This window comes from Citrifermentans bemidjiense Bem, from assembly GCF_000020725.1.
Lineage (GTDB): Bacteria > Desulfobacterota > Desulfuromonadia > Geobacterales > Geobacteraceae > Geomonas > Geomonas bemidjiensis.
In genome coordinates this window covers 3,592,790-3,647,498 of the sequence record NC_011146.1, presented here as the reverse complement: position 1 = coordinate 3,647,498, position 54,709 = coordinate 3,592,790, and the positions used below count along the sequence as shown (strand labels likewise).

General features: G+C 61.7%; 60 protein-coding genes (2 of these 60 cut by a window edge). 50 read left to right on the top strand and 10 right to left on the bottom strand.

Annotated elements, in window-relative coordinates:
- Positions 1 to 400, bottom strand: the 5' portion of a protein-coding gene (locus GBEM_RS15800) for a nucleoside 2-deoxyribosyltransferase (protein WP_041263347.1). Its footprint begins 59 nt before the window's first position; 400 of the gene's 459 nt are visible here — the first part of the coding sequence; it begins with the start codon at positions 398 to 400; its stop codon lies beyond the left edge, outside the window.
- 268 nt (positions 401 to 668) lie between these two features.
- Between GBEM_RS15800 and GBEM_RS15795 the strand changes: the two genes are divergently transcribed.
- Complete coding sequence (locus GBEM_RS15795; RefSeq protein WP_318842302.1) at positions 669 to 1,733, top strand: cysteine synthase family protein; 1,065 nt, start codon at positions 669 to 671, stop codon at positions 1,731 to 1,733.
- Here GBEM_RS15795 and mobA read toward each other — a convergent pair.
- Positions 1,669 to 2,277, bottom strand: coding sequence for a molybdenum cofactor guanylyltransferase (gene mobA, locus GBEM_RS15790; RefSeq protein WP_318842314.1), 609 nt, complete (start codon positions 2,275 to 2,277; stop codon positions 1,669 to 1,671). The genes GBEM_RS15795 and mobA overlap by 65 nt on opposite strands.
- A gap of 218 nt (positions 2,278 to 2,495) precedes the next feature.
- Here mobA and GBEM_RS15785 point away from each other — a divergent pair, with 218 nt between their 5' ends.
- From GBEM_RS15785 to GBEM_RS21850, 6 genes are all read left to right on the top strand, one after another.
- Complete coding sequence (locus GBEM_RS15785; protein WP_012531594.1) at positions 2,496 to 3,356, top strand: L,D-transpeptidase; 861 nt, start codon at positions 2,496 to 2,498, stop codon at positions 3,354 to 3,356.
- Between the two features lie 250 nt (positions 3,357 to 3,606).
- On the top strand, positions 3,607 to 3,861 hold the full coding sequence (locus GBEM_RS15780; protein WP_012531593.1) for a DUF3553 domain-containing protein: 255 nt from the start codon (positions 3,607 to 3,609) through the stop codon (positions 3,859 to 3,861).
- A gap of 162 nt (positions 3,862 to 4,023) precedes the next feature.
- On the top strand, positions 4,024 to 4,251 hold the full coding sequence (locus GBEM_RS15775; protein WP_012531592.1) for a hypothetical protein: 228 nt from the start codon (positions 4,024 to 4,026) through the stop codon (positions 4,249 to 4,251).
- Between the two features lie 149 nt (positions 4,252 to 4,400).
- Positions 4,401 to 5,279 (top strand): Rossmann-like and DUF2520 domain-containing protein, encoded by an 879-nt coding sequence (locus GBEM_RS15770; protein ID WP_012531591.1) that lies wholly within the window; start codon positions 4,401 to 4,403, stop codon positions 5,277 to 5,279.
- Between the two features lie 161 nt (positions 5,280 to 5,440).
- The gene (locus GBEM_RS21855; RefSeq protein WP_264175536.1) at positions 5,441 to 5,704 is read left to right on the top strand and encodes a response regulator; all 264 of its coding nucleotides are present in this window, start codon (positions 5,441 to 5,443) and stop codon (positions 5,702 to 5,704) included.
- On the top strand, positions 5,705 to 5,950 hold the full coding sequence (locus GBEM_RS21850; protein WP_226373876.1) for a response regulator transcription factor: 246 nt from the start codon (positions 5,705 to 5,707) through the stop codon (positions 5,948 to 5,950).
- Between the two features lie 96 nt (positions 5,951 to 6,046).
- Here GBEM_RS21850 and GBEM_RS15760 read toward each other — a convergent pair whose 3' ends face one another.
- On the bottom strand, positions 6,047 to 6,541 hold the full coding sequence (locus GBEM_RS15760) for a chemotaxis protein CheW (protein ID WP_012531590.1): 495 nt from the start codon (positions 6,539 to 6,541) through the stop codon (positions 6,047 to 6,049).
- 203 nt (positions 6,542 to 6,744) lie between these two features.
- Here GBEM_RS15760 and GBEM_RS15755 point away from each other — a divergent pair, with 203 nt between their 5' ends.
- Positions 6,745 to 7,209 (top strand): pyridoxamine 5'-phosphate oxidase family protein, encoded by a 465-nt coding sequence (locus tag GBEM_RS15755; protein WP_012531589.1) that lies wholly within the window; start codon positions 6,745 to 6,747, stop codon positions 7,207 to 7,209.
- A 151-nt stretch (positions 7,210 to 7,360) separates the two neighbouring features.
- On the opposite strand, the gene GBEM_RS20935 is transcribed toward GBEM_RS15755, so the two are convergent.
- Positions 7,361 to 7,615 carry an MCP four helix bundle domain-containing protein gene (locus tag GBEM_RS20935; RefSeq protein ID WP_226373978.1) on the bottom strand — a complete coding sequence of 85 codons (255 nt, stop codon included), beginning with the start codon at positions 7,613 to 7,615 and terminating at the stop codon, positions 7,361 to 7,363.
- 506 nt (positions 7,616 to 8,121) lie between these two features.
- On the opposite strand from GBEM_RS20935, the gene buk reads away from it, so the two are divergent.
- The 5 genes from buk (at position 8,122) to GBEM_RS15725 (ending at position 14,348) form a co-directional block, all read left to right on the top strand.
- Positions 8,122 to 9,195 carry a butyrate kinase gene (gene buk / locus GBEM_RS15745; protein WP_012531587.1) on the top strand — a complete coding sequence of 358 codons (1,074 nt, stop codon included), beginning with the start codon at positions 8,122 to 8,124 and terminating at the stop codon, positions 9,193 to 9,195.
- A complete protein-coding gene (locus GBEM_RS15740; protein WP_012531586.1) occupies positions 9,192 to 10,703 on the top strand; it encodes a phosphate acyltransferase in 1,512 nt (503 codons plus the stop codon). Before buk ends, GBEM_RS15740 begins: the two co-directional genes overlap by 4 nt.
- A 62-nt stretch (positions 10,704 to 10,765) precedes the next feature.
- Positions 10,766 to 11,518 (top strand): glycerophosphodiester phosphodiesterase, encoded by a 753-nt coding sequence (locus tag GBEM_RS15735; protein WP_226373875.1) that lies wholly within the window; start codon positions 10,766 to 10,768, stop codon positions 11,516 to 11,518.
- Complete coding sequence (locus tag GBEM_RS15730) at positions 11,515 to 13,725, top strand: alpha/beta fold hydrolase (protein WP_012531584.1); 2,211 nt, start codon at positions 11,515 to 11,517, stop codon at positions 13,723 to 13,725. Before GBEM_RS15735 ends, GBEM_RS15730 begins: the two co-directional genes overlap by 4 nt.
- An 8-nt stretch (positions 13,726 to 13,733) precedes the next feature.
- Positions 13,734 to 14,348, top strand: a complete 615-nt coding sequence (locus GBEM_RS15725; protein ID WP_012531583.1) for an HAD family hydrolase — start codon at positions 13,734 to 13,736, stop codon at positions 14,346 to 14,348.
- 8 nt (positions 14,349 to 14,356) lie between these two features.
- Here the strand turns inward: GBEM_RS15725 and GBEM_RS15720 are convergent, their stop codons facing one another.
- A complete protein-coding gene (locus tag GBEM_RS15720; RefSeq protein WP_012531582.1) occupies positions 14,357 to 14,794 on the bottom strand; it encodes a GSU0071 family protein in 438 nt (145 codons plus the stop codon).
- Between the two features lie 310 nt (positions 14,795 to 15,104).
- Between GBEM_RS15720 and rsgA the strand changes: the two genes are divergently transcribed.
- Positions 15,105 to 16,028 (top strand): ribosome small subunit-dependent GTPase A, encoded by a 924-nt coding sequence (rsgA, locus tag GBEM_RS15715; protein WP_012531581.1) that lies wholly within the window; start codon positions 15,105 to 15,107, stop codon positions 16,026 to 16,028.
- A gap of 15 nt (positions 16,029 to 16,043) precedes the next feature.
- A complete protein-coding gene (locus GBEM_RS15710; protein WP_012531580.1) occupies positions 16,044 to 16,748 on the top strand; it encodes a spermidine synthase in 705 nt (234 codons plus the stop codon).
- Between the two features lie 91 nt (positions 16,749 to 16,839).
- On the opposite strand, the gene GBEM_RS15705 is transcribed toward GBEM_RS15710, so the two are convergent.
- Positions 16,840 to 17,142 carry a hypothetical protein gene (locus tag GBEM_RS15705; protein ID WP_012531579.1) on the bottom strand — a complete coding sequence of 101 codons (303 nt, stop codon included), beginning with the start codon at positions 17,140 to 17,142 and terminating at the stop codon, positions 16,840 to 16,842.
- Between the two features lie 228 nt (positions 17,143 to 17,370).
- Here GBEM_RS15705 and GBEM_RS15700 point away from each other — a divergent pair, with 228 nt between their 5' ends.
- The 15 genes from GBEM_RS15700 (at position 17,371) to hypE (ending at position 34,108) form a co-directional block, all read left to right on the top strand.
- On the top strand, positions 17,371 to 19,215 hold the full coding sequence (locus tag GBEM_RS15700) for an MEDS domain-containing protein (protein WP_012531578.1): 1,845 nt from the start codon (positions 17,371 to 17,373) through the stop codon (positions 19,213 to 19,215).
- A gap of 18 nt (positions 19,216 to 19,233) precedes the next feature.
- On the top strand, positions 19,234 to 20,610 hold the full coding sequence (locus tag GBEM_RS15695) for a sigma-54-dependent transcriptional regulator (protein ID WP_012531577.1): 1,377 nt from the start codon (positions 19,234 to 19,236) through the stop codon (positions 20,608 to 20,610).
- Between the two features lie 410 nt (positions 20,611 to 21,020).
- Entirely contained in the window at positions 21,021 to 21,896 is an 876-nt protein-coding gene (locus tag GBEM_RS15690) for a sensor histidine kinase (RefSeq protein WP_226373874.1), read from the top strand.
- A gap of 65 nt (positions 21,897 to 21,961) precedes the next feature.
- Positions 21,962 to 22,294, top strand: a complete 333-nt coding sequence (hypA, locus tag GBEM_RS15685; protein ID WP_012531575.1) for a hydrogenase maturation nickel metallochaperone HypA — start codon at positions 21,962 to 21,964, stop codon at positions 22,292 to 22,294.
- A gap of 220 nt (positions 22,295 to 22,514) precedes the next feature.
- Complete coding sequence (locus GBEM_RS15680; protein WP_012531574.1) at positions 22,515 to 23,621, top strand: hydrogenase small subunit; 1,107 nt, start codon at positions 22,515 to 22,517, stop codon at positions 23,619 to 23,621.
- Entirely contained in the window at positions 23,605 to 24,534 is a 930-nt protein-coding gene (hybA, locus tag GBEM_RS15675) for a hydrogenase 2 operon protein HybA (RefSeq protein WP_012531573.1), read from the top strand. Before GBEM_RS15680 ends, hybA begins: the two co-directional genes overlap by 17 nt.
- Positions 24,534 to 25,874 (top strand): Ni/Fe-hydrogenase cytochrome b subunit, encoded by a 1,341-nt coding sequence (gene hybB, locus GBEM_RS15670; RefSeq protein WP_012531572.1) that lies wholly within the window; start codon positions 24,534 to 24,536, stop codon positions 25,872 to 25,874. The genes hybA and hybB overlap by 1 nt, the downstream gene beginning before the upstream one ends.
- A gap of 36 nt (positions 25,875 to 25,910) precedes the next feature.
- The gene (locus tag GBEM_RS15665) at positions 25,911 to 27,590 is read left to right on the top strand and encodes a nickel-dependent hydrogenase large subunit (protein ID WP_012531571.1); all 1,680 of its coding nucleotides are present in this window, start codon (positions 25,911 to 25,913) and stop codon (positions 27,588 to 27,590) included.
- A gap of 114 nt (positions 27,591 to 27,704) precedes the next feature.
- Positions 27,705 to 28,184 (top strand): HyaD/HybD family hydrogenase maturation endopeptidase, encoded by a 480-nt coding sequence (locus GBEM_RS15660; protein WP_012531570.1) that lies wholly within the window; start codon positions 27,705 to 27,707, stop codon positions 28,182 to 28,184.
- Positions 28,185 to 28,201: 17 nt separating this feature from the next.
- Complete coding sequence (locus GBEM_RS15655) at positions 28,202 to 28,369, top strand: twin-arginine translocase TatA/TatE family subunit (RefSeq protein WP_012531569.1); 168 nt, start codon at positions 28,202 to 28,204, stop codon at positions 28,367 to 28,369.
- A 103-nt stretch (positions 28,370 to 28,472) separates the two neighbouring features.
- On the top strand, positions 28,473 to 29,321 hold the full coding sequence (gene hypB / locus GBEM_RS15650) for a hydrogenase nickel incorporation protein HypB (protein WP_012531568.1): 849 nt from the start codon (positions 28,473 to 28,475) through the stop codon (positions 29,319 to 29,321).
- A 7-nt stretch (positions 29,322 to 29,328) separates the two neighbouring features.
- Entirely contained in the window at positions 29,329 to 31,605 is a 2,277-nt protein-coding gene (hypF, locus tag GBEM_RS15645; RefSeq protein ID WP_012531567.1) for a carbamoyltransferase HypF, read from the top strand.
- A gap of 103 nt (positions 31,606 to 31,708) precedes the next feature.
- Entirely contained in the window at positions 31,709 to 31,939 is a 231-nt protein-coding gene (locus tag GBEM_RS15640; RefSeq protein WP_012531566.1) for a HypC/HybG/HupF family hydrogenase formation chaperone, read from the top strand.
- On the top strand, positions 31,936 to 33,027 hold the full coding sequence (gene hypD / locus GBEM_RS15635) for a hydrogenase formation protein HypD (RefSeq protein ID WP_012531565.1): 1,092 nt from the start codon (positions 31,936 to 31,938) through the stop codon (positions 33,025 to 33,027). The genes GBEM_RS15640 and hypD overlap by 4 nt, the downstream gene beginning before the upstream one ends.
- A 70-nt stretch (positions 33,028 to 33,097) precedes the next feature.
- Positions 33,098 to 34,108: a hydrogenase expression/formation protein HypE gene (gene hypE, locus GBEM_RS15630; protein ID WP_012531564.1), complete on the top strand. Its 1,011-nt coding sequence runs from the start codon at positions 33,098 to 33,100 to the stop codon at positions 34,106 to 34,108.
- 57 nt (positions 34,109 to 34,165) lie between these two features.
- Here hypE and GBEM_RS15625 read toward each other — a convergent pair whose 3' ends face one another.
- From GBEM_RS15625 to GBEM_RS15615, 3 genes are all read right to left on the bottom strand, one after another.
- Positions 34,166 to 34,438, bottom strand: coding sequence for a PilZ domain-containing protein (locus GBEM_RS15625; RefSeq protein ID WP_012531563.1), 273 nt, complete (start codon positions 34,436 to 34,438; stop codon positions 34,166 to 34,168).
- Between the two features lie 393 nt (positions 34,439 to 34,831).
- Complete coding sequence (locus GBEM_RS15620; protein WP_012531562.1) at positions 34,832 to 35,683, bottom strand: response regulator; 852 nt, start codon at positions 35,681 to 35,683, stop codon at positions 34,832 to 34,834.
- Positions 35,684 to 35,816: 133 nt separating this feature from the next.
- A complete protein-coding gene (locus GBEM_RS15615) occupies positions 35,817 to 37,037 on the bottom strand; it encodes an ammonium transporter (protein WP_012531561.1) in 1,221 nt (406 codons plus the stop codon).
- Positions 37,038 to 37,276: 239 nt separating this feature from the next.
- Between GBEM_RS15615 and GBEM_RS15610 the strand changes: the two genes are divergently transcribed.
- From GBEM_RS15610 to GBEM_RS15560, 11 genes are all read left to right on the top strand, one after another.
- Entirely contained in the window at positions 37,277 to 38,434 is a 1,158-nt protein-coding gene (locus GBEM_RS15610) for an acetoin utilization protein AcuC (RefSeq protein ID WP_012531560.1), read from the top strand.
- Positions 38,412 to 39,227 carry a hypothetical protein gene (locus tag GBEM_RS15605; protein ID WP_012531559.1) on the top strand — a complete coding sequence of 272 codons (816 nt, stop codon included), beginning with the start codon at positions 38,412 to 38,414 and terminating at the stop codon, positions 39,225 to 39,227. The genes GBEM_RS15610 and GBEM_RS15605 overlap by 23 nt, the downstream gene beginning before the upstream one ends.
- 13 nt (positions 39,228 to 39,240) lie before the next feature.
- Positions 39,241 to 40,182: a tetratricopeptide repeat protein gene (locus tag GBEM_RS15600; RefSeq protein WP_012531558.1), complete on the top strand. Its 942-nt coding sequence runs from the start codon at positions 39,241 to 39,243 to the stop codon at positions 40,180 to 40,182.
- A gap of 132 nt (positions 40,183 to 40,314) precedes the next feature.
- Entirely contained in the window at positions 40,315 to 40,719 is a 405-nt protein-coding gene (locus GBEM_RS15595) for a CoA-binding protein (protein WP_012531556.1), read from the top strand.
- Between the two features lie 54 nt (positions 40,720 to 40,773).
- On the top strand, positions 40,774 to 41,202 hold the full coding sequence (locus tag GBEM_RS15590) for a hypothetical protein (protein ID WP_012531555.1): 429 nt from the start codon (positions 40,774 to 40,776) through the stop codon (positions 41,200 to 41,202).
- A gap of 183 nt (positions 41,203 to 41,385) precedes the next feature.
- Positions 41,386 to 42,216 (top strand): ABC transporter ATP-binding protein, encoded by an 831-nt coding sequence (locus GBEM_RS15585; RefSeq protein WP_012531554.1) that lies wholly within the window; start codon positions 41,386 to 41,388, stop codon positions 42,214 to 42,216.
- Positions 42,217 to 43,221 (top strand): DmsE family decaheme c-type cytochrome, encoded by a 1,005-nt coding sequence (locus GBEM_RS15580; RefSeq protein ID WP_012531553.1) that lies wholly within the window; start codon positions 42,217 to 42,219, stop codon positions 43,219 to 43,221.
- 15 nt (positions 43,222 to 43,236) lie between these two features.
- Complete coding sequence (locus GBEM_RS15575; protein ID WP_012531552.1) at positions 43,237 to 45,393, top strand: MtrB/PioB family outer membrane beta-barrel protein; 2,157 nt, start codon at positions 43,237 to 43,239, stop codon at positions 45,391 to 45,393.
- A 55-nt stretch (positions 45,394 to 45,448) separates the two neighbouring features.
- Entirely contained in the window at positions 45,449 to 46,378 is a 930-nt protein-coding gene (locus GBEM_RS15570) for an ABC transporter substrate-binding protein (protein WP_012531551.1), read from the top strand.
- Between the two features lie 16 nt (positions 46,379 to 46,394).
- Positions 46,395 to 46,784: a response regulator gene (locus tag GBEM_RS15565; protein ID WP_012531550.1), complete on the top strand. Its 390-nt coding sequence runs from the start codon at positions 46,395 to 46,397 to the stop codon at positions 46,782 to 46,784.
- Positions 46,785 to 46,908: 124 nt separating this feature from the next.
- Positions 46,909 to 47,298, top strand: a complete 390-nt coding sequence (locus GBEM_RS15560) for a hypothetical protein (RefSeq protein ID WP_012531549.1) — start codon at positions 46,909 to 46,911, stop codon at positions 47,296 to 47,298.
- On the opposite strand, the gene GBEM_RS15555 is transcribed toward GBEM_RS15560, so the two are convergent.
- Complete coding sequence (locus GBEM_RS15555) at positions 47,295 to 47,759, bottom strand: metallophosphoesterase family protein (protein WP_012531548.1); 465 nt, start codon at positions 47,757 to 47,759, stop codon at positions 47,295 to 47,297. The genes GBEM_RS15560 and GBEM_RS15555 overlap by 4 nt on opposite strands.
- 228 nt (positions 47,760 to 47,987) lie before the next feature.
- On the opposite strand from GBEM_RS15555, the gene sppA reads away from it, so the two are divergent.
- The 9 genes from sppA to fabF all read left to right on the top strand — a co-directional run.
- Positions 47,988 to 48,869 (top strand): signal peptide peptidase SppA, encoded by an 882-nt coding sequence (gene sppA / locus GBEM_RS15550; RefSeq protein ID WP_012531547.1) that lies wholly within the window; start codon positions 47,988 to 47,990, stop codon positions 48,867 to 48,869.
- Positions 48,870 to 48,974: 105 nt separating this feature from the next.
- Complete coding sequence (locus GBEM_RS15545) at positions 48,975 to 49,511, top strand: YceD family protein (RefSeq protein ID WP_012531546.1); 537 nt, start codon at positions 48,975 to 48,977, stop codon at positions 49,509 to 49,511.
- 15 nt (positions 49,512 to 49,526) lie between these two features.
- Positions 49,527 to 49,709, top strand: a complete 183-nt coding sequence (gene rpmF, locus GBEM_RS15540) for a 50S ribosomal protein L32 (RefSeq protein ID WP_012531545.1) — start codon at positions 49,527 to 49,529, stop codon at positions 49,707 to 49,709.
- 54 nt (positions 49,710 to 49,763) lie between these two features.
- Positions 49,764 to 50,822, top strand: coding sequence for a phosphate acyltransferase PlsX (plsX, locus tag GBEM_RS15535; protein WP_012531544.1), 1,059 nt, complete (start codon positions 49,764 to 49,766; stop codon positions 50,820 to 50,822).
- Positions 50,819 to 51,799, top strand: a complete 981-nt coding sequence (locus tag GBEM_RS15530; protein ID WP_012531543.1) for a beta-ketoacyl-ACP synthase III — start codon at positions 50,819 to 50,821, stop codon at positions 51,797 to 51,799. The genes plsX and GBEM_RS15530 overlap by 4 nt, the downstream gene beginning before the upstream one ends.
- Before the next feature lie 145 nt (positions 51,800 to 51,944).
- On the top strand, positions 51,945 to 52,880 hold the full coding sequence (fabD, locus tag GBEM_RS15525; protein WP_012531542.1) for an ACP S-malonyltransferase: 936 nt from the start codon (positions 51,945 to 51,947) through the stop codon (positions 52,878 to 52,880).
- Positions 52,877 to 53,617, top strand: coding sequence for a 3-oxoacyl-[acyl-carrier-protein] reductase (fabG, locus tag GBEM_RS15520; protein WP_012531541.1), 741 nt, complete (start codon positions 52,877 to 52,879; stop codon positions 53,615 to 53,617). Before fabD ends, fabG begins: the two co-directional genes overlap by 4 nt.
- Before the next feature lie 139 nt (positions 53,618 to 53,756).
- Positions 53,757 to 53,990, top strand: a complete 234-nt coding sequence (acpP, locus tag GBEM_RS15515) for an acyl carrier protein (protein ID WP_012531540.1) — start codon at positions 53,757 to 53,759, stop codon at positions 53,988 to 53,990.
- 87 nt (positions 53,991 to 54,077) lie between these two features.
- Positions 54,078 to 54,709, top strand: partial view of a beta-ketoacyl-ACP synthase II gene (gene fabF, locus GBEM_RS15510; RefSeq protein WP_012531539.1) — the 5' portion only. Its footprint extends 601 nt past the window's final position; only the first 632 of its 1,233 coding nucleotides appear in the window; its start codon is at positions 54,078 to 54,080; its stop codon lies beyond the right edge, outside the window.

Here is a 54,709-nt window from a genome sequence, read left to right as displayed (position 1 = left end):
GGAGCAACTGCAGGTTGAGGGGGAGGCCTGGCAGGTCGCCGCAATCGCGGATGTCGGTCCGCAGCCCGAAGCATCTTTTGCCTATCCCCGCTCCGAATCCCACTTCCGCCACGGTCCCGCTGTCGGGCTCGGTTCCGTCCAAGACGGCGAGGACCACGTCCGCCGCGCGTATCCCCTCTGCATTGACCCGGCCGGCGCATCGTGCTGCCTCCTCGATGGCGCCGGCGCGCTCCGGGCCGAAAGCTGTGCCAAGCGCGTCCTCTATGCGCCGCCCGACCTCCTCTTGGTCCCAGGGGTCGAAGACGGTGCAATGCAACTGGTTCAGGCGCTCTTTCACCTTGCCGCGGTAATGGTCGTTCTCCGGGCTGAAGCCTAGAGGCGAGGCCAGATATACTTTCATCTGTTTTCCGGCCCTGAAGCCGGGCGAATTTTCTGTCATAGGCGAAACCTCCCTCGATCCTGGCAAAACTAGCCCCCGCGCCGTGACCTGTCAATAATTTAAAGCCTGTTTCAGAGGGGCGGTACATCGATACAGGGAGAGGCCAATATTTGATTGTTGGCTGCAGCCCATGCGTGATATGCTGCGTCTGTTTGAAATAACTCATCGGGAATGGTTGTCATTGCCACTCCTGAGAGAAGCGAGGCTGACAGTGAGAGGTCAAAGTTTATTGGATTCCATCGGTGGTACACCGGTCGCTGAAATCTACTCCCTGTGCAAGAACCCTGCGGTCCGCATAGTGGCGAAACTGGAAGGGAACAACCCAGGGGGGTCGGTAAAGGATCGGCCTGCGCGGCAGATGATACTGGCCGCCGAGGCGAGCGGCGAACTGACGCCGGACAAGGTAATCCTGGAGCCGACCTCGGGCAACACCGGCATAGCCCTGGCGATGATCGCGGCGGCGAGGGGGTACCGGATCAAGCTGGTGATGCCCGCGTGCGTGAGCGTGGAGCGGCGCAGCGTGCTGGAGGCGTACGGCGCGGAGATCGTGCTCTCGCCGGGGTGCGAGGCGACCGACGGCGCCATCAGGCTGGCCCACAAGATCCTGGCCGAGGATCCGGCAAAATATTACATGCCCAACCAGTACGCCAATCCCAACAACGTGCTGGCCCACTACAAGACCACCGGCCCGGAGATATGGCATCAGACCGGCGGAGAGGTAACGCATGTGGTGGCGGGAATGGGCACGAGCGGCACGCTCATGGGGCTCGCCTCCTACTTCAAGGAGGTAAAGCCCTCGGTCCAGGTGGTAGGGGTCGAACCGACCCTGGGGCACAAGATCCAGGGGCTGAAAAACATGAAGGAGGCGATCGTTCCCCCCATCTACGACTGTGCTGCCTACCACCGCAACCTCGTGGTGGAAGACGACGACGCCTTCGAAACGGCCCGGCTTCTCGCGGCCCACGAGGGGATCTTCTGCGGCATGTCGGGCGGTGCCGCGGTCTTCGGCGCGCTGCAGCTGGCCTCGGAACTTTCCTCCGGGGTGATCGTGGTCATCGTCCCGGACCGCGGGGATCGTTACCTCAGCACCAACCTCTTCAAGTCCATGTGCGCGCAGTGCCCCCCTGACGCTGTCTGCCCAACTGAAGAAAAAAGAAAGCCCCGGCATCCCGCCGGGGCTTTTTGTTTGTCCTCTTCCCCCATCTCTGATCCTCCTGTTTCCGACTTCCTCAACCGGCGGGGCACCGGCCACCGGTCCCCGCTGCCAGTTGCGCGAACTGCTCGGGCGTGTTGATGTTGCAAAAGGCAGTGCCGTCCGGGTCCAGGGGCGCGAGTTCTCCGGGGGGGACCAGCCGCACTTTTACCTCCGGGTACCAGGCGTAGGCGCAGAAATCCCCCCTTTCCAACTGCAAGCGGATCGGCTCCAGGCACCCCTTCTTGTAGAGCGCGAAAAGCGGTTCATACCCCTGGGGCGTCTCCGGCACCACCGCAGCATAGCCGTCGCTTAGGGAGCAGAGATAGCGGAGCACTGCCGCGTTCGGGAAAGGGAGATCGCAGGAGGAGACGAAAACGGCCTCGGTATCGGCCAGGCTCAAGGCGGTATAGATGCCCCCCAGGGGGGATCCGGGATAGAGGTCGGGGAGGACCGGGAGATCGTAGCCGGCGAAACGCTCCGGCGCGCCCCCCGCCAGGACCACGCGCGAAAAGCTCTCCTGGAAGAGTTCCAGGACGCGCTGGAAAAGAGGCTTCCCGGCGACCTCAAGAAAGGCCTTGTCACGACCCATGCGGCGGCTCTTCCCCCCGACGAGAATGACACCTGTTACATCGCCTTTTTCCACCTCTGACACAATCGCTCCGGTTTTATCGATGCAGACGGCAGGTCCGCATGCTGTTGTTGTCAGCACTCTCCAAGAAAGCCAGCAAAGATATATGCGGATAGTTTCGGCGGGTCAAGTGAAAACAAGCTGAACTATCTTCCTCTTTATCTGGCCCTTTGGTAGAATGAATCTGCCATAGGAAAGTCTCCAAGCTTCTTTGTCTCGTGACGAGGCATGTGATGAGACTCTTGATACGGACATGCATCTTTCTTGTAATGATAGTGGGCATATGCTCTCTCCCCTCTGCTGCAGTTCAAAAACTCCAATCCCTATGCGACCTGCACTACCCCAGTGACTATCTCTATGAGTGGGACTGTGTAAAACTGACCTCAAAGGACACTCCCTACCGGATCTTCGGCAAGCTCTGGCAGGACGGGCTGCGCTTCAACAGAATGGACCGGCGCCATTTCATCGCGGGAATGTCCATAAAGGTACCCAAGCGGATCGAGGAGATCAGGGGCTTCAACCCGATGCCTCCCTTTTATTACGAGGCGGAGAAGCAACCGCAACTCATCCTCATCGATCAAAACGAGATGTTCTTGGGCGCCTATGAGTACGGAAGCCTGGTATTCTCCGCGCCGGTCGCCGTGGGGGTCGAGGAGTACCGCCTCAAAAACGGCAGCTACCAGATCGACACGGTGGACCCGGTCCACGAATCGAGCCTCTACCCGGTGGAAGGGACGGAGCGCGCCTACCCGATGCACTACGGGCTGCGCTTCCACATCGACAAGCGGATGGATGGCTGGACCTCGTACTGGATCCACGGCAGGGACCTTCCCGGATACCCCGCCTCCCACGGCTGCATCGGCCTCTACGACGAGGAGATGCAGGCGGAGTACTACGGCGAGCCCGACCGGCCGCTACTCATGGATGCGAAAAAGCTCTACCGCTGGGTGGTGGGCGACAAAGATACCGGAGCCTTGCAGAAATTCCGGGGGCCGGTGGTGATCATCATGGGCGAACCGCAGATTCCCCCCGAGCAGTTGAAGCCCGTCGAGCTCCCCCCGCAGCTTCCGCCGACAACGCCTCCTGGGCTGTGACCGCAGCCTTCATGAACGTCCTGCGAAACTAATATCCCGGCAGCCACTGTTCATTTCGTTTTTCCGGTGTATAGTTTCGTTCGTGCCTGCTGAAGCAGGCCGGCTCCACGCTGTTCGTCATATCTATTCAGTACCCGTTTTTGATTACACCAAAATCCATATCCATCCAGCTTTTCCTGTTCGACCTGTTTCCAGGCCGGTTGCTAAGCCGCGTCTGAAAACTACTTCAGTGCCTCCAAGGGGAATAACAATGATCGTCAAACGTGGTAGCGTCGTTATTCATTCCGTTGCCAAAGAATGGGGCGTCGGCAAAGTCGTAGAGGTCAACGAGATCCGGGCGACCATCCGCTTCAACGACGGCATCATCAGGAAAATCGTCTCCTCGCACTTTCGAAGCCTGAAGCCGGCCGATCCGAGCTCTTACCTGCCGGCGGCAAAAGAGGTTCCGCCCGTAAAGCCGAGGAGGAGGACGGCGAGCCCGAAGACTAAGAAACCGAGCCTTTAGCTCAGGTGGCGCGAACGCGGGGCCGAAAAGGGAGGCTTACGGACGGCAACGAGAACATGGCGGCGACAGGAGCCTGTTTTTACAGTTGCGGAGCCTGGATTTCCCGTCATAATCTTTTTCATGAAAGGACATCGTCTGCCGCTTCCATGAGAGGAGAGAGCTATGAAATGCCCGGTATGCAGGAACCATAAGCAGGTGAACACCAACTTTCACTCCGACGGTTTCAAGGAAGGAATCACCGAGTGCAGCATCTGCGGCGCCGCCTGGTCGGTGAACCACGGCGTCACCGAAATCGTGAGAGACCCGCAGGTCGACTCCTTTCTCCAGGCGCAAAGCGAGTGCGTCGAGGGGGACGACTACAGCCTGAACCCCGACGGCAAAAAGCCGTAACCTCAACCCGCGCCGCTCGGCTGCGGTATCATAGATCCCCCCTGAAACCCCCTCCTCACCGGTGGGGGTTTGTTTTTGCGGCAGCGTTGACACCGCGCGAAGGTTTGCTGTACCCTGACCGAACTGTTCACGGCAAGAGGTGGTCTCATATGAAATCTTTCAGCATCATCGGCTGCGGCGCCGTCGGCAAGACGGTCGGCCGCCTTTTTTATGAGGCGGGCATACTCGAGCCGCGGGATATCCTGACACGCTCGCTGCCAAGCGCCAAGGACGCCGCCGCATTCATCGGGGCGGGGAGGGCGACGGCTTCCTGGCAGGAACTGCGCGAGGCCGACCTCTACCTGGTGGCCGCCTCCGACGATGCCATCGCCACCTGCGCCAAGTCCCTTGCGGAGAGCGGGGCGGTGCAGCCGGGAGCGGTCGTCTGCCATCTGAGCGGCGCCCTTTCCAGCGCCGTACTGGAGCCGGTCGCGCGTCTCGGGGCAGCGGTTGCCAGCGTGCACCCGGTAAAGAGCTTCGCGCACCCGAACCTTTGCGTCATGGACTTCGCCGGCACCTGGTGCGGCATCGAAGGGGACCCGGCGGCGGTGGATTTTCTCAGCGGCGCCTTCCGCGCCATCGGGGGCGAGCTCTTCACCCTCGACCCCAGGTTCAAGACCATCTACCACGCCGGTTCCGTACTGGTCTGCAACTACCTCACCGCTCTGATCGAGGCCGGCGCCAAGGCCTACCAAAAGGGAGGGGTCCCCCGCGAGCAGGCGTTCCAGGTCATGGAGCCCTTGGTGCGCGCCACGGTGGAGAACGTCTTCAGGACCGGGACGGTGCAGGCGCTGACCGGCCCCATCGCGCGCGGAGACGCGGCCGTCGTGTCGGCGCAACTGGAAGCGCTCGAAGCTTGGGATGGCGAAATGGCGCGGCTCTACCGCGACCTTGCCGTCGTGGCTCTGGACCTTTCCCGCAGGCGCGGTCAGGCAAGCGACTCAGGCCTTGAGGCTTTGGCAAGGCTGCTGGATAAGGAACAGGAATAACGAAGAACGCGAACAGTACCAGAGGGCGAAAAAGCAGGAGAAGAGATGATAAGGGTCATGGTCGTTGACGATCACAGCATAGTCCGGGAGGGGGTACGGAGCAGTTCCCCGATCTGACCGTGGTGGCTGAGGCCGATAACGGCAGGAAAGCGTTGGAACTGGTGGCCGAAGCAGCACCCCATGTGGTGCTGATGGATCTGACCATGCCGGGGATGAACGGCATAGATGCCACGCAGCGCCTTTTTGCGGGCTATCCCGAGGTCCGCGTGCTGATTCTCTCCATGCACAAGGACAAGCGCTTCGTCTCGCAGGCGTTTCGTGCCGGACCCGTGGATATCTACTCAAGGAGTGTGCCTCCGCCGAGCTGGTGCAGGCGGTGCGGCGGGTCGCCGCCGGCGAGATGTACGTCTGCCACGGCATCATAGGTGTATTACGTCACGCGCCTTCCCGAATCGCTGATACAGCCTGAAATACCGCTTACCCCGAGGGAAAGGGAAGTGCTGCAACTGATCGCCGAGGGCAGCAACGCCAAGAACGTGGCGTACCTGCTCAACATCAACGTGAAGACGGTGGATACCCACCGGCAGCAGATCATGAAGAAACTGGGGCTCTCCGGGATGGCAGCCCTTGCCAAATACGCACTCCGCGCCGGGTTTATCCCCCTCGATTAGCACCGCCCCCTTTACCAGTGAGGCAGGCAGACGCAAAAAAGGCAGCCTGGGTGCATGACCCGGCTGCCTTTTGGTTGCTGACGCTGTGTTTGGCGCTTAAGCTGCGGCGCCTTCCACTTCGCGCGCCAGTTCCAGCTCGCTGGAGGTGAACACCTTGTCGATGTCCAGGATGATGATGAACTGGTCGTTGTGTTTCCCCATCCCCTTGATGAACTCGGTATTGAGCTTCGTGCCGATGCGCGGCGGCGGCTCGATCTGGTCCGGCTCGAGATCGAGCACTTCCTGGACCGCATCTGCCATGGCGCCCATCACCACACGCTCCCCTTCCAGCTCGACCTCGACGATGATGACGCAGGTGTTTACCGTCTGCTCCGCCATCACCATCCCGAACTTCAAGCGCAGGTCCACTACCGGCACCACGCTGCCGCGCAGGTTGATGACACCGCGCATGTAGTCCGGCGTCTGGGGCACCTTGGTGATGGTGGTGAAATCGAGCACTTCACGCACCTTCCCGATGTCGAGTGCGAAGAGCTCGTCCTCCAGTTTGAACGTCAGATACTGTGTAGTCTCCGTGATAGTCTCGACTGCCATAGTTGTTCTCCTCTCTCAGGGATTGATGCTATAGGACTTGGGGCCGGTCGACAGCCCGGTGGTTCTTTTCTGTATAAAGTATCGACAGATACAGAAAAAATTTGAGAAGTTTTTTCCACATTATTCAGATATAATCCAAAGCCTGCTTTATGCCTTGTTACCGGTGGCTTATCCCGGACTATGAGCACCCCGAGGGAGGATCAATGCGGCATGAGATGAGAAGGAGAGAGCGGCAACTGGATGAAGCGCATGTATCTGCACTGCTGGAAAAGGGCGACGTCTGTCATCTGGCGATGGTGGACCGTGGAGAGCCTTACCTGGTCACCCTCAACTACGGTTACCGTGACTCGATCATGTATTTCCACTGCGCCATGCAGGGGAGAAAAAAGGACCTGCTAGAGTGTGGCAGCCGTGTCTGCTTCACCGTCGTCCCCCGCCATGAGCTGCTGGCGGCTGAAAAAGGGTGCGACTTCAGCATGAAATACGAAAGCGTGGTCGGCTACGGGGCCGTACGCGTGCTCGAGGACCCCGAGGAGAAGCGCCGGGGCCTCGCCATCATCATGGCCCAGTACGCACCGGGGGACTTCGTCTTCCCGGATGCTTCGCTGGCGAGGACGCTGGTGTTCGCGGTCGACATCGAGGAGCTCTCCGGCAAGAGCAACTATTGAAACGGTTGTGGGGAGTTGACGGTCTGTGCAGTTGCGGGGAGAGTGGGGCTTGCCGTATGCCAGGCGACAAAACGCGGCAGCATCGGATATCGATGCTGCCGCGTTGTTTGTTGGTGGCAGCGGCGGGAAGTCCTAGTTGCTCTCGAAAGCCTCATCCTCCAGCTTCAGGTCGACCGTCGGTCGCACCGTGCTGGAACGGGTCAGGCGCTGCCCCTTCGCCGCGGCTGCGGCGGCCGGCTTCCTGCTCGGCCAGCGCCGCCTTTTTGCCCTCGCCGTTTAAAAGCGCCATCGCCTCGGCGTCCTTGTCAGCCTGCGCCAGCGGAACCAATCGGTCTAGCACCTGGGTATACTCCTGCCTGCTTTTTTTGAACTCCTCGAAAAGCTTCCTCCCTTGCTCGGAGACGATCGTCTTTTGAAAGCAGCGCTCCGTTCAGTTTGTAGAACCAGGTCATTGCTGCAGTCTCCTCTATAACTATTTCGTTTCGTTCATGGGGAACATGATTGTTCCAGCTTGAAAGTCAGATACAGTATGGTTTCCTTAACTGTGTCAACTGCCACGGCTCTATCCCTTTTGCTGTGTGCGGTAAGTTTCTGTAGCAGATGCACTCGATGCGGAGAACCTTTGTGTTCGGTGATTGAACCTATCGAAAGTCCGAGGAGAAATTTAGCTTTTTCAATAAAAGTTGAACGTTTATAATGTAAACGATAATTCATCGCGTAACAAAGTTGGCAATATCCAGAGACGCGCTGGAAATAAACTGTTAACAATATTTGTAATCACAATGTAATAGTAATCGAACGCATCTGATTCTAACGGCAATATAATGCCAACTGTTGCAGCATCATTACAAAGATATAGTCACCTGCAATTCATGATCTGCCGTAGAGCGATTGTCTAGCATCGAGGTTCACATGAGAATACTGGCCATCGATCCCGGGTCCACATCCACTAAAATCGGCGTGTATCAGGACGGGCTCACCACCAAGGGGGGGATCGAGCATCCGCGCCCGGAGATCGGCTGCTTCGCCTCCGTCATGGACCAGTTCGACTACCGCATGCAGGTCGTCCGGCAGTACCTGGAACAGGAAGGTTTCGGAGCATGCGGGTTCGATGCCGTGGTGGGGCGCGGCGGGCTGGTGCGGCCGGTGCCCGGAGGGATCTATCTCGTCAACGACGCCCTGGTGCGGGATCTGCGCGACGCGGTAAGCGGCGAACATGCGGCGAACCTGGGGGGGGTACTGGCGCTGGGATTTGCCGAGCTCCACGGCGTTCCCGCTTTCGTGGTGGACCCCCCCGTCATAGACGAGATGTGGCCGCTGGCCCGCTTCTCCGGGCTTAAGGGGATCGAGCGCAAGAGCATGTTCCACGCCTTGAATCAAAAAGCCGTGGCGCGGGACGTAGCCCAGGAGATCGGTCGGGGCTACGACGAGGTCAACCTGATCGTGGTGCACATGGGGAGCGGTATTACGGCGGGGGCGCACCGGAAGGGGAGGGTGGTCGACGTCAACAACGGCCTGAACGGCGACGGCCCCTTCTCGCCGGAGCGAAGCGGAGGGCTCCCGGTGATCGGCGTGTTGCAGCTCATCGAAGAGGGGATTCACACCCCGGACGAACTCAAGGCCATCGTGGCGCGCAGAGGGGGGCTCTTCTCCTATCTGGGTTCTCCCGACCTGCGCGAGGTGGAGCGGATGGCGGCGCAGGGGAATCTCAAGGCCCGGCTGGCGGTCGATGCCATGATTTACCAGGTGGCCAAGGAAATCGGCGCCTTGGCGGCGGCGCTCGACGGGGAGGTCGACGGCATCGTCCTGACCGGCGGGGTTGCTTACAGCGCGAGCCTGGTGGAGCAGTTGACGCGCAAGGTGCGCTTCATCGCGCCGCTGTACCTGCGTCCCGGGGAACACGAGATCGAGGCGCTTTTGGCCGCGGCCCTAAGGGTGATGAACGGCGAGGAGCAGGCGAAGGAGTACACGGGGGGAGCGGCATGAAGATAGGGGGTAATCTGCAGGCGGTGCTGCAGGCGAGGGGGGTAGCACCGGAGAGCGTGCGCGAGGCGCTGGGATGGGATCGGGACACGCTGGACCGGGTGCTGGCCGACCGGCTCTCGCCCGGCATCTCCGAGCTCTTGCGGCTGGCCACCTTTCTCGGGGTCGGCATCTCCGAGCTTTTGGGGGGGGCGGAGCAGATCGGGAAAAAGGCGGTGAAGACCGGCGTAGGCGAGCGGGTCGGCGTGGACCGGAAAAATTTTCTCCACTACGAGAGCCTCGCCTCCGCCTTTGCCGGGAGGCACCTGGAGCCCTTCGTGGTGGAGGTGTATCGCGGTGCTCAAGGGAGCGAGGACGTGAGCCGCCATGCCGGGGAGGAATTTTTATTCCTTCTGAGCGGCGAGCTGCAGGTGACGGTTGCCGGGGAGGTGTTCCGCCTGGAGGCGGGGGATTCGCTTTATTTCGACTCGCAACTGCCGCATGCGCTCTCCTCTTTGAGCGAAAGCTGCCGGCTGGTCGCGGTCATCTACAAAGGGGCCTCCATGCTGCAGCTCACCAAGGGGCACGGCATGAAGAGCGTGATCGAGGCGGCTCGGCTGGTCCAGGGGCAGAGCCTGGTCCTCGTCTGTCCCGACGCCACCTCGCTGCGCGCGGTGAACAAGGGGATAGAGGAGGGAATCCTGGAAAAGGCGTACCTGGTGGGGAACCGCGCCTGCATAGAAGAGAGCTGCGGCCGGGACCTTCTCTTCCCGGGGCAGTACCGGTTCGTCGATCTGGAGCCGGGGGGGGAGTCCGAGCGGGAGGCGGCGCGCATCGGCGTGGAACTGATCCGTTCGGGTGCGGGGGACATGCTGATGAAGGGGGGGCTCAACACCGCCGTCATCATCAAGGCAGCGCTCGCCAAGGAAGAGGGGATCGGGACCGGCAGGCGGCTTTCCAACGTGAGCATCTTCGAGCTTCCCGGGGTGGAGCGGCTTGTTTTCCTCACCGACCCGGCCATAAATCCCGAGCTCTTTGCCCACGCCGAGGCGGCTTCGGGCGTCGACATCATAGACAACGCCATCGAGGTGGCCCGCGCCCTCGGGGTGGAGCGCCCGAAGGTGGCGCTTTTGGAGGCGAACGAGGTGCCGTCGGCAAAGATCCCGACGACGCTTTTGGAGCAGGCACTCTCGAAAAGGGAGTGGGAGGGGGCCGACGTCTACGGGCCGCTCTCCTACGACTTGGCGCTCTACCCGGAGGCGGTGGCCAAGAAGGGGATGGTGGGGAACCCGGTGGCCGGGCGCGCCGACATCCTCGTGGTGCCGCACATCTCGGGGGGGAATTTTCTCTACAAGAGCTGGGTCTTCACCATGGGGGCCGAGGTTGCCAACGTGGTCCTGGGCGCCAGCGCCCCCATCATACTCACCTCGCGCAGCGACAGCGATCTCACCAAGTTCCTCACCATCTGCGCCAGCGCCCTCTACAGTCATTTCCTCAGGGGAAAAGGCAAAGGTGAGAAGGGGTTATGTTGATTTCTAATCCGGGCACGCGTATGCTAATGAACGTTTCCGCCGACCAAAACGTGAGGAACAGCATGGCTTGCAACACGCTCATCATCGGCCACCGTGGCGCCTCCCGGGATGCCCCCGAGAACACCCTCGCTTCGATCCGGCTTGCCTTCGAGCAGGGGGCGGACGGGATCGAGGCCGATTTCCGCCTGACCGGCGACGGCCGGATCGTCTGCCTGCACGACGAGCGCACCGCCCGCACCTCGGACGGGGACCTTGCCGTGGCGCAGATGTCCCTCCCCGAGCTTGAACGGCTCGATTTCGGCTCCTGGAAAGGGGCGCAGTGGAGGGGGGAGCGCATCCCGACCCTGCGCGAGATACTTGCCCTCCTGCCACAAGGAAAGAGGATCTACATCGAGTTGAAAAGCGGCACCGAGATCGTCCCCAAGCTTAAGGAGGAGCTGGCGGCGTCAGGGGTGCCGGCGGAGCAGGTGCGTTTTCTCGCCTTCGACGCCGGGCTCATCAAGGCGGTGAAGGAAGAGCTTCCCGCCTACCGCGCCTGCTGGCTCACCGACTACCGCTATAGAAACGGATGGCGCCCGTCGCACCAGGAGATCATCGCCACCCTGGCCGGCTGCGGCGCCGACGGACTGGCGAGCAGTGACAAGGGCGCGCTCGACTCCGAGTTGGTGCGGGAGCTGAGGCAAAGGGATCTGGAGCTTCACGTCTGGACCGTGGACCGGGCGCGGGCCGCGCGGAGGCTGTTGCTCTTGGGGGTGGATTCCATCATGACCAACCGCCCGGGGTGGCTTAGGGATGCACTGGGGGACAAGCCATGAACCGCCAGGCGTATCTAGCCACCGGCCGGATGATCGCCCTGCTGGAAGGGTTCTCCAAGCTGAGGGTGCATGTGCACGGCAAGGAGAACATCCCCAAGGGGGGCGTGATCTTCGCGGTGAACCACTTCACCCGCATCGAGACCATGCTCCTTCCCTACCATATCCACCAGTTGACCGGGGTGCCGGTCTGGTCGCTGGCCCATGCCTCGCTGTTCGCCGGGCCATTGGGGCGCTTCCTCGACATGATGGGGGCCGTCTCCACAAGAAACCCAGACCGCGACCGCGTCATGGTGAAGACGCTTCTGACCGGGGAGGCCAACTGGATCATCTTCCCCGAAGGGCGGATGGTGAAGGACAAGGAACTCTTCCGGCAGCGCAGGCTGCTTCCCTCGATAGGCGAGCGCCCCCATTCGGGGGCCGCGACGCTCGCGCTGCGCACCGAATTCTACCGGCAGAGGCTGACGCAGCTGGAGCATAGCGCGCCGGAAGAGGTGGCGAGACTAAAAGGGCTCTTCCAGATCGCCGAATTGGCGCCGGTCGTACAGGGGAAGTGCTGGATCGTCCCGGTGAACATCACCTACTATCCATTGAGGGCGCGGGAAAACGCGCTGAGTTCGCTGGCCGGACTTTTCATGAAGGAGATGTCGCTACGCCTGAGGGAAGAGATCCTGACCGAAGGGAGCATGCTCCTCTCCGGGGTCGACATAGACGTCCGCTTCGGCGAGGCGATCGATCCGGCGCTTTATCTCCGCGGCAACGCGATCCAGGCCGACATCGCCTCCAGGGAGCCGATAGGGTTCGACGACAGGCTCCCCTCGCTGGACGACATGAAACGGGCGTCGGGAAAGCTCATGGAGCGCTGCATGGCCTCCATCTACCAGCTCACCACGGTGAACCACGACCACCTCTTCGCGTCGATGCTGAGGGCCTACCCCTTCAAGTCCATAGCCGAGGACGATTTCCGCCGCCGGGTTTTCCTGCTCGCCACCCAATGCCTGAGCTCCACCGACTGTCACAGGCACCGCAGCCTCACCACGGGGCAGGTCTCCCTGCTCACCGACGACCGCTACCATAAGTACAGCGAGTTCATCCAGATCGCGCAGGAAAAGGGAGTGGTCGTCCTGCGGGACGGCGAACTGGTCAAGGACCGAGCCAAGTTCTCCGCCCCCTTCGAGCTGCAGCGCGCGAGGATCGACAACCCGCTTGGGGTCATCGCCAACGAGGTGCTGCCGCTCACCGTCTTGCAGCGGGAGGTGCACCTGACCGCTTGGCTACCCGGCCGCATGGTGAAAAACCGGGTCGCGGCGCTTTTGGAGCGGGAGGCGAAGGATGAGTTCGCCAAGGACTACGCCCAGTTCTATCTGGAAAACGAAAGCAAGCCGCCCGAGGTCGGAGCGCCGCTGCTGCTCCAGGGGAGGTCGCGCCGTCTGGGGGTGGTCCTCGTGCACGGGCTGCTCTCGGTTCCGGCCCAGATGCTGGAACTTGGGCGCTACCTGCAGGAGCGCGGGTTCTGGGTCTACCTGGTGCGTCTCAGGGGACACGGCACCTCGCCGGAGGACCTGGCCCGACGGACCGGGCGGGAGTGGGTGGAATCGGTGGACCTTGGCTATGCCCTGATGAGCGCGCTCTGCGACCGGGTGGTGCTGGGAGGATTCTCTTTCGGCGGCGGGGTCGCGCTCGACTGCGCAGCCCGGATCCCGCAGGTGGCTGGGGTCTTCGCGGTCTGTCCCCCGCAGCGGCTTTTGGACATCTCGTCGCGCTTCGCGCCGGCAGTCAACGTCTGGAACCGGGTCATGGACGCCATAAAATACCAGTGGGCCAAGAAGGAGTTCGTCGAGTCGGTCCCCGAGCGGCCGGAACTTAACTACACCAGGATTCCGGTATCGGCGCTGCGTGCCATGGAACGGTTCATGAGGGGGCTCGAGCCGAAGCTGGCGAAGATCGGGGTGCCGGTGCTGGTGGCCCAGGCGGAATGGGACCCGGTGGTGGACCCGCAGGGGTCGCAGCGGCTCTTCGAGATGCTGGGGAGCGCGAAGAAGAAATACCTGATGTTCCCCCTGCAGCGCCACGGCATACTGGCGGGGTCTGGGTCGCACGAGGTCCATGCGGCCCTGGGCTCCTTCGTGGAGGAGCTCCTGGCGCGGGCCGTGTCGCATCCGGCCCTGGAAGCGCCCAAGCTCCCCGGCGCCGAGGCGACGACCCCCTGAACCTTCCTATGGAGAAATCACCTTTGAAAATGAACCTCTTGCAGAGCCGGCACTGGGTCTTCGACCTGGACGGGACCCTTACCGTCGCCATCCACGATTTCGCGCAGATCCGCTCGCTTTTAGGCGTCCCGGAAGGGTGCGACATCCTTGGGCACCTGGATGCTCTCCCGGAGCCGGAAGCGGCTGCGGCCAAGGCGCTTTTGGTGAGCATCGAGGAGGAACTGGCGGGAAGGACCGAACCTGCGGAAGGGGCCCGGGAGCTGGTGCAGCTGTTGCACCTGCGGGGGGCGCGGCTGGGGGTGCTGACCCGCAACACGCGGGAGATCGCGCTGAAGACGCTGGGAAGGATCGGGCTTATGCCCTTTATAGCTGCGGACGACGTGCTCGGGCGTGACGATGCGCTGGCGAAACCGGACCCGGACGGGATCCTGAAACTAGCGTGCCGCTGGGGAGTCTCCCCGGCGGCACTGGTAATGGTGGGTGATTATGCCTTCGACCTGCTCACCGGCCGCGCTGCCGGCGCCGGTACCATCCATGTCGATCCGGCGCGCAGTTTCCGGTGGCCCGAACTGAGCGATATCGCGGTCGGGAGCCTGACCGAACTGGCCCTGGCGCTGGCGTGAGGCAAGGCTCAGGCGAGCGCCTTCAACTCACTGTCGGTGATCTGCACGATCTCGTCGTAGATCGCCAGCCTGACGTGCAGGTCGCACCATTTCCTGGCCACGCTGCGTATCAGGTAGAAGCCGTTGGCGAGCGTTCCGGACAATAACGCTATGCCGAGCATCCTCTGCTCCTCGACCGAGATCAGCACCGCGCCGTAGATGGCGATGTTCAGCATGGAGGCGAGCCAGGCGATTTCGGGACCCTTGAACGGGTTCAGCATCACCTTGGTGAGGTCGATGTAGTAGCGGGTCATGCCGCGCACCCGGCGCATCGACTCTACGATCTCGTCTCTTTGCTGCTTCAGGTAAAGGCAGGCGAGGAAGTGCGAGATAGCCAACTGTTTCCCATGTTGCATCCGTTCCGCGAGATACATGTCGATTGCTTCGTCCACTGTCTCTTTGCTCATGACTGCCATCCTTCGGGTGCCCGCCGGCGCCCTTTGCCTGCAACTCTTCTCTATCAGGTTCTTCCCTCATCCGCCCCGATGCTCTTAAAAGCGAGCTGCTCTGATTCTGGCAACAGGTTAAATAAACGCAGGGGCCGCATAAGGCAAACTATCAGACAAAAGCTTCTTCATGTCAACTCTCCAGTTGTCCCTATACTCCTCTCTCATCGCCGTAAATAGGGTTTTGTTGACAACTTTCCGCTCCTGCCGTACTCTCCATCCCTGGCCGCCCGGAAGCGGGGGCGACTAAGGACGGGAGAGCGGACGGCATATGGTTAAAAAGTCGCAACAGACAAGCGCGCAGGGAGCAAGCGGAGTGATCGTCTCCCATTTCGGCGTGGCTGTCGAGGTGCTGTTCCAAAACGAGGAACGCCGCATGGTCCGGGTCAAGAGAAACTCGGGGCATGTGGTAGGGGACCAGGTCCGCGTCGTGGGGGAGGTGCTGGAGCGGCTCCCCAGAAGGACCGAGCTGCGCCGCAGCGACGCCCGCGGCGGGGTCCACATGGTCGCCGCCAACCTGGACGTTTTGGGGATCGTGGTCGCGCCGGGGACGCCGGCCGGCTTCCTCGACCGGGCCATAGTCGCGGCGCGTGCCGCGCAGCTTATCCCCTTCATCGTCTTCAACAAGTGCGACCTCCCCGAAGCCCGCGCCCAAAGCACCGAGCTCTCAGGCATCTACGCCGGCATCCTCCGCTTCTTCACCCTGAGTGCGGTCACCGGCGAGGGGCTCGATCCCTTGCGCGACTACCTGCACGAGGGGCATCGCGGGGCCTTCGTCGGCACCACCGGCGTCGGCAAGAGCTCCCTTTTGAACGCGCTCTGTCCCGACATCAACCTGAAGGTGGGGGAGCTGAGCGACGACCAGAACTGGACCGGCAGGCACACGACGACGGTTTCCTCGCTGCATGCCCTGGCCGGGGGAGGCGAGCTGGTGGACACCCCGGGGTTCAGGGATTTCGGGCTGGTGGACATCTCCACCACCGAACTCGTGGCCCATTTTCCCGGTTTCGAGGCGCTGGAGCAAAACGCCTGCCGCTTCCACAACTGCCGGCACCGTCAGGAACCCGGCTGTACCGTGAGGGACCGGGTCGGCTCCGGCGAGATCAACAACGACCGTTACCAGACTTACCTCGCCCTCCTCACCGAGGTCGAGGCGATAGAAGAGGCGGCACAGCGGCGCCACTGGAAGAAATAAGGAGAGTTACCGACCATGGCCCAGCCCTGGCAAGTATTGCAAAGCGTAAAGACCGCCGACGGCGTGCTGGAACTGAGACAGCGCGGCGAGAGCGATTTCCTGATCACCGTGAACGGGCTGGTGCTGATGAACAGCTCGCTGCACCGCTCCGAAGTAGCGCTGGGGGAGCTCGCCTGCGGCCACCTGAAACAGCAGGAGGCGCCGCGGGTGCTGGTGGGGGGGCTGGGGATGGGGATCACCCTGAGGGCGGTCCTGGACAACCTCCCGCCCAAGGCCACGGTCGTGGTGGCGGAGCTGAACCCGGTGGTGCTTGAGTGGTGCCGGGGTCCTTTGGCTGCGGTGACGAACCAGGCCGCCAGCGACCCGCGGGTGACCGTGGAGATAACCGACGTGGCCGACGCCATCAGGAAAAACGCCATGGGGAGGTCGCGTTTCGACGCCATCGTGCTCGACCTGTACACCGGGCCGCACGCGAAGACGCACAAGATCGAAGATCCTCTCTACGGCGCCATCGCCATCGAGATGACCCGTGCCGCGCTGAAACCGGGCGGGATCTTCGCCGTGTGGGGCGAAAACTACGACCAGGGATTCGACAAGCGGCTGCGCGCTGCAGGCTTTTCCGTCACCTGCGACCGTCCCGGCCGCGGCGGACTGCGCCACGTGGTCTACCTCGCGCGGGTGCAGCAGCGGTCGGAACCTGGACGGCAGGGGAAGCGCTGATCTCAACCAGCGCTTCTCGGCCAAGCATCTCCGGGCCCGCCTCGTCGGCGGGCTTTTTTTATGCCGGCACCGGGATGGCGGACAGCTGGTTCTATTTCCACCCGGCTTCACCGGCGAGCGCCCCGAAGCCGGCTCCGGCGTACTGCACGGCGCAGGGGTCGCTTGCCCTGGGGGGCGAAACGGCGTGCACCCCGCCGCAGGCGGGGCATCCCTGGACGAAGGTCTTCAGCTCGAATCCCTTGCCGCATTCCTGGCAGCTCACCTGCAAAGCGCCGCCGGGCAGCGGCGAGACTGCTACCTGTCCCCCATGGGCCGCCAGCACGAACTCCACCAGTTCCCTCCCGGTGGCGTAAGGACCTCCCCCCCTAGAACTACCAGATCCGCAGTCGCACATCTTATCCTCCTTTTCGATAGCCTCTTGGCCTGGCGGGAAAGGTACCTTTTCTCCGGTGTCAGCGCCTTGATCTGCGTCAATAATTCCCCGATGGAAAGCCTTTTTTCCTCTTCCAGCGCTCTGTTGCCGACTTCAAATTCACCCCGCACTTGAATTGCAATGGAAATTTATTCCAGTATATTGTCTTAGGATTTTCTAACCCGGTCTCATTACTGAGGAGAGGGGCTGATGGAAGATACGAAAGAACTGGAATTCGCGGACATAGGGACAGTCAACTGCCACGACCACATCTGCCTCATCTACCATGGAGAGGGAGAGATCTACCACCCGGTGTTTCCCTTCATACAGAAGGGGGTGGCTATCGGAGAGCGCTGCATCTATCTGCATGGATCGGAGGACCGGCTGGAGCGTTTGCTGCAGAATGCGGTCTCCTCACAACAGGAGGACTCAGGCGCTCTGATACTGTTCCCGCTTGAGGATTTCTGGCACAAGGATGGCGCGTTCAAGCAGGAACGGGTGCTGAAACTCTTGCACAAGCTCTGCGCTGCCGCCATTGATGACGGCTTTAGCGGCACCAGGGTCATCTGTGACATGGGGTGGGCCGTCTTAGAGCCTAAGCGCCAGGAACTGCTGCAGCGTATTGAGAGGGAATTGACCGCATTCGCTTCACAAAACGACGTGACGCTACTTTGCCTGTACAACCGGGAGCTTTTTCCGGAGGAAACCATCCTGGAGCTGGCGAAGCTGCACCCGCAGGTGATCGTCGGCGGCAGAACCTGCAGCAACCCTTTCTATTTCCCTGCGGCTTCGGATCGCCGCATCAAGGGGGCGCGTTGCGAAGTGGACGTCTTTATGGCAACAGCGCAGAGAATGACGACGCTTTTGGCCGAGAGCGACCGTCTCAAGCAGGAGCTGGAACAGGCCTATGGCGCGCTGGCCCGCAAGATCTATGAGAATTGGCAGGAGGAGGACTCGCTTAGGGCCAACGAGAAGGAGATGCAGGAGAAGGACGAGGCTCTTTTGGAACACAAGAGGAAATTGCAGACCATCCTGCAGCATATACCGGCCATGCTGATGGCGTTCGACAGCGGCGACAGGCTTGCCGCCTGCAATCATGAGTTCGAACGTGCCACGGGCTTCAGGGTGGAAGAGGTTATCGGCAAGCCCATGTTGGAGCTGCTCCACGTGGAAGGGGAGCAGCGCGAAGAGGTGGTCTCGGCGCACCCGCGGGATGGGGGGGATTACCGGGGGAGGGAGTGGAGCCTGCGCTGCAGAGACAACTCGGTGAAGACCGTCGCCTGGTCCAATATCTCCCGCTATGTCCCGATCAGGGGGTGGAACAACTGGATCGTGGGACTGGACGTGTCGGCCAAACTCCATGCGGAGAACGCCCTCAAGGGGCTGCGCGACGAGTTGGAGGCGAGAAACGCCGAGCTGGAGGCGTTCGGCGAGGCCGTCTCCCACGACCTTAGCGGGCGGCTGGCCCGGATCGGCGAGGACTGCCGCGCAATGCAAAAGCTCTACGGCGGCGACCTCTCGACCCCCTGCCGCGAGATGCTGCAAAAGGTAGGCGTCGCGGCGCTGGAGCTGGCAGGCCCCATCGCTGCCCTGCAGCGGCTGACCGCGCTGGCGGCTGCCGGCCTGCAGCCCGAAGAGGTGGATTTGAGCGCCATGGCCTCGGAGATAGCCGAGAAGCTATCGGATACGGTTGCCCGCCCGGTCACCTTCAGGATCGAGGACGGTGTCACTGTGACCGGCGACCGGGAGATGCTCCGGTTGGCCATGGAACAACTGCTGGAGAATGCCTTCAACTGCACTGTGGGCGTAAAGCACCCGGTGATCAAGTTCGGCACCGCGCAGGTGAAAGGGGAGCGGAGCTTCTACGTCTCCGACAACGGCCCCAGGCCCGGCGAGCAGCCGGGCAAGGGAATAGTCGGCAAAGCAGAGGGGCAGGAGCGCATCTCCAGCGGCATCGGCCTTGCCACGGTACAAAGGATCATCAACCTGCACCGCGGCCGGTTCTGGTGCGCCGATCAAACGGGCAGGGGAGGTACCCTGTACTTCCAGGTTTAGCGGAGAAGAGGCACTATCATGAAAAGTGGTCGCACAACGCCGCTCCCAGTCGTGCTCGTCGACGACGACGAAGGGATGCTCATGCTGTACGCCATGCTCCTGAAGGGGCGCGGCATCGGGCCGGTGATGGCCTTTGACGACGGGGCTCAGTTGCTCCCGTTTTTGAGGCGCAACGAGGCGGCGGCCGTGATCCTGGATCTGTCGCTTTCCACGGTCAGCGGCAAGGAGCTCCTGGAAAAGGTGGTGGAGGAGTTTCCGCAGCTGCCGGTATTGATAAGCACCAGGATCGCCGAGGTGGGACAGGCCGTATCCTGCATGCGGGCAGGCGCCTGCGACTATCTTATCAAACCACTAGACAACTTAAGTTTTCTGGCGGCAATCGACCGGGCGCTTGGGCTTGCACGCGGACCGGCGCACCACTGGGAGAGGGATACGGCGTCTCACGAGATCGTCACCGAGGACCGGCAGATGTTGGCCCTTTTGCGGCGGACGAAAGCCGTGTCGCGTTCAGGGCAGCCGGTACTGGTAACCGGGGAAACCGGGGTTGGCAAGGAGCTCTTCGCGGAGGCGGTACACCGCTACGGCGGGAGCCAGGGGGAGTTCGTCACGGTGAACGTCGCGGGGCTGGACGACGCGGTCTTCTCGGACACCCTTTTCGGGCATCGCAAGGGTGCTTTTACCGGGGCCCAGCAGAACCGGGACGGCCTGATCAGAAGGGCCTCCGGCGGAACGCTCTTTTTGGACGAGATCGGCGAACTGCGGGAGGTTTCCCAGATCAAGCTCCTCAGGCTGATCCAGGAGCACGAGTACCTGCCGCTGGGTTCCGACATGCCTTCCTTAAGCGATGCCGGGATCGTTGTCGCCACCAACCGCGACCTCAAAATGCTGCTGGAACAGGGCCGGCTGCGCGAAGACCTGTATTACCGGCTTTGCTGCCACCAGATCCATGTCCCACCGCTTCGGGAGCGCAGGGGGGACATTCCGCTTCTTCTGGACCACTTCGTAAGCCAGGCGGCGCGCCGGATGGGTAAGGCCAAGCCGTCGTATCCGCCTGAGCTGCTGCGCATGCTGGAGCACTATCACTTTCCCGGCAACGTGCGCGAACTGCAGGCAATGGTCTATGACGCCGTGGCGCTGCACGAGAAAGGTGGCTTGCCGCTCTCCAGCTTCAGAAAGAGGATCGAATTGGCTTCCGGGGATTCGCGTCTGGTCGCGGAACAGGAAAGCGTCACCGTCACCTTCCACGGCTTTCCCAGTATGAGGGAGGCCCAGACGCTTCTGATCAGCGAGGCGCTCCGCATGTCCAACGGCAATCAGGGAGAAGCCGCCTCGCTGCTGGGCATTTCCCGGCAGGCCCTCAACAACCGGCTCAGAAGAAAGGCGGGTTTTCCCTGAACCGGCAACAAACGTTGCAACTGCCACAAATGTTGTTCGACCTAAACCCGCCCCACGCAAGGGTCCGCGCCCCCAAGCCGGAAAAAGACAGATTTATTGCGGTCCCCGCGGCTCCATCCAGCTCCCCTGTTGCGGAACAAGTTTTCAGAATCATTGTGAAAAACTAACCCGGCAAGGGTGGGCATGGTTACTGCTGTAGTAAATGCAGGCAGTGAGCGGGTGCAGTGGAAGGCCCGGCTCCGGGGGGACCCCGGGCGATTACGCCCCATGCGGGAGGTAGCAGGGGAGACGTTCCTCTTGAAGAAAGCCCCAGGGAAGAGGAGAAGTACGGGGGCGACCAGGTTCATAAAAGGGGGTGCCCAATGGCCGGCATGTTCAGGGAAAGGAAGACGAACGGGGAGGGCAGGTATTTGAACATAGACAAGGAAGTGGCATCAAGCATGCTGAACGCCTCCTACGCGGTGGACCTGAAGTCCGCGGTGCACAGCTCGTTGGAAACCATCAGGAACATGCTGCTGGAAAGGCCCAACAACGAGGAGATCAGCCTCCTGACCCAACAGGTCGAGCGCCTTTTGACCGAACAGACCGAGCGGTTGGAATCGATCAACCGCGATCTGGAGGCCTTCAACTACTCGGTAGCCCACGACCTCTGCGCGCCGCTGAGAAGGATCTGCGGCTTCACCAGAGCCTTGCAGGAGCAGTATGCCGGCAGGCTCGACCTGGAAGGGATGGATTACCTGGAGCGGATCTTCAAGTCCTCGCAGCATATGAACGATCTGATCGAGGCGCTCTTGCAGCTCTCCCAGCTCTCCTACCTAAACCTGAAGCGGGAGGTGGTCGACCTCTCCGAGCTCGTGAGCGAGACGGCCAACGACCTGAAGCAGAGCGCCCCGGACCGCAAAGCGGACTTCATCATCCAGCCGCGCATCCGTACCTTCGGCGACGCGAACCTCCTGGAGATCGCCATAAAAAACCTCTTGAGAAACGCCTGGAAATTCACTCAGATGCGGGAGGTGGCCTGCATCGAATTCGGCGCCCGCGAGGTGGCAGCGGATAAGACCTGCTTCGTCAAGGACAACGGGATCGGCTTCGACATGGCAAACGCCGACAAGATGTTCCACGCCTTCCAGCGACTGCACCCAAGCAGCGAGTTCCCCGGCAACGGCATCGGCCTCACCACGGTGCAGCGGATCATTAACCGCCACGGCGGAAGGATCTGGGCCGAAGGCGAGGTGGACAAAGGAGCGATCTTCTACTTCACCCTGCAGTCCTGCATCACTGCGTGAATGAGAGCTTTTGCAGCGGCCCGTTATCTGCTATCATCCGCCTTCGAGCTGCAAGGAGGCGGAAGATGCACGAGATGTCGATAACACAAAGCGTGGTGGAAATTTGCGAGGGGCATGCCGCAGGGCGTAAGGTGACCGAGGTGGTGCTCCTGATCGGAGAGCTTTCGGGGGTGGTTCCCGAGAGCGTGGAATTCTGCTTCGAGGCGTGCAGCAAGGGAACCCTCCTGGAGGGAGCGCGCCTGCAACTGGAACTGGTCCCGGGCGTCGGCAGCTGCCCCGCCTGCCACGGCGAGTTCTCCATCTCCACCCTGTACCAGCCATGTCCCGGGTGCGGCGCCTTTGGCCTGAGCGTCGTAGCCGGAGAGGAGTTGAGGGTCAAGGAGCTGGAGCTGGAATAAGGCGGGTCCCCCTTGCGGCGGGACAAAATGATACAATCGCGGGACAGAAGTACCCAGGCAAATTGGGACAAAAGCGGCACCGGCGGGATTACCCCACGGCAGCCGCTTTTTTTGTTCCTGTAAAATCAGCATCTTTCGTCTTTGGAATTTGTTTACGAAATTGGCACGGGTGTTGCCGTATACGTGCGGTTTTTGTTCTTTATTCCGAGGGAGGGTTGTTATGAAAGAAGAGATGTTCTGCGAGGGGGTAACCCGGAGGAGTTTCATGAAGACCTGCGTCACCGCGACGGCCATGATGGGGCTTCCCTTCGCCATGCACACGCAGGTTGCCGAGGCGATCGAGAAAAACGGCAACCCCGCGGTGATCTGGCTCCATTTCCAGGAGTGCACCGGCTGTTCCGAGTCGCTTCTGCGTTCGAGCCATCCGACCATTTCCACGCTGATCCTGGACATGATTTCGCTGGACTATCACGAGACGCTGATGGTAGGTGCCGGGCACCAGGCCGAGAAGTCGCTGCACGACTCGATGAAGGCGAACCAGGGGAAGTACATTCTGGTGGTCGAGGGGGCGATCCCGACCAAGCAGAACGGGATCTTCTGCAAGGTTTCCGGCAAGACCGCCATGGAGTCGCTGCAGGAAGCGGCCAAAGGGGCTGCCGCCATCATCAGCATCGGGACCTGCGCCTCCTACGGCGGCATCCAGTCCGTGGCCCCGAACCCCACCGGCGCCGTAGGGGTCAGGGACATCGTGAAGGACAAGCCGATCATCAACATCCCGGGCTGCCCTCCCAACCCTTACAACTTCCTTTCCACCGTCCTCTACTACCTGACCTTCAAGAAGCTTCCCGAACTTGACAACCTGGGGCGCCCGAAGTTCGCCTACGGCAGGAAGATCCACGAGCATTGCGAAAGGCGTCCGCACTTCGACGCCGGCCGCTTCGCCAAGGCCTACGGCGACCCGACCCATGCCCAGGGGTACTGCCTCTATAAGCTGGGGTGCAAGGGACCCGCGACCAGCGCCAACTGCTCCGTGCAGCGCTTCAACGACGTGGGGGCGTGGCCGGTCTCCATCGGTCACCCCTGCATCGGCTGCACGGAACCGGACATACTCTTCAAGACGGCGATCGCCGAGAAGGTGCAGATCCACGAGCCCACCCCGTTCGACAGCTACGCGCCGGTCGACCTGAAAGAAAAGGGTAAGGGGCCCGACCCGCTCACCACGGGCTTCGTGGGCCTTGCCGCCGGCGCGGCACTTGGCGCAGGCGCCATGCTCGCCAAGAAGCTTCCGGGCAACACGCAGGAGGGCGGCGATGAAAAATCCGAGTAGACGCGACTTCCTGAAGCTGGCGGGAGCGACCGGGGCGGGGCTCTTGGCCTGTGGCGCCGGGAGCGCGCTCGCCAACGAGGGGACCCAGATCAACAACGAGGAACTGGGGATGCTCTACGACGCCACCAAGTGCGTCGGCTGCAAGGCGTGCATGGCCTCCTGCAAGAGGGTGAACAGCGACTACGGCTCCCTCTCCTACGAAAAGGCCAAGTTCGACAGCGACGGGCTCTGGGACGCCCCGAGCGACCTCTCCGGTTCCACCCGGACCCTGATCAAGCTCTTCAAGGAGAGCGAGCAGCGCTGGAGCTACGTCAAGTACTCCTGCATGCACTGCCAGAAGCCTTCCTGCGTCTCGGTCTGCCCGGTTTCCGCCATGACCAAGGAGAAGGTCTCCGGTATCGTCGACTACAACAAGAACACCTGCATCGGCTGCCGTTACTGCCAGATCGCCTGCCCCTACAACATCCCGAAGTTCCAGTGGGAAAAGGCGCTGCCGCAGATCGTTAAGTGCGATCTCTGCAAGGCGACCAACCTGCGCGAGAAGGGGATTTCCGCCTGCGCCGAGGTCTGCCCGGTCGGTGCCATCAAGTTCGGCAAGAGAAAGGACCTCCTTTCCGAGGCGCACCAAAGGCTAAAGGATGCTCCGGACCGGTACGTGCCGCACGTCTACGGCGAGCACGAGGGAGGGGGGACGAACCACCTCTACCTGGCCTCGATGCCGTTCAACAAGCTGGGGCTTCCCGACATCAAGCCCGAGGCGCCGGCCGAGTTCTCCGAGAAGATCCAGCACACCATCTACAAGGGCTTTATCGCCCCGGTCGCGCTTTACAGCACCCTTTGCTTCATAGCGGTGAAGAACATGAAGAAGCACAAGGGGCACGACGGTCACGACCAGAAGCAGGAGGATAAGTAATGGGAAATCCTGAAGAATACCAAAAGCTGGAAGGTAAGATCTTTACCAAGTCATTCTTCATCCTCCTGTCGGTGGTGCTGCTCGGCTTCTACTTCGTGGGGGTGCGCTACGTGAAGGGTATCGGCGCGGTCTCCAACATGAGCGACGGCTACCCCTGGGGGATCTGGATCACCTACGACGTCGCCACCGGAACCGCCATCGCCTGCGGCGGCTACGCGGTCGCCATCCTGGTCTACATCCGGAACCGGATGCAGTACCACCCGATGATCCGCTCGGCGATCCTCACCTCCATGTTCGGCTACGGCCTGGCCGGCTTCTCGGTCATGGTCGACTTGGGTCGCCCCTGGAACGCCTACAACTTCTTCATCCCGAGCAAGTGGCAGGCGAACTCCGCCATGTTCGAGGTCGCCCTTTGCGTCATGGCCTATTCCACGGTTCTCATCCTCGAGTTCCTCCCGGCCATCCTGACCTCCATCGAGCAGAGCAAGTGGGATCGGATGAACGCGGTCAGGAACTGGCTGCACCCGAAAATAGCCCCGGACCAAAAGAGCATGCAGGACAAGCTGGAGATGGTACGCCTGGGGGCCGTGTGGCTCAAGCCGCGCCTGAACAAGGTCCTCATCTTCTTCATCGTCCTCGGCATTACGCTTCCGACCATGCATCAGTCGTCATTGGGGAGCCTGCTCCTCATCGCCTCGACCAAGCTGCACCCGCTCTGGCACACCGGCTTCCTGCCGCTGTTGTTCCTCTTGAACTGCGTCTTCATCGGCTACGCCATAGCGATCCTGGAGTCCATCATCTCCAGCTACTCCTTCAAGAGGCCCTTCGAGACCGAGGAGCTTTCCGGCCTCGCCGCGCTGATTCCGTTCGTCACCGTGATCTGGCTCTGCGTCGTGATCGGGGACCTGGCGTACCGCGGCCAGATTGGCGCCGCCCTCAAGGGGGATTTCTACTCCGGCTGGTTCCTGACCGAGTTCCTGCTGGTGGCGAGCGGCTCCCTGCTCCTTTTCTTCAAGAAATTCAGGAGATCGCCGCGCTGGCTCTTCACCAGCGCCTCGCTGATCGTCTTAGGCGGCGCCCTTTACCGTTTCAACGTCTACCTGATCGGCTTCAACCCGGGGCAGGGGTGGAGGTACTTCCCCTCCTTCGCCGAGGTGATGGTCACCGTCGGCATCGTGGCGCTGGAGGTGCTGGGGTACAAGGTGTTCGTAGCCCTCTTCCCCGTGCTTCCCAACACTTCGGCTCATGGTGGCGGGCATGCCCCCGCGAAAAAGACGGCGGCCAAGCATGGCAAGAAAGCTGCGCTGGACGTCCCGCACGCGCCGGTCGAGGCGCACTGAAACCAATAAATTCAATTCAGCTTTTGGAGGAAATAAATGTCTAGAATCACGCTTGATCCCATCACCCGCATCGAAGGGCACCTCAGGATAGACGTCGAAGCCAACGGCGGCAAGGTTACCAACGCCTGGTCCTCGGCCCAGATGTGGCGCGGCATCGAGGTCATCCTCAAGGGGCGCGCCCCCGAGGACGCCTGGAGCTTCGTGCAGCGCTTTTGCGGCGTCTGCACCACGGTGCACGCCATCTCCTCGATCCGCGCCGTAGAGCACGCCCTGAACGTCGAGGTGCCGCTCAACGCCCAGTACATCCGCAACATCATGATCGCCCAGCATTCGGTGCAGGACCACATCGTCCACTTCTACCACCTCTCGGCGCTGGACTGGGTCGACATCGTCTCGGCGCTCAAGGCCGATCCCAAGAAGACCGCGCAGATAGCCCAGAGCATCTCCGACTGGCCGGGTAACTCGGAGAAGGAGTTCAAGGCGGTCCAGGACAAGCTGAAGGCGTTCGTCGCCGGCGGCAAGCTTGGCATTTTCGCCTCCGGCTACTGGGGGCATCCGGCCATGAAGCTCTCTCCCGAGGTGAACCTGATGGCGGTGGCTCACTACCTGAAGGCGCTCGACTACCAGAGAAAGGCGTCCCAGGCGACCGCCATCCTGGGGGGGAAGAACCCGCATATCCAGAACCTCGTGGTCGGCGGCGTCGCCACCGCGATCAACACCGAGAACATAGCCACCCTCAACATGGAGCGCCTCATCTACCTGAGGACCCTGATGGAGGAGACCCGCGACTTCGTGCAGAAGGTGTACTACCCGGACCTCCTCGCCATCGCCGGCGCCTACAAGGATTGGTTCAAGTACGGGGCAGGGGTCACCAATTACATGGCGGTCCCCGAGTTCCCGGAAGACACCAAAAACGGCAAGTTCTCGCTCCCGGGCGGCGTGGTCATGGCGGGGAACATCGCCGGCATCAGGCCGGTCAAGGACCATCGCGACGAATACCTGATCAAGAACATCAAGGAAAACGTCACCCACGCTTGGTACGAGGGGAACGGCACGCTGCACCCCTGGGAAGGGGAGACCAAGCCCGACTACACCGACTTCAAGGAAAACGGAAAGTACTCCTGGTGCAAGGCGCCGACCCTGGACGGAAAGCCGGTGCAGGTAGGTCCTCCGGCCCAGATCATGGCCGCCTACGCCGCAGGAAACCCGAAGGTGAAAAAGCTCGTCGACGGCGCCGTCTCCACCCTCGGCCTCTCGATGAAGGACATCCACTCCACCATGGGGCGCCTGTACTGCCGCGGCGCGCGCGCCCACATCATGGCCGACATCGCGCTGGAAAACCTGGACAAGCTGATCGCCAACATCGCCACCGGCGACCAAACCTACGCGAACCACACCGAGATCCCCAAAGGGGAGTATCGCGGGGTGGGCTTCCACGAGGCGCCGCGCGGCACCCTGAGCCACTGGATCGTCATCAAGGACAAGAAGATCGAGAACTACCAGGCCGTCGTTCCCTCCACCTGGAACGCCGCTCCCAGAAATGACAAGGGAGAACTCGGCCCCTACGAGGCGTCGCTCGTCGGGAACCCCATCGCCGACAGCAGCAAGCCGCTGGAGGTCTTGAGGACCATCCACTCCTTCGACCCCTGCATCGCCTGCGCCGTGCACACGGTCGACCCCGAAGGAAAGGAAATCACCAAGGTGAAAGTGCTGTAAAACCAGGGGCTAGGGACTAGGGGCTGGGGGCTGGCAAAGAACGGCGGGAGGCAAGACTCCGCTTTTGCTAGCCCCCAGCCCCCAGCCCCACCTTTAGCAGTTCAAGGAGTTACCATGCAGGTCCTTATCTACGGCGCCGGGAACCTCATCCTTTCCGATGAGGGTTTCGGCGTCCATTTCGTCAGACATATGGAAGAGGTGTACCGGATACCGGAGAACGTCGAGCTCTACGACGGCGGCACCCTGGGGATCATGGTGCACTTCAAATTCGAGGAGGCCGACCGGGTCATCCTGGTGGACGTGGTCCAGGCCAAGGGAGAGCCGGGAGATATCTTCCGCTACGAGCGCGAGGACATCATGCTTAAGAACATCCCGGTGAAGATGTCCCCGCACCAGATAGGGCTCCAGGAGATGCTGCTGATCTCCGAGATGCGCGACGCGCCGAAGCCGGATCTCACCTTCTTCGGTATCGTAGCGGGCTCGCTCGAACCGGGAGACCAGCTCACCCCGCCGCTCAAAGCGGGGCTGGAGAAGGTAGCCAAGCTGGTGGTCGAAGAGCTGAATAAGGTCGGAATCGACCTCGAGCGCAAATAGCGCCAAAGGAGAAGGATATGTTCGGAATCGGTTTACCGGAACTCTGCGTCGTGGCGGCGATACTGCTGGTGGTCGCAGGACCCTCCAAACTGCCGCAGTTCGGCCAGGCGCTGGGGAGCAGCATCAGGGGATTCAAGAAAGCCCTGAACAGTGACGATAGCGTCAAGGTAGAAGAAAAAAGGTAACCGCGACAGGGTGCGCTTTATGCACCTCTTGCCGCGGTTTTCGGGTATACTTGGCGCTCTGTGGGATCAACGCTCATGAGCCAGCCTTGGAGGATCGACTAATATGTGTGTAGATTGCGGGTGCGGCCCGTCTGACGGCAAACATGCCCATGACCATGACCATGAGCACGAACACCATGGGGATGGTCACCACCACGGTCACGACCACGGGCATGGCCACAGTCATGATCACGGCCAAAAGCACCATCATCACCAGCACCACGATCAGGCGCAGCCCGCCAGGAAAGTGCTGATAGAAACTGACATCCTTGCCAAAAACAACCGCATGGCGCAGGGAAACCGGGCGCTGTTCCGCGACAAGGGGCTTTTCGTGCTGAACCTGGTCAGCTCTCCGGGGTCCGGCAAGACCACCATCCTGGAACGGACCCTGAGGGATCTCTCCGGCTCCTGCCATCCGGCGGTGATCGAAGGGGATCAGCAGACCGACAATGACGCGGTGAGGATCGCCGCTACCGGCGTACCGGTAAAGCAGGTGAACACCGGGGCTGGTTGTCACCTGGACGCGCACATGGTGCTGCACGCCGTGGAGCACTTCGACCTGGACCGCCTGGACCTGCTCTTGATCGAGAACGTCGGCAACCTGGTCTGCCCCGCTTCCTTCGACCTGGGCGAGCACCACAAGGTGGTGGTGTTGAGCGTGACCGAGGGTGAGGACAAGCCGCTCAAGTACCCGCAGATGTTCCATGCGGCGGACGTGATGCTCCTCAACAAGGTCGACCTGCTTCCTTATCTCGATTTCGACGTCGAGGCGTGCAAGGAGATGGCGCGGCGGGTGTCGCCGCAGATCAGGATCTTCGAGGTCTCCAGCAAGACCGGCGCCGGGATGGACGCCTGGTACGGCTGGCTCAAAGAGCAGATGAAGCAGGCCTCCGGGGGGTCCCCTGGAGCGTGATGCGGCCATGCAGAGCGCGCCGGAGCGTGCCGCCATCGAGATAGGCGGCATAGTGCAGGGCGTGGGTTTCCGCCCCTTCGTCTACCGGCTCGCCAATCGCCTCGGCCTCTCCGGCTGGGTCCGCAACACCGGTGAAGGCGTGCAGATCGAGGTCGAGGGAGATGCCGCCGCCATAGAGGAATTTCGTCTTGCCGTGCGCGACGAGGCGCCCCCTTTGGCGGTGATCTACCAGCTGCGTGCGCAGCCGATTCCCGCGGCAGGGGCAACCGGCTTCGCCATCGTCGAGAGCGCCCGGAGCACCGCCGGCGGCGAGGTCTCCCCCGATTGCGACGTCTGCGACGACTGCCTCGCCGAACTCTTCGACCCCGATAACCGCCGCCACGGCTACCCATTCATCAACTGCACCAACTGCGGCCCGCGCTATTCCATCATCACCGGCATCCCCTACGACCGCCCCGCCACCACCATGGCAGGCTTCGCCATGTGCGACGACTGCCTGGCCGAATACCACGATCCCGGCAACCGGCGCTTCCACGCGCAACCAAACGCCTGCCCGGTCTGCGGTCCGCATTTGTCCCTTTTGGAGCCAAGCGGCGCCCCGGTCTGCGGCGACGCGCTCAAGCTGGCGCTGGAGGCGCTCTCCCAAGGGAAGATCGTAGCGGTGAAGGGTGTAGGAGGGTACCACCTGGCGGTGGACGCCGGCAACCAGGCTGCGGTGGAGCGGCTGAGGCAGCGTAAAAGGCGCGATGAGAAGCCCTTTGCCATGCTGGCGGCCGACCTCGAAATGGTGCGCCGTCACGCGCACTGTTCCGAGCTGGAGGGACGGCTGCTGCTCGGGGTTGAGCGCCCCATCGTGCTGATGAGGAAACTTGCCGGCTCCTCAATCAGCGACCTGGTCGCTCCCGGCAACGGGTGGTTCGGGTTCATGCTGCCGGGAAACCCGCTGCAGCATCTGCTGGCCAGAGGCCACGGCGCCCCCCTGGTCATGACCAGCGGCAATCTCTCCGACGAGCCGATCGCCTACCGGGACGGCGAGGCGCTGGAGATGCTCTCCGGCATCGCCGACCTTTTCCTCACCCACGACCGGGAGATCCATACCCGCACCGACGATTCGGTGCTCCGCCTCTACCGGGGGGAGCCGCTTTTCCTGCGTCGCTCGCGCGGTTACGTGCCGCGCGCCGTGCAACTGCCGGCAGAACAGGCAAGCGTTCTCGCCGTCGGGGGCGAACTGAAGGCGACCCTTTGCCTTACCCGCGGGGACCGGGCTTTCATGAGCCAGCATATCGGCGATCTCAAGAACGCGGCGACGCTGGCGTCCCTGGAACAGAGCGCGTCGGACCTGCAGAGCCTTTTGGAGATAACACCTGCGCTGGTGGCGCATGACCTGCACCCGGACTATCTCTCCACCCACTACGCTACCGCTCTCGGGCTTCCGGCCGTGGGGGTGCAGCACCACCACGCCCACATGGCCTCCTGCATGGCGGAGAACGGGTTGGAGGGCGAAGTCATAGGAGTCATCCTGGACGGCACCGGCTACGGGACCGACGGCACCACCTGGGGGGGCGAGTTCCTGGTGGGCGGCTACAGCCGCTTCGAAAGGCACGCGCACTTTGCCCCGTTGAGGCTGCCTGGGGGGGATGCTGCCGTTAAGGAGCCGTACCGCATGGCGCTCTCGGCGCTCTACTCCCTGCACGGCGACCGACTTTTCGATCAGCCGCCGGCGGTTCTTTCCGAAGTGGCGCAGGCCGACCGGCCGCTCTTTTTGAAGATGCTGGAGAAAGGGATCAACTCCCCGCTCACTTCGAGTTGCGGCCGGCTCTTCGATGCCGTGTCCGCCTTGATCGGCGTGCGCAGCCGCATCAGCTACGAGGGGCAGGCGGCCATCGAGCTGGAGGCCCTGGCCGAACAGGGGGGGGAGGTGGAGCCCTACCCGTGCCAGGTGCGGGAAGAGTGGGGGCACGTTTTGGATTTTGCTCCCGCCATCGCCGCCATCTGTGCCGACCTTGCCCGGGGGAGAAGCCGCGCCGATATCGCGCGCGCTTTCCACCGCACCGTAGCCCGCGGCGTTCTCGACGTCTGCCGCAGGCTGCGGGAGGAGACTGGCTACGTGAGGGTGGTGCTCTCCGGGGGGGTATTCCAGAACCGGCTCCTGACCGAGGAGGTGGCGGAGTTGCTGGCAGGCGATGCGTTCCAGGTCTACTGCCACCGGTTAGTCCCACCGAACGACGGCGGGCTCGCCTTGGGCCAGGCGGCGATAGCCGGGACGATGCAGGCCCGCGGTTAGCGACTGAGCGCAGCGCAAGAGGGGGGGCAACCCCCAGGTTTTGCTAAATCTTAATCTTAATCTTAATCTTTATCTGCGACTGAGCGCAGCGAAGGAGCTTTATATGTGTGTCGGTGTACCCATGCAGGTGATCAGTATCGAAGGCGATCAGGCGCTCACCGAGGTCGACGGGGTCAAGCGCGAGGCGAGCCTCATGCTGCTGGACCAGGAGGTCAAGGTGGGCGATTTCGTCATCATCCATGCCGGCTTCGCCATCTCCAAGCTGGACGAGGAGGACGCCAAGGCCACACTGGAGCTGATGCGGGAGGTTTTCGAACCGGAGCTTATGGGATGAACTACCAGGACAGTTTTCGCGACAAGGAGTTGGTGCAGGGGCTGGCGCGACGCATCGCCGAGCTGACCCGCGGTAGGAAGAAGCCGCTGGTGTTCATGGAGGTCTGCGGCACGCACACCATGGCGATCTACCAGTACGGGTTGAGGAGCCTCCTGCCGCCGGAGGTTAAGCTGATCTCCGGGCCCGGCTGCCCAGTATGTGTCACCCCCAACGGCTACCTGGACCGGGCCATCGCCCTGAGCCGGCTCCCCGACCTCACCATCACCACCTTCGGCGACATGCTCCGGGTCCCCGGTTCCAGTTCCTCGCTGATGGAGGAGCGCGCCAAGGGAGCCGATATCCGCGTCGTCTACTCGCCGCTGGACGCGGTGCGGATCGCCGCTGCCAATCCGGCTAAACGGGTGGTCTTTCTCGGCGTCGGTTTCGAGACCACCGCGCCCACCGTGGCCGGGAGCATCCTGGCCGCCAAGGCGCAGGGGCTCTCCAACTACTTCGTGCTCGCCTCGCATAAGACCATGCCGCAGCCGATGGCGATCCTGTCGGCCGACCCGGATCTCTCGGTCGACGGCTACATCTGCCCGGCCCACGTCAGCGCCATCATCGGGGCCGACGCCTATCGGTTCCTGTGCGCCGAATACCAGGTCCCCTGCGTGGTGACGGGGTTTGAGCCGACCGACGTGATGCAGGGGGTGGAGATGCTGGCGCGCCAGGCACTGCAAGGGGAGAGCCGGGTGGAGATCCAGTATTCGCGGGTGGTCAGGTGGGAGGGAAATGCCAAGGCGCAGGGCTTGCTGGCGGAGGTTTTCACCCCCTTTGACGCCCCGTGGCGCGGCATCGGCGTCTTGCCCGGCAGCGGCCTCAGGATCGCCGACGCCTACGGCGAATTCGACGCCGAGCTTGCCCTCCCGGTGCAGGTAGAGGAGCTGAAGGAACACCAGGGATGCCTTTGCGGGGAGATCCTGAAGGGGAAGGTGGCGCCCGGCGACTGCCCGCTCTTCGGCGGCAAGTGCACCCCGGAATCGCCCGTCGGCGCCTGCATGGTCTCCAGCGAGGGGACCTGCGCCGCCGCCTTCAAATACGGACGTTAGAGAAACGGGCCTTCAACCGGGTCAGACAGGTCAGACAGGTCAGACAGGTCAGACAAAAAAGGAGCATGCATTGAACGACGACCTCATCCTCTTGGGACACGGCAGCGGGGGGAAGCTTTCACACCAGCTTCTGGACGAGCTGATCATACCGAACCTCTCCGGGGTCCCGGCAGCGGGACAAAACGACGCGGCCCTGCTCAACATCGGCGGCGTCAAGCTCGCCTTCACTACCGACTCGTACGTGGTGGACCCCATCTTCTTCCCGGGGGGGAACATCGGCGACCTCGCGGTGAACGGGACGGTGAACGACCTGGCCATGATGGGGGCGCGTCCGCTCTGCCTCAGCGTCGGCTTCATCCTTGAGGAGGGGTTTCTCAAGAGCGAATTGGCCCGCATCGTCATCTCCATGAGGGAGGCCGCCGACGCTGCCGGCGTCGCCATCGTCACCGGCGACACCAAGGTGGTCCCCAGGGGGAAAGGGGACCGCATCTTCATCAACACCTCAGGCATAGGCGCCGTTGAGCACAGCCTTTCCATCAACGGCGCCGCGGCGCGCGTGGGCGACAAGGTCATCGTCAACGGCTGCATCGGCGACCACGGCATCGCGGTCCTCTCCGCCCGCGAAGGGCTGGAGATAGACAGCGGCATCAAGAGTGACTCCGCTCCTCTGAACGGCCTCGTGACCGAGCTCCTCCCGCTGGGGGACGCGCTGCACGTGCTGCGCGACCCTACCCGCGGAGGGGTGGCGACGACGCTCAAGGAGATCGCGCTGCAATCGGGGGTTACCGTCAAGCTCAGCGAGGAAAATCTGCCGGTGAACGCGGGGGTGAAGGGGGTCTGTTCGATACTGGGGCTGGATCCGCTTTACGTGGCTAACGAGGGGAAGCTGCTGGCCCTGGTGGCGCCGGAGAGGGCCGGGGAGGCGCTGGCAATCATGCGGCGCCACCCGCTTGGCAAGGATGCCGCTGTCATCGGCGAGGTGACCGAGAGTTCAGCCGGTCGGGTGGTGATGGAGACTATGGTGGGAGGAGTTCGGGGAGTGGAGATGCTTGCCGGCGAGCAACTACCCCGCATCTGCTGAGGTTGCGCCCGGCGGATCCGCGCCACTCCCCGTTTAGGTGACTGGCCTGGATCCCACTCAATCGAGCAGGGTCTTCTCAAACTGCAGCCCCATCCCCTTGTCGGTTATCCTGACCACCTTAGCCTTAAGGTCGCAAAGTACCTGCGGCGTAAGCGTGTGGTAGATGGTGACCGAGACCGCATCGTTCAGGTCCAGCTTCTTTGCCACGGTAACGAAAACCCCCTTCATGCTGAGGTTCTCCACTTCCCCCTCAAGGGTCAGATCATTCTGATGGATGTTGGCTTTTGCATGTAAGGCCAACCTGGCGAAGTTTCTTTTCTCTTTGTACATCGCCCCTCCCTTTTTCTAATTAATTTATTCTGACCTCGTTGTTTTTGTCGACGTTAGTTTACTTTAATCTATTTTGATTGCAAGAAAGGTCCGAAAAAGTTCTGTAAATTTAGGTAGCAGGGGTAATCCGGGCTCCGTCGCTTCGGAGCACATTCTCATTCTCATGGGAAACCAATCTAATGGGAGTTCTAAGTGGGGGGTAAAGGCCTCTTTGGGGTGCGGCGAAATGCGGGGGGATTTCTCACTGAGGTCGGGAAGAAAACGGCTGTCTTCTCCGCACTGTGGGGAACACGGCCACCGCCAAAACTTAGCTGTTGCGGTTGGAAAGGGAAGCGGCAAGGCGTCCGGCATTCGGCTGTTTAGCGAAAAGAGCCGAGGCACCGTGGGGAGAGGTCACAGCGTAGCAACTGCCTGCTGCTCTTTCCCCTTGTCCAAAATCTGGAATGCGCGTTTCACGCGCGAGACTACGCGGATAGTCATCATGGGCTTGGCTATGAAGTCGTGAAAGCCGGCTTTGAGCGCACGGTGTTCTTCTTCAGGCGAGGCTTTCGAGGTCAAAAGTATCATGGGGGTCCCGGCGCTGGCAGGGTTTGCCTTGATGGCGCGCATCAGGGCGTAGCCGTCCATCTTGGGCGCCCCGGCGTCGCAAAGGATCAGGTCCGGCCGTTGAGAGAAGGCTATCTTCAGCCCTTCGACCCCGTCCCGGGCAGTATATACTTGGTATCCTTCGTTTTTTAGGGCACCCTCGACGTCGCAGCTTATGCCGGCGCTATCGTCGACCAGGAGGATCTTCAAGGAAACGTTATCCGCTGCCTGGTTACGAAGGTAGTGCTGCTTGATCGCGCCCAGGATCTCCTCGCGGGCGGCCAGCACCTGCACGATTTTGTTGCAGCTATGCCGTTCCAAGAGGTCGAGGGTCTCGCTGTCGATGGGGTCGCTGACGGCGATGGCGAGGACCCCCCCCTGCCGCTTCAGCGGAAAGACCAGCTTGTTGATGGCGACTTCGCCCGGAACCAGCTCTAGGAGCTCGCCGGGAACGTTTTGCACAGCGATCCTCTTCACCATCTCCATCCCCGACTGCTGGGCCAGGGCCTCGACCAGTTCTTCCGGGGTGATCACCCCCATCTCATCGAGAATAGCCCCCAGCCGCTTGCCGGACCCCTCTTGCCGGGTCAGGGCACGTTCCAGTGTCTTTACCGTGATGATGCCGGACTGTACCAGGATCTGTCCCAAGGGTATCTTCATGATAGAGTACGCCTCATAAATGTTATTAGAATTTATTAACAGTGGAGATAATACATTCTTCCCTGCAAAATTCAAAATAAAAAAAGGGGTTCCGATACCGGAACCCCTTTTTTTTGCCAATTATGCCGGGCAACTACCGGATATGCTCCTCGGGATAGGCGCCGATGCTGTGAATGGAGAGGTCTGCCCCCCTGAACTCGTCCTCCTGCTCCAGCCTTATGCCGACAGTCTTGGAGAGGATGCCGTAGATCAGGAAGCCGTTGCAGAGCGCGAAGACGATGGCGGCGAGGCTACCGAGGGTCTGGGAGGCTAAGCTCACCCCGCCCATTCCGCCCAGCGCTTCCTGGCCGAAGATGCCGGCCGCAATGCCGCCCCAGGAGCCGATGACACCGTGCAGCGGCCAGACGCCGAGCACGTCGTCGATCTTGAGCTTCTCCTGCTCGATGTGGAAGCCGTAGACGAAGATGACGGAGGCGATAGCGCCGGTGACAAAGGCACAGAGCGGGTGCATCAGGTCGGAGCCTGCGCAGACGGCGATGAGCCCGGCGAGCGCGCCGTTGTGCACGAAGCCCGGGTCGTTCTTCCCGGCGATGAGCGCTGCCAGCACGCCCCCCACCATGGCCATGAGCGAGTTGACGGCGACGATGCCTGAGATTTTCTCCAGGTGGCCGGCGCTCATCACGTTGAAGCCGAACCAGCCGATGGCGAGGATCCAGGAACCCAGGGCCAGGAAGGGGATGTTGCTGATCGGGATCGGGTGCGACTTCCCTTTCAGGTAGCGCCCCATGCGCGGGCCGAGGATGATGACTGCGGGGAGCGCGAGCCAGCCCCCGATGGAGTGCACCACCACCGAGCCTGCATAGTCGTGGAACTCGGCGCCACCGACCTGCTTGAAGAACGCCTGGAGCCCGGCGCTGCTCTGTCCCCAGATGAGGGACTCGAAGACGGGGTAGGTGATCCCGGCGAAGATTGCGCCGGCGATGACCTGCGGCCAGAACTTGGCGCGCTCCGCTATGCCGCCGGAGATGATGGCGGGGATGCAGGCCGCGAAGCAGAGCAGGAAGAAATAGTGGGTGATGTCGTACCCCTGGTTGTCGCCGAGGATCTGCTTGACCGGCTTCAGGAAGCTGATGCCGTAGGCGATGGGGAAGCCGATCAGGAAGTAGACCACGGTCGACACGGACCAGTCGGTGAGGATCTTGACGAAGGCGTTGACCTGGTTTTTCCGGCGTACCGTCCCCACTTCAAGAAAGGCAAACCCTGCGTGCATGGCGAAAACCATGACCGCTCCGAGCATAAGGAAGAGTACATCGCTGCTGCTGCCAAGCGCTGTCGTCGCTGACATCCCGTTCATCTAGCTACCTCCGTTGGTAAATGCCCCCCCTTCGTTGGGGAAGCGCCCAAAGAAAGCAAGCTCTTTGCCAATCCGGTATCTACCTGTAAACAGAGACTTCTCCCTTCCCCCCTAATGAGGAGGCAGCCGTATATTGCCTGTAAAATGGGCGAAGCTGCCTAAGCGGTAAGCAGGAATTAGTGGTTGACCTGCCGGAAGCGAGCAGGTAGATTTGTCGCCTATTCGGCCGGAGGTAGCTTTTGTCCCGCAAAACCGCTCTCATCGCCTGCGCCGATCTGGCAGGCTACAGCTACGGCGACCACCATCCGTTCAAGGTTCAGCGCTACCGGCTGGCCCACGACCTCATGGAGGCCTACGGCCTCTTGGAGCTGCCGGGGATGGAACTGGTGCGGCCGCGCCCGGTCGGCGAGGCGGAACTGTTGACGGCGCACAGCCGCGAGTACCTGGACCGGCTGCGGGAGTTCAGCGCTTCGGCAGAACCCAGGGCGGATTTCCGCTTCGGCCTTGGCGACGTGGAAAATCCTGTCTTCCCAGGCGTTTACGACTGGGCCTGCCTCGGGGTCTCCGGTACCGTGGAGGCGGCGCGCCTGGTGACGGAAGAAGGCTTTGCCGCCGCCTTCAACCCCTTCGGCGGCTATCATCACGCCCAAAGAAGCCGCGCGTCGGGGTTTTCTTATTTGAACGACGCCGTGGTGGCCATAAACCACCTGGTGCAACAGGGGAAGCGGGTGGTTTACCTGGACCTGGACGCCCACCACGGCGACGGGGTGCAAAACGCCTTCTACCAAAGCGACCGGGTCTTGAGCATCTCGCTGCACGAAAGCGGCGTCTATTTCTTTCCCGGCACCGGCTTCGAGCGGGAGTCGGGCGAGGGGGCGGGGCGGGGCTACTCGGTGAACCTGCCGCTTTTGGCCCACACCGACGACGCGCTCTTCATGAAGGCGTTCGACGAGGTGGCCTTCCCGCTGATCGCGGCGTTCGACCCGGACGTGCTCTTCACCCAGCTTGGCGCCGACACCTTCAGGACCGATCCGCTCACCAGGCTCGAGGTCACCACCCACGCCTATTCTTATATACTGCGCAAACTGCGCGCCCTGCAGATCCCCTGGGTGGCGGTGGGGGGAGGGGGGTACGACATGATGAACGTGGCCCGCGCCTGGACCATCGCCTGGGGGGTGATGAACGACCGGGTGCTCTCGCCCCGGCTTCCCGCGTCCTTCGTCAAACTGATCTCGGACCTTGGGTACCCGCACCGCATGCTCCTGGACGCCATGCATTGGGCCCAGGAGGACGACCGCAACCGGGCGCTGGACGCGGTGGAGAAGAGCATCGCTTACCTGCGGGCCCAGATCTTCCCGGTTCTCATCGGCGACTATGGCACTAAACGGAGCACATGAGCTTAAGCTGGAGGTCGGGGGGAATCAGCTTTTCTCCCTGTACGACATCAACCGGCTGGACCCTCCCGAGAAGGAGGAGATCTACCGGTCGCTTCTCCCTGCGCGCCTGAAGCAGATGCTGCGGCAGGGGGAAGGGACGGTGGATGTCATCGCGCCTCAGGGGCTGCGCTTTGTGCGCCTGCAGGCCCGCAGGTCCCCGGGCGACCCTGATCCGGTCTTCTTTCTTGAGCTTTGCGACACCCATCACGGGCAGATGGAACTTTCCTTCTGCGTCATAGCCGACCCGGCCGCCCCCCGCTTCGACGTCGATCTCGACCCGCAGGGGCGCAACAACCTCTTCGCCACCCTCGGGAGAAACCTCACCGAGGAGCAAAGGGCCATGGAGGCGGGGCTCTTTCCCAACCAGACCCGCCATGGCTTGAGGATGTTCGGGGAATTCCTGCCGCTATTGGAGCTGTTCACCGCGAGGCTCGGCATGGACCTGATCATGGCCGAGCCGCTCACCTACGACAACGCGATCCGCTACGAGAAATACGGCTTCGACTATCTGGTGGGGAAAAGGCTGATGCAGGAGATCGACGCCGGCTTTAAGCCCGGCGGCGCGCTGTTCCGGCGCCTGGACGGCTCCACCCCCTTCCGCAGGCCGGGGATGGAAAAGAGCGTCATGGGGCGCAGCTGGGCCATCCACGACGGGATCATGGACGAACCGTGGGACGGTGTCAGGATCTACAAGAGCATCGGCGTCCATGCCGGGGTGAACACCTTCACCACCGAAGAGCCTCAGGTACTTTAAGAAGGAGACAGATATGGAAGAGAGCACACCCATTCCCGGGATTATCTATTACCAACCTGGTGCCGGCAGCCAGGTCACCGGCCTTGACGGCAAGGTGGTCCTGCCGCTTGGCCCCGAGCCGCTGCCGCTTCTGGAGGAGGACTACCAAAAGCTGGCAGGGGAAGCCCCGGGCTACGACGCCGTGGGGCGCGGCATCTACCAGGCGCTGCGCTCGGATCCCGGCTGCCGCCACTGCGAGCGCTACGCGCAGATGCTCAAGGGGTACCCCCACTACGTATCCGAACTGGCCACCCACATCCTCATGCTGGGGGAGAAGGACGTCGAGGTTCCCTACCTGGAGCGGCGGGTGAAGCTCCTTAGGGTCCTCTGCCTCATGGAGCCGCAGGACGGCAACTTCCCCCTGGAGATCGGGGCGACGCTCCTGGAACAGGGACTGCGCTTCTCGGCGCTGCACCTCTCCACAGTGACCCTGTACAAGGCCGAGGCGTACCTGGAGAAGGCGCTGCGGCTTGCCCCCGACCTGATGAAGGCGAAGTCGACGCTTGCGGAGGTCTATTTTCTCCTGGGCAAATACGAGAAGGCGGCGGCGCTTTGGCGCGAGCTGCTCCCGGGCGTGGAAGAGAAGACTTTGGCGGAACTGAACGCGCGGCTGGAGCGTATCGAGAAGGGGGAGGTCCCGAGGGTTCCCGCCGTCGATTACCTGGAGGCGATCGCCTGCTCCATGTCGCTCAGGGAAGAGGGGGCTTTCCAGGAGGCGGCAGCCATTTTGAACGACGTCATGGCCGACGCCTGGTTCGCGCTGGAATTCCCGATGGCGGAGATCCCCTACCTGCTGGCCCTTTGCTGTCAGGACATGGGGGGCGCCGGCGATGCCCGCGTCTATCTGCGCCAGGCCCTGAGGCTCAATCCCGACTTTTCCGAGGCCAAAAGCCTTCTTGAGAAACTGCAGCAATAAATAGGGGGCGCTTTATGTTCGGATTTTCCGCGGCGGACTGTATCTTCATTGCCGGGGTGATGGTGGTAATCTTCTTCTTCGTCGCGCTTAGCGGCATGCGCAAGAGGTAAATCAACCTTTCGGAGGTGCATTATGGCAGTCCCGGATCTGAAGCAGATACTTACCAGGTACCGCACCGTCGCCGTGGTCGGGCTCTCCCCCGATGCCGGCAAGCCGAGCCACGAGGTGGCCCACTATCTGCAAAAAGCCGGTTACCGGATCATACCGGTCAACCCCGCCTGCCAGGAGGTGCTGGGGGAGCTTTGTTATCCCACCCTCGCTGAGATCCCCGGCGAGGTCGAGATCGTCGACGTCTTCCGCCGCTCCGAGTTCCTGCCGGAGATAGTGGAGCAGGCCATCGCCAAGGGGGCCAAGGTGATCTGGATGCAGGAAGGGATCATCAACGAGGCCGCGGCCCAAAGAGCCATGGACGCGGGGCTTGAGGTGGTGATGAACCGCTGCATGCTGAAGGAGCATGCCAAGGCGGTGCATCGATGATCCCTCCCGCCGGAAGCGCGGTACGAAAGCGGCTGGAAAGGCAGCGGGGCGGCGATGCCCGCTGAGCGCCCCCCCTTTGCGCTGTTGCCGCTTGCCGTGGTGGCCGGCTTCTCCCTGCTCATGGCATTTTCCAACTACGGCGCCCCCTTCCCCTTCCTGGGTGTCATCTACGAGGGGGGGGCGGCGAAGTCCCTCGCCTTCATGGACTCGCTCCTCTCTCTCTACCTGCTGATCGGGGTGCTGAAACGGCAGCAGCTGACCGTCTGGCTCCTGATGGCCTACAACCTGTTCGACATCTGCAATGCCTGGATCAACCTCGCCATCATTCCCATCGAGGAATACGCGAAACTTGCGGCCGTTGCTGTCTCTGAGGACGACCTCCGTTTCAATACCCTTTTCGCCACTGTCATAGTCGTGCTGTTGAACCTGTACCTTTTCCGTATCAGGCGCCAGTTCGACAACCGATCTCCCTATCTTTTTTAGACCGCTGCCGGTGCCGTTTCGTCGTTACCTAATCGTAACTTATCACAAACATTCCTGTTGCCAGTGAACGTCCATCTCTGTTAGTATGTGGCGCGTCTCATCCAGCCGTCAGGCGCTCACTGCTCCTGTCAAGGTGAGGGAAGCCTCCGCCGGCACCGCCCGCGGCGCGCTCAAAGGAGAAGGATGTTCGAGAAGATAAAACACGGCCTGTCCGCCTCCTTCTTTCATCAGGATAGCCATCGCCCGGTAAATCTGGAAGATACCAGGGGGGTCGGCATCAGGGTCGAGCAGTTGAACAAGTTCTTCGGGCCGAACCACGTGCTGAAGGACATCGACCTGGAGATCTACGCCGGCGAGACCTTCTGCATCATCGGCCCCTCGGGTACCGGTAAAAGCGTCCTCTTGAAACACATCGTCAAGCTGGAGACCCCCGATAGCGGCGAGATCTTCATCGACGACATGCCCATCTTCGCCCAAGGGCAGGGAGCCGTGGCGCGCGACTACCGCTACAGCATGGTTTTCCAGTCCTCGGCGCTCTTCAACTCGCTGACCGTGGGAGAGAACGTAGGCCTTTGGCTTCGGGAGAAGAGGGTCTGCAAGGAAGCGCAGGTCCGGGAGATCATCAAGCAGAAGCTGGAGATGGTGGGGCTCGTCGGCAAGGAAGAACTCCGCACCTCCGAGCTCTCCGGCGGGATGAAAAAACGCGTTGCCATCGCCCGGTCGCTGGCGATGAACCCTGACCTGATCCTCTACGACGAGCCTACCGCCGAACTCGACCCGGTGACCACGGACGAGCTGGCCAACACCATCATCAAGCTCAAAGAAAGCACCCGGAACACGACGGTCATCGTCACCCACGACCTGAACTTCGCGCTGTACATCTCCGACCGCATCGCCATGATGCACGGCGGCTCCATCGTCGAGGTCGGGACCCCGCGCGAGATCAAACGGAGCGAGAACCCCATCGTGCGCGGCTTCATCTACACCACTACAAAGGGGATAAGGGGGGAATAGATGGCATCTGCACGCACCCTGCGCTGCATCAAGTTGTTTATCCTCGTGGCGCTCGTCCCTGTCATCTCCGTTTCCTGCGCCAACCTCAAACAGAGCCATCCGCTCCTCCCCACCCGCGACTACGAGAAGATGATCGTAGGGAGGCTCGACGCCGAGTACGTCGGGACCAGCAACTGCGTCTCCAAGTGCCACGCCCACGACAAGATCAGCGACGACTTCGGCCACAGCATCCACGGCGAGCAGATCAAGCCCGAGACCGGGCTTCCCCTGGTCAACTGCGAGTCGTGCCACGGCCCCGGCAGCCTCGCCATCGCGCACCTCTCCGACGACACAGAAGAGAACAGCCGGCTCAAGAAGAAGTGCGACACCTCCAAGTTCCTGGACATCATGAACCTCCCCCCGCAGGCCCAGTCCCTGATCTGCCTGAAATGCCACTCCGCCGCGTCCATCCCGGCCCTCGCCCACTGGCGCTCCAGCGTCCACGCCTTGAACGACGTGAGCTGCTTCGACTGCCACAAACTGCACCAGGGGCCCCAGCAGAAGGTGAGCCGCGACCAGATGTCGGAGATGTGCTTTAGCTGCCATCCGCAGGTGCAGGCGGAGAACTCGCTTTTCTCGCACCATCCGCTGCGGGAGAAGAAGATGTCCTGCGTTGATTGCCACGAGGTGCACGGCTCGACGCAGGAGCGCCTGCTCAAGGGAAACTCCATCAAGGAAACCTGCACCAGGTGCCACATGGAGAAGCAGGGGCCGTTCGCCTTCGAACATGGCGACGTCACCGAGAACTGCACCAATTGCCACACTCCCCACGGATCGGTGAACAACAACCTGCTTAACGCGAGCATGCCGTTTCTCTGCCTGCAGTGCCATACCGGGCACCTGGCCATGGAGACGCCCGGGTTGAAGAGCCTTTTCAACAATCGCTGCACCGACTGTCATTCCCAGGTGCACGGCACCGATACCCCCTCCCAGGCGCTGACTGGCAGGGGCACGCTGCGCCAGTAAACGCAAAGGAGCCGGATGGTGAACAAGCCTCTTGATCTTGTATCTGCCGTAATCTCGCCTCTTATCTTGCTGCTGCTGGCAGCCGGCAGCGTCTGCGCGGCAGAGGGGGACATAATCGAGGTGCCGGTGGCGGACGCAGACCTTTTGGAGGCGCCCCCCGAGCCGGAGCCGCAGCTGCTGGTGGACCTGAACCCGCTCCCGGCCGAGTACGACCGGCAGGTCGAGGTGCTGGAGCAAAAGGGAGGCTCGCTCGGGTACAACTGGCTTTTCAAGGATCGAAACGCCGGGCGAGCCCTTGAGTACGGCTTCTCGGAATCCAGCCGCAGTGGCGGCGTGTTTTACCGGCACATGGAAAAGGACAGCAACCTCGAGCTGGAAGGGTTCTACCTCAACGAAAACGACTATCACGGCGACCTGATCCTCGACTACCGCGGCGACTACCGCCTGCATCTGAGGACCGAGTCGCTCTACCACAACCTGGACCGCGAAATCCTGTTCTCCCCTTCTTTTCAGTCAGGGTCAAACAGCGGCGGCTTAGCGACCTATGAGCCGATACAGCTCGACGCCGGCGCCAAGTACGGCGTCAGCGTGGTGCAGGACCGGGCCGACTTCCGCTACCGTCTGCACGACTTTCCAATGCACCTGAACCTTGGCTACTGGCGCTACCAGAGGGAGGGGAGCGTGCAGCAGATCTTCTCCGACGCCTCCTTCGAGGGGACGGTGAACCGGGTCTTCGCGCAGGCAAGGCCGGTGAATCAGCAGGTCCAGGAAGGGCGCCTGGGTTTCGACGCCCATCTCGGGCTGGTGGACGTCATCTACGATTTCAAATTCCGCAGCTTCGAGGACAAGCTCTCCACCCCGGTCGCCGACTACGTGGCACGTCCCGATCTGGCCGGAAATCCCCTAACTCTGGCAGGGGCGCAGCAGCACAACGAAAACCCCGACAGCCGTTTTTACTCGCACACGATAAAGCTGCACAGCTCCATGTCCGGCGGGCTGGTAACCGGCGCCTCCTACTCGGTGGAACAGCGCGAGAATCTTTCCAAGCTGACCGACACCGTCGGGGTACAGCACGCCAGGACCTATCTGCAAAACGCCGCCGGCGACTTCGTCTATACGCCCGACCGCGAGTACACCTTTTCCATCAGATACCGGCGCCAGGAGGTGGAGCACGGAAACCGCGGCGCGGTCCTAAGTTCAAACCTGCTTCTTCCCGCAGCGCTGTCGCGCCCTCCCGTCGACACGGTGAAGGATCTCGTCATAGCCTCCGTCTCCTACAAGCCGCGGCTAAACCTCTCGCTGGTGGGTGAGTACCGCGGAGAGTTCCTGCAGAGAAAGCACGTTTCCCTGTTCCCGTCCGAGAGCAGTTGGGCCCTGCCGGAGAATACCAACACCAACACCGGATCGCTCGCGGTCCACTACCGCCCGATCAAGGGGCTGCGCACCAGCGCCCATCTGTCCTACGCCACGAGTGACAATCCTTCCTATGGAGAGTCGTTTGGGGAAAGGCGCGAGGGTAAGCTTCTGGCGAACTACACGCGCAGCAACGTATGGGGATTGACGGGCCACGCCCTCTTCAGGCATGACAAAAACGACGAGGTGCCGCACTACCTGGTGCTGTTGAACCGGGCGAATCCCGACCCGGTCAGCTACACCGCCGCTCCCCTCTCCTTCAGAGACAAGCGCAGCGAGAACTCGAACATAGGGGCATGGGTGGTTCCGGTGCACAGGCTGACCTTGGGGGCGAACTACTCCTACCTGCGCAACAAGATCGATCAGCCGGTGTTCTTTACCGGGGTCTTTGTCCCTAGCCAGTCAGGTGCCAAGTACGTGAACCGGGCCCATGTCTATTCCCTCAACGCTGCGTATGCTGCGACCGAAAAGCTCGACCTCTCGCTTTTGCTGCAGCAAATCGAGTCGACCTCGATCTTCAGCCCCGACCCTGCCGTCTTCACAGTGGGCATACCTGGGAGCACCGCGGGGATCGGCGAGTTGAGCACCTCGCGTGCCGTCCAACGCACCGTTTCGGCGCGGGGGGAGTACCGCTTCAACCAGGTGTTGTCGACCTCGCTTGAGTACACCTTCAGGGATTACGAAGACAAGAAAGCAGAAAACAGCGCCTTCAACGGCTCGGCTCATGCGATAGTAGCCGTGGTCGCGGCCAAGTGGTGATTAAGAACGAGGAGCAGGTACCCTGAAATCGATCCGCTTCATACTCCTGCTGATTGTGATATGCGCCCTCGTCCCGGCGTCGGACTCCCGCGCGGCCGGAAAACTGGTCGCCGCGCTTCTGACCTGCGATCTGCCGCGCTACCGCGATGCCCACAAGGCCTTCGTGAAGGCGCTTGTGCTCAAGGGGTATGACCAAAGCAACGTCGAAGTCATCACCCAGACCCCCAACCCCGATCTCATCTCCTGGTCCAACAGCATCCGCAAGTTCAACGCCATCGGCGCCGACGTCATCGTCGCTTACGGGACTTCCGCCGCATTGGCCGCGCTGCGCGAGTCGCACGATATCCCGATAGTCTATGCCGACGTCTACGGGCCGGTCGAGACCGGGGTGGCGAAGAGCATGGTATCGAGCGGGCGCAACATCGCCGGGGTCAGTTCCAAGGTCCCCCTGGTCACCCTGGTCAAGACCGCCATGGATCTCAAGCCGATCCGGTCGCTGGGTGTTGTCTGCGCCAGCAGGGAAGAAGGGTCGCAGGTGCAATTGAAAGAGGCCCGCAGGATAGCCGCGCAAGCAGGAATGGTCGTGGTAGAGGCGAACCTCGCTTCCTCGGCGGGGTTCGATGCCGCGCTTGCGTCGCTTTTCGCTTCCCGTGTAGACTGCATCTATGTGACCGAGTGCACCGTGGGCAGCCGCAATTTCGAGAAGATCGTGCACCGCGCCACCGACCTGAGAATCCCGGTGATCTCGCAGATGCCCGGGGCGGCGCACAAGGGGGCGACTATCTCGCTTGAGGCAGACCCGGTCGAGCAGGGGCAAGTGGCCGCCGAGTACGTAGCTCGCATACTGGCGGGAAAGAGGCCCGGGCAGCTCCCGGTAGTGACCCCCAAACGCGTTGACTTGATCGTCAACATGAAAGCAGCCAAGTCCATGGACTTGAACGTCCCCTTCCCGGTGCTCACCGCAGCGACCCGGGTTCTTAAATAGATAGGTTGAGGTATCGATGGGAAAGATTCTTATTGTGGATGACGATGCACCTTTCATTGGGGCATTGACTGACAAGATACGGGCTCTCTATCCACTTCTGGATGTGGTGGGGTGTACCGATCCCTTGGAGGCGCTCACCGCACTCAAGGAACAGGATATCGACCTGCTGCTGGTCGACCTGGAAATGCCGATGCTGGATGGGACCAAGATTCTCAACTACGCGGTCTCTTTAGGAATGGACAAGAACAGGATCGTGATATTGTCGGGGCGTGATTCGGACTACCTGCACGAGCAGTTCCCGATGGGAACCTGTCTCGCTGTATTGAACAAGTATGAGGCCAAGCAAAAGGCGGTACTGGACATGATCTTCAGCTCCATGCATCGAAAGGCAGGGGCTAGGGACTAGGGACTGGTTGGTAATTGCGAGTAATTAATATAATAGGGACGAAGTGCTCCGGGATGGGTCGGCTTTTGATTTTGCCAGCCCCCAGCCCCTAGCCCCCAGTCCCTGTTTTTTACGAGGTTTAAGAATGGCAAAACAAATGAGGCTCACCTGCTACGGGCGGACGCAAAGCAGGCCGGAGTGGGAAAGCCCCCTCGGCGGGGTGACGTTCGATCTGTTTTTCGCGGAACTGGCGCAGGAGCTGGAGCGCTTCGGCATTACGCTGGAGCGCGGTGTCGCCTGCGGCGAGGTCATCGAGGTGAAGAGCTACGGCGACCTTTTGAATTCGGTGAGGATCGCTTCCCCTTCGGACGGGATAAGCAACGTCTGCGTGGGACACGTCATCGGCCAGAGCCCCCACCTCGACCCGCTCGAAGACATCAGGCGCGCCGTGAACCGCATTGCGTTCGCGCCGGAAACGGTCCCCCCCGACAGCGAGAACCGCAAGGTCTGCCATAACTGCGGCTGCGGCTGCTAGATAGGGTACAACTTCGCGCTCGCCGTCGCGCCGTGAATGGTGACGATGGCGAAGCTTCCCGCTAACCCTTCTTTTAACGGACCGGGGTTGACGAGCAGCATGCCTTGCGCCGCCTCGACCGCCGGTAGGTGCGTGTGGCCGTAGAGCACCACGGAAGCTTTCGCCTCGATCCCCTTGCCGATCAGCTCCTTCAACCCGCTTTTCACCCGCTCCCTGTTGCCGTGCGTCGCCAGGATGCGGCACTCGCCCAGTTCCAAGGTGAGCTCCGCCGGGAGACCGCGGTCGAAGTCGCAGTTGCCCGCCACCTTGTGTACCGTCACTCCCAGCACTTCTTCCAGCATGCGTGCATCCTCGGAGCCGTCTCCCAAATGGATTATCCCGTCGACATCGCCGGCCATCTGATGCGCCCTGAAGGCATGTGCGTAATTGCCGTGGCTGTCAGAGATAACAAGTAGTCTCATAGCTCCTCTTCTCGTTGCTGCGGATTCGCGCTGGTTATTTTGTTTTTGCGCGTGACCGCTCATAGTGTAGAGTTGTTGGTGCCGCAGCGTCCGGCTTTGTCATGCGCGCATTACAGATATAGGATAACGGCTGCGCCTATGACAAGGAAAAAACTGCGGGATTGAGTTTACACCAAAGCAGCTGCCTGATTGTGTTCGCCAACTGCAGGTCAGCTTTTAGGAGGAAGAATGAAAAAGGGATGCATGTTCTATGGCTCCTTGTTTATAGCAGGGGTGTTGCTTCTTTTCCTTTTCTGTGTCGGCGTCGTCAAAGTGTTATTGAACGACGGGGATAGCTTGAAGGGCGACGGGGTCGGCCTGGTCGAACTGAAGGGGCTGATCGTCGACGGGCAGGAGACGGTGCGGCAGCTGCGCGAGCTGAAAAAGGACGAGCGGGTGAAGGCGGTGGTTTTGCGCATCGACTCGCCGGGCGGTGTCGTCGGCCCCTCCCAGGAGATCTACGCTGCCGTGAAGGGGGTGGCGAAGGTGAAGAAGGTGGTGGTCTCCATGGGGAGCGTCGCCGCTTCGGGTGGATACTACGCGGCTGCGCCGGCTACCCTCATCTACGCCAACCCCGGCACCATCACCGGGAGCATTGGCGTCCTGATGAAGTTCTCCAACATCGAGGGGCTGATGGACAAGGTGGGGCTGAAGGCCTTCACCATCAAGACCGGCAAGTTCAAGGACGTAGGCTCCCCGGTCCGCACCATGAGCGACGAGGAGAGGGGGATGCTGCAGGGGGTGATCGACAGCACGCACCAGCAGTTTATAAAGGCGGTCGCCGAGGGAAGGAAGCTTCCGGTCGAACAGGTGCGCGCCATCGCCGACGGCAGGATCTTTTCCGGAGAGCAGGCGCTGGCTGCAAAGCTCGTGGACCGGATCGGCACCCTGCAGGACGCAGTCGAGGAAGCCGGGCGGCTGGGGGGTATCAAGGGTGAGCCCGAGCTGATAAGTCCTCCCAGGAAGAAGAGCAGGATTTTCGGCGCTCTGAGTGAGCGGGCCGAGCAGCAACTGGAACAGTTTTCCGGCTCAGACAGTGGCGTCAGTCTCGACTACAAGTTGGGTTGGTAAAGCCCTGACAATGGGGCTGTGATAGGCGTATCGTTCCTCAGATTTGCCTTGACAAAAAAGTCGCCATCTATATACTGAGAAACTTTGAAAAAGGGGGAGACCGTCTTGAAGATAGAGATCGAGAAGGTTAAGAAGAAGCAGGTCGACCTCTCCGAAGTTGAGCCAGCCTCCCACTTTCCCACCCTGATGGAGATGGAAAAGGCAGGCGAGTGCAGCTTCACCGCACCGGTCACAGCCCAAGTTTCGGCGGTCTGGGAATACGACCACGTAAGGGCGGCCGGCAAGGTGGAAACGGCAGTCAGGCTTACCTGCTCGCGCTGCCTTGCCGAGTACCAGTCCTCCGTCTCCTCGGAGTTCACCATCTTCTATACGGAAGCCAAAGGTGAGGAGCTCGACGAGGAAGTTGAACTCTCCGACGAGGAACTGATCTCCGCCAGCTACAGCGGCGACGAGATCGACCTGACACCCGAGATCGCGGAACAGGTCATGCTGGAGATACCCTATAAGCCTTTGTGCAAAGAGTCGTGCCTGGGGCTTTGTCCGCAGTGCGGCGCTGACCTTAACGCCGGAGAATGCGGCTGCGATCGCGGCGGGATTAATTTGAAGATGGCCGCCCTGAAGAAGATCAAGATAGAAAAGTAAAAAAGGAGAATTACCATGGCTGTACCTAAGAAGAAGACCTCCAAGTCGCGCAAGAACATGAGGCGTGCACACGACTTCCTGACTCCTCCCACTGTCTCGACCTGCCCCCAGTGCAAAGCCCCCAAGCTCCCGCATTGCGTCTGCCCCTCCTGCGGCACCTACAAGGGACGCCAGGTGCTGAAAGCCGAAGAACTCTAGTCTTCTCGGTTTCACACTGTCGTGACTGTACGGAATACATTCCCCAGGGGAAATATGAGAGTTGCTGTCGATGTAATGGGGGGCGACAACGCCCCTCATGTTGAAGTAGAAGGTGCAGTAGCTGCGGCCAGGGAATTCGGCGTGCCGGTCACCCTGGTCGGAGACGCCGAAAAGGTTCGGGCTGAACTGGCCCGCTACGACTGCAAGGGACTCGACATCGAGGTCTGGCATGCCTCCGAAGTGGTCGGCATGCACGACTCCGCCTCCGACGCGGTACGCAAGAAGAAGGACTCCTCCATCCGCATCGCCTTTGAGCTGGTCAAAGGGGGCGAGGCTGTAGCCGTGGTAAGCGCCGGCAACTCGGGCGCCACCATGGCTGCCGGCATGTTCGTGCTGAAAAGGATGAAGGGGATAGACCGCGCCGCGATCGCCCAGCTTTTTCCCACCGTCTCCGGCAAGACCCTAGTGCTCGACGTCGGCGGCAACGTCGACTGCAAGCCGATACACCTGGTGCAGTTCGCCGTCATGGGCGAGGTGTACGCCAGGTTCGTCATGGGGGTCGACAACCCCAAGGTCGGCCTCCTTTCCAACGGCGAGGAGGCGAGCAAGGGGAACGAGCTCACCCGCGAAACCAGCGCCCTCTTGCGCGAAAAACCGATCAACTACATCGGCTACGTCGAGGGGCGGGACATCTTCAACGGCTCGGTCGATGTGGTTGTTTGCGACGGCTTCGTCGGCAACGTCGCGCTGAAACTCTCCGAAGGACTCGCAGAGGCCGTAGGCAAGATGCTCAAGGCCGAGATCAAAAGCAGCTTCCTGTCCCAGATCGGCTACCTCCTAAGCCGCAAGGCCTTCAATAACTTCAAGAAAACCGTAGACTACGCAGAGTATGGCGGCGCGCCCCTGCTTGGGATCAACGGCGTCGGCATGATCTGCCACGGCGGTTCCAATCCCAAAGCAATCAAAAACGCTATCCGCTTTGCTCATGAATATGCGCTCAAGGGGGTTAACGGCCGCATGGCCGAGAAGCTCAACGAGAGTTTCCCCGGCGACGCACGTGAGCGTGAGGGCGCCCCGGCGCCCGACGCAGGAACAGAAAGGGTTGCTTCATGATTCGTCCGAAGATCACCGGTACCGGCTCCGCCGTGCCGCAGAAAGTACTGACCAATTTCGACATTGAAAAAATGGTGGACACCAGCGACGAATGGATCGTCTCCCGTACCGGGATCCGGGAGAGGCGCATCGCCTCGGAAGGGGAGTTCACCTCGACCTTCGCGGCGCTGGCGGCACAAAGGGCGCTGGAGGCAGCGGGGGTGGCGCCGGAAGAACTCGACCTCATAGTGGTCGGCACCCTGACCCCCGACTTCCCCTTCCCCGCTACCGCCTGCATCGTGCAACAGATCATCAAGGCCCCCAACGCATTCTGCTTCGACCTCTCCGCCGCCTGCTCCGGTTTCATCTACGCCTTAGCCACCGCCGAGAAATACATCCTTTCCGGCAAGGTCAAAAAGGCGCTGGTCATCGGCGCCGAGGTCCTTTCCCGCATCGTGGACTGGACCGACCGCAACACCTGCCTTCTTTTCGGGGACGGTTCCGGCGCGGTGGTCCTGGAGGCGGTCGAAGGTGAGAGCGGCATCCTCTCCACCCACATGCACAGCGACGGCAACTACTGGGAGATCCTGTACCAGAAGGGGGCCGGTAGCCGCAACCCGGCGACCCAGAAGAACCTGGACGACCGCCTGGTCTACCTGACCATGCAGGGGAACGAGGTGTTCAAGCTGGCGGTGCGCGCCATGGGCGAGGTCGCCCAGGAGGCGCTTGCGGCAAACGGGCTCACCCCCGATGACGTCTCCCTTTTCATCCCGCACCAGGCCAACCAGAGGATCGTCGATTCCATCGGCAAGAGGCTCGGCATCACCGGCGAGCGCGTCTTCGTCAACCTGGACCGCTACGGCAACACCTCGGCTGCGTCGATCCCGATCGCGTTGGACGAGGCGGTGCGCGCCGGCCGGCTCAAGGAAGGGGACATCCTGCTTATCGACGCCTTCGGCGGCGGCCTCACCTGGGGCGCCTCCCTGATCCGCTGGTAGATAGTCTCCCATCGACGTTCCCTCCCCCGGAGGGGGAGGGACAGGGAGGGGGCGCGTAGCGGCTCGATACGACTTCCCCCCTCCCGGCCTCCCCCCTCCAGGGGGAGGTGCACAGTCGCTGCACTAAACAGAAAAGAGGTAATTTATGCAATCTTTTGCATTCATTTTCCCGGGGCAGGGATCGCAGCACGCCGGGATGGGCAAGGAGCTGGCGGAGAACTTCAAGAGCGCCAGGATCAGTTTCGAGGAGGCGGACGACGCGCTTGGTTTCTCCCTGTCGCGCCTTTGCTTCGAAGGGCCCGAGGATGATCTGAAGCTTACCGCCAACACGCAGCCGGCGATCCTCGCGGCGAGCGTAGCGGCCTTGAGGGTCCTCCGGGAGGAGACGCCGCTCACCCCGTCGTTTCTGGCTGGCCACTCGCTGGGCGAGTACTCCGCGCTGGTAGCCTCGGGCGCGCTCGACTTCGCCGACGCGCTGAGGACGGTTAGGGCGCGCGGCAGCTTCATGCAGGACGCGGTCCCGGTCGGCGTGGGCGCCATGGCTGCCATCCTGGGGGCCGAGGCCGAGCAGCTGGCCGAGATCTGCGCCGAGGCGGCGCAGGGCGAGGTGGTCTCTCCCGCGAACTTCAACTCGCCGGGGCAGATCGTCGTCGCCGGCCACACGGCGGCGGTCAACCGCGCCATCGAAATCGCCAAGGCCAAAGGTTTCAGGAAGGCGATGCTCCTTCCGGTCAGCGCCCCTTTCCATTGTGCCCTGATGCAGAAGGCGGCCGAGCGTCTGGCCGAGACGCTTCAGTCGGTGCAGGTGAACCCGCTCGCGACCCCGGTGGTGACCAACGTGGAGGCGAAGCCCAACTCCGACCCCGCACGCGTGAAGCCGCTTCTAGTGGAGCAGGTCTGCGCCCCGGTCCTCTGGGACCAGATCGTGCAGCAGATCGTCGCCGCCGGCGTCACCAACTTCGTCGAGATCGGCCCGGGCAAGGTGCTCGCCGGCCTGGTGAAGAGGATCAACAAGGAAACCGCCAGCTTCAACGTGCAGGACGTGGCCGGCGTTAAGGCTTTGACAGGAGGGGCTATATGAGCTTGAACGGACAGGTAGCGATAGTTACCGGCGCCTCCCGCGGCATCGGCCGCGCCATTGCGCTGAAGCTCGCGCTACAGGGGGCCGCCGTGGTGGTCACCGCCACCACCAAGGAAGGTGCTGCGCGCACAGCCGACGAGATCGCAGCTGCCGGCGGCCGTGCACTCGCGGTAAAGGTCGACGTCTCCGTCGTCTCCGAGGTCGAGGCGCTCTTCAAGGAGGCGGTAGCCGCCTTCGGCAAGGTCGACATCCTGGTGAACAACGCCGGGATCACCAAGGACGGCCTCCTTCTCAGGATGAAGGAAGAGGACTGGGACGCGGTGCTCGACGTGAACCTGAAGGGGAGCTTCAACTGTACCCGCGAGGCCGCGAAGATCATGTCCAAGGCGCGCTACGGCAGGATCGTCAACGTCTCCTCGGTCGTGGGCGAGATGGGGAACCCGGGGCAGGCCAACTACTGCGCCTCCAAGGCCGGGATGATCGGCCTCACCAAGTCGGTAGCCAGGGAACTGGCCCGCAGGAACGTAACGGTGAACGCGGTGACGCCGGGCTTCATAGAGACCGACATGACCAGCGAGCTCTCCGAGAAGACCCGCGAGTCGCTCCAGGAGCAGATCCCCATGGGGCGGCTGGGCTCCGCCGACGACATCTCCGGGGCCGTTTTGTTCCTCGTTTCGGACGCGGCAGCCTACATTACCGGGCACGTCCTGTCAGTCAACGGCGGCATGTACATGTGAGCCGGCTAACGGCATTCTTTTTACTTTCAGCGCCAAAAATACCTTTTGCAAATTTAACTTTTCATGCTATGAAATAGCAGGCTTCACCAGAACAAAATCAAAATCGTCTGAACGTTTCAATCAAATGGAGGTGGTATAGATGGCTTCGATCGAAAAACGCATTAAAGAAATAGTTGCCGAACAGCTTGGTGTAGACGAGGCACAGGTGACTAATGAGTCTTCCTTCATGGATGACCTCGGCGCTGACTCGCTGGATACCGTGGAACTGGTAATGGCCCTCGAAGAAGAGTTCGAAATCGAAATCTCTGACGAAGACGCCGAAAAAATCCAGTCCGTCCAGGACGCAATCGACTACATCACCGATCATACCTAGTAGACAGGGGGGAGTTTTACTTCCCCTTTTTCATGCCGTCTGTTTCGGCGGCCATGTTCGAGACAGTTTCCAAGGAGAGTTGAGAGTATGAGAAGAGTTGTTGTTACGGGAGTCGGTGTGGTTTCCCCGCTTGGGACCGGAAACGGCAAGAACTGGGATGCACTGGTGGCTGGCAAGTCCGGCATCGCCCCGATCACCCGTTTTGATGCCTCTGACCTGCCGGTGAAGATCGCGGGTGAGGTTAAGGACTTCGTCCCCGAGGATTTCATCGATAAAAAAGAGATCAAGAAGATGGATCTCTTCATCCAGTACGCGCTTGCCGCAGCCCATTTCGCCATGGAAGACTCCGGCCTCGTCATCGACGAAGAGAACGCCGAGCGCGTCGGCGTCCTGGTCGGCGCCGGCCTGGGCGGCCTCCCCGCCATCGAGCGCTACCACACGGCGCTGCAGGAGGGGGGGTACAAGAAGATCTCCCCGTTCTTCATCCCGATGCTGATCATCAACCTGGCTCCGGGGCACATCTCCATCAAGTACGGCGCTAAGGGACCCAACGTCTCTTCCGTCTCGGCCTGCGCTACGGGCACCCACTCCATCGGCGACGCCTACCACATGATTCAGCGCGGCGATGCAGACGCCATGATCGCCGGCGGCACCGAATCGACCGTGACCCCCCTGGGGATCGGCGGTTTCTCCGTCATGAAGGCGCTCTCCACCAACAA

What these genes read in the sequence shown, in the direction of transcription:
- GBEM_RS15785 (WP_012531594.1), top strand. Translation starts at nt 2,496, where the DNA reads ATGAGACTCTTGATACGGACATGCATCTTTCTTGTAATGATAGTGGGC.
- GBEM_RS15780 (WP_012531593.1), top strand. Translation starts at nt 3,607, where the DNA reads ATGATCGTCAAACGTGGTAGCGTCGTTATTCATTCCGTTGCCAAAGAA.
- GBEM_RS15775 (WP_012531592.1), top strand. Translation starts at nt 4,024, where the DNA reads ATGAAATGCCCGGTATGCAGGAACCATAAGCAGGTGAACACCAACTTT.
- GBEM_RS15770 (WP_012531591.1), top strand. Translation starts at nt 4,401, where the DNA reads ATGAAATCTTTCAGCATCATCGGCTGCGGCGCCGTCGGCAAGACGGTC.
- GBEM_RS15760 (WP_012531590.1), bottom strand. Translation starts at nt 6,541, where the DNA reads ATGGCAGTCGAGACTATCACGGAGACTACACAGTATCTGACGTTCAAA.
- GBEM_RS15755 (WP_012531589.1), top strand. Translation starts at nt 6,745, where the DNA reads ATGCGGCATGAGATGAGAAGGAGAGAGCGGCAACTGGATGAAGCGCAT.
- buk (WP_012531587.1), top strand. Translation starts at nt 8,122, where the DNA reads ATGAGAATACTGGCCATCGATCCCGGGTCCACATCCACTAAAATCGGC.
- GBEM_RS15740 (WP_012531586.1), top strand. Translation starts at nt 9,192, where the DNA reads ATGAAGATAGGGGGTAATCTGCAGGCGGTGCTGCAGGCGAGGGGGGTA.
- GBEM_RS15735 (WP_226373875.1), top strand. Translation starts at nt 10,766, where the DNA reads ATGGCTTGCAACACGCTCATCATCGGCCACCGTGGCGCCTCCCGGGAT.
- GBEM_RS15730 (WP_012531584.1), top strand. Translation starts at nt 11,515, where the DNA reads ATGAACCGCCAGGCGTATCTAGCCACCGGCCGGATGATCGCCCTGCTG.
- GBEM_RS15725 (WP_012531583.1), top strand. Translation starts at nt 13,734, where the DNA reads ATGGAGAAATCACCTTTGAAAATGAACCTCTTGCAGAGCCGGCACTGG.
- GBEM_RS15720 (WP_012531582.1), bottom strand. Translation starts at nt 14,794, where the DNA reads ATGAGCAAAGAGACAGTGGACGAAGCAATCGACATGTATCTCGCGGAA.
- rsgA (WP_012531581.1), top strand. Translation starts at nt 15,105, where the DNA reads ATGGTTAAAAAGTCGCAACAGACAAGCGCGCAGGGAGCAAGCGGAGTG.
- GBEM_RS15710 (WP_012531580.1), top strand. Translation starts at nt 16,044, where the DNA reads ATGGCCCAGCCCTGGCAAGTATTGCAAAGCGTAAAGACCGCCGACGGC.
- GBEM_RS15705 (WP_012531579.1), bottom strand. Translation starts at nt 17,142, where the DNA reads ATGTGCGACTGCGGATCTGGTAGTTCTAGGGGGGGAGGTCCTTACGCC.
- GBEM_RS15700 (WP_012531578.1), top strand. Translation starts at nt 17,371, where the DNA reads ATGGAAGATACGAAAGAACTGGAATTCGCGGACATAGGGACAGTCAAC.
- GBEM_RS15695 (WP_012531577.1), top strand. Translation starts at nt 19,234, where the DNA reads ATGAAAAGTGGTCGCACAACGCCGCTCCCAGTCGTGCTCGTCGACGAC.
- hypA (WP_012531575.1), top strand. Translation starts at nt 21,962, where the DNA reads ATGCACGAGATGTCGATAACACAAAGCGTGGTGGAAATTTGCGAGGGG.
- GBEM_RS15680 (WP_012531574.1), top strand. Translation starts at nt 22,515, where the DNA reads ATGAAAGAAGAGATGTTCTGCGAGGGGGTAACCCGGAGGAGTTTCATG.
- hybA (WP_012531573.1), top strand. Translation starts at nt 23,605, where the DNA reads ATGAAAAATCCGAGTAGACGCGACTTCCTGAAGCTGGCGGGAGCGACC.
- hybB (WP_012531572.1), top strand. Translation starts at nt 24,534, where the DNA reads ATGGGAAATCCTGAAGAATACCAAAAGCTGGAAGGTAAGATCTTTACC.
- GBEM_RS15665 (WP_012531571.1), top strand. Translation starts at nt 25,911, where the DNA reads ATGTCTAGAATCACGCTTGATCCCATCACCCGCATCGAAGGGCACCTC.
- GBEM_RS15660 (WP_012531570.1), top strand. Translation starts at nt 27,705, where the DNA reads ATGCAGGTCCTTATCTACGGCGCCGGGAACCTCATCCTTTCCGATGAG.
- GBEM_RS15655 (WP_012531569.1), top strand. Translation starts at nt 28,202, where the DNA reads ATGTTCGGAATCGGTTTACCGGAACTCTGCGTCGTGGCGGCGATACTG.
- hypB (WP_012531568.1), top strand. Translation starts at nt 28,473, where the DNA reads ATGTGTGTAGATTGCGGGTGCGGCCCGTCTGACGGCAAACATGCCCAT.
- hypF (WP_012531567.1), top strand. Translation starts at nt 29,329, where the DNA reads ATGCAGAGCGCGCCGGAGCGTGCCGCCATCGAGATAGGCGGCATAGTG.
- GBEM_RS15640 (WP_012531566.1), top strand. Translation starts at nt 31,709, where the DNA reads ATGTGTGTCGGTGTACCCATGCAGGTGATCAGTATCGAAGGCGATCAG.
- hypD (WP_012531565.1), top strand. Translation starts at nt 31,936, where the DNA reads ATGAACTACCAGGACAGTTTTCGCGACAAGGAGTTGGTGCAGGGGCTG.
- GBEM_RS15625 (WP_012531563.1), bottom strand. Translation starts at nt 34,438, where the DNA reads ATGTACAAAGAGAAAAGAAACTTCGCCAGGTTGGCCTTACATGCAAAA.
- GBEM_RS15620 (WP_012531562.1), bottom strand. Translation starts at nt 35,683, where the DNA reads ATGAAGATACCCTTGGGACAGATCCTGGTACAGTCCGGCATCATCACG.
- GBEM_RS15615 (WP_012531561.1), bottom strand. Translation starts at nt 37,037, where the DNA reads ATGAACGGGATGTCAGCGACGACAGCGCTTGGCAGCAGCAGCGATGTA.
- GBEM_RS15605 (WP_012531559.1), top strand. Translation starts at nt 38,412, where the DNA reads ATGGCACTAAACGGAGCACATGAGCTTAAGCTGGAGGTCGGGGGGAAT.
- GBEM_RS15600 (WP_012531558.1), top strand. Translation starts at nt 39,241, where the DNA reads ATGGAAGAGAGCACACCCATTCCCGGGATTATCTATTACCAACCTGGT.
- GBEM_RS15595 (WP_012531556.1), top strand. Translation starts at nt 40,315, where the DNA reads ATGGCAGTCCCGGATCTGAAGCAGATACTTACCAGGTACCGCACCGTC.
- GBEM_RS15590 (WP_012531555.1), top strand. Translation starts at nt 40,774, where the DNA reads ATGCCCGCTGAGCGCCCCCCCTTTGCGCTGTTGCCGCTTGCCGTGGTG.
- GBEM_RS15585 (WP_012531554.1), top strand. Translation starts at nt 41,386, where the DNA reads ATGTTCGAGAAGATAAAACACGGCCTGTCCGCCTCCTTCTTTCATCAG.
- GBEM_RS15580 (WP_012531553.1), top strand. Translation starts at nt 42,217, where the DNA reads ATGGCATCTGCACGCACCCTGCGCTGCATCAAGTTGTTTATCCTCGTG.
- GBEM_RS15575 (WP_012531552.1), top strand. Translation starts at nt 43,237, where the DNA reads ATGGTGAACAAGCCTCTTGATCTTGTATCTGCCGTAATCTCGCCTCTT.
- GBEM_RS15565 (WP_012531550.1), top strand. Translation starts at nt 46,395, where the DNA reads ATGGGAAAGATTCTTATTGTGGATGACGATGCACCTTTCATTGGGGCA.
- GBEM_RS15560 (WP_012531549.1), top strand. Translation starts at nt 46,909, where the DNA reads ATGGCAAAACAAATGAGGCTCACCTGCTACGGGCGGACGCAAAGCAGG.
- GBEM_RS15555 (WP_012531548.1), bottom strand. Translation starts at nt 47,759, where the DNA reads ATGAGACTACTTGTTATCTCTGACAGCCACGGCAATTACGCACATGCC.
- sppA (WP_012531547.1), top strand. Translation starts at nt 47,988, where the DNA reads ATGAAAAAGGGATGCATGTTCTATGGCTCCTTGTTTATAGCAGGGGTG.
- rpmF (WP_012531545.1), top strand. Translation starts at nt 49,527, where the DNA reads ATGGCTGTACCTAAGAAGAAGACCTCCAAGTCGCGCAAGAACATGAGG.
- plsX (WP_012531544.1), top strand. Translation starts at nt 49,764, where the DNA reads ATGAGAGTTGCTGTCGATGTAATGGGGGGCGACAACGCCCCTCATGTT.
- GBEM_RS15530 (WP_012531543.1), top strand. Translation starts at nt 50,819, where the DNA reads ATGATTCGTCCGAAGATCACCGGTACCGGCTCCGCCGTGCCGCAGAAA.
- fabD (WP_012531542.1), top strand. Translation starts at nt 51,945, where the DNA reads ATGCAATCTTTTGCATTCATTTTCCCGGGGCAGGGATCGCAGCACGCC.
- fabG (WP_012531541.1), top strand. Translation starts at nt 52,877, where the DNA reads ATGAGCTTGAACGGACAGGTAGCGATAGTTACCGGCGCCTCCCGCGGC.
- acpP (WP_012531540.1), top strand. Translation starts at nt 53,757, where the DNA reads ATGGCTTCGATCGAAAAACGCATTAAAGAAATAGTTGCCGAACAGCTT.